The organism is Duganella margarita (assembly GCF_009857535.1).
Lineage (GTDB): Bacteria > Pseudomonadota > Gammaproteobacteria > Burkholderiales > Burkholderiaceae_D > Rugamonas > Rugamonas margarita.
The window spans coordinates 1-55,306 of the sequence record NZ_WWCS01000012.1; the positions used below are offsets into that span (position 1 = coordinate 1).

The 55,306-nt window shown below is 64.6% G+C and carries 54 protein-coding genes and 1 pseudogene (1 of these 55 cut by a window edge); 30 read left to right on the top strand and 25 right to left on the bottom strand.

Going from position 1 to position 55,306, the window contains the following annotated elements; genetic code table 11:
• From GTP55_RS18245 to folE, 3 genes are all read right to left on the bottom strand, one after another.
• A partial coding sequence (locus GTP55_RS18245; protein WP_161046285.1) for an FAD-dependent oxidoreductase occupies window positions 1–268 on the bottom strand: 268 nt, incomplete at its 3' end.
• Window positions 268–693, bottom strand: a complete 426-nt coding sequence (locus tag GTP55_RS18250; RefSeq protein ID WP_161046286.1) for a BLUF domain-containing protein — start codon at window positions 691–693, stop codon at window positions 268–270. The genes GTP55_RS18250 and GTP55_RS18245, both read right to left, overlap by 1 nt.
• 21 nt (window positions 694–714) lie before the next feature.
• Entirely contained in the window at window positions 715–1,419 is a 705-nt protein-coding gene (gene folE / locus GTP55_RS18255) for a GTP cyclohydrolase I (RefSeq protein ID WP_161046443.1), read from the bottom strand.
• A 155-nt stretch (window positions 1,420–1,574) separates the two neighbouring features.
• Here folE and GTP55_RS18260 point away from each other — a divergent pair, with 155 nt between their 5' ends.
• From GTP55_RS18260 to GTP55_RS18285, 6 genes are all read left to right on the top strand, one after another.
• Window positions 1,575–2,819, top strand: coding sequence for an AMP-binding enzyme (locus tag GTP55_RS18260; RefSeq protein ID WP_161046287.1), 1,245 nt, complete (start codon window positions 1,575–1,577; stop codon window positions 2,817–2,819).
• 79 nt (window positions 2,820–2,898) lie between these two features.
• Entirely contained in the window at window positions 2,899–3,279 is a 381-nt protein-coding gene (locus GTP55_RS18265; RefSeq protein ID WP_202423771.1) for a phosphonate transporter, read from the top strand.
• Window positions 3,276–4,583 (top strand): sensor domain-containing diguanylate cyclase, encoded by a 1,308-nt coding sequence (locus GTP55_RS18270; protein WP_161046288.1) that lies wholly within the window; start codon window positions 3,276–3,278, stop codon window positions 4,581–4,583. The genes GTP55_RS18265 and GTP55_RS18270 overlap by 4 nt, the downstream gene beginning before the upstream one ends.
• Window positions 4,580–6,346, top strand: a complete 1,767-nt coding sequence (locus GTP55_RS18275) for a putative bifunctional diguanylate cyclase/phosphodiesterase (protein WP_161046289.1) — start codon at window positions 4,580–4,582, stop codon at window positions 6,344–6,346. The genes GTP55_RS18270 and GTP55_RS18275 overlap by 4 nt, the downstream gene beginning before the upstream one ends.
• A gap of 132 nt (window positions 6,347–6,478) precedes the next feature.
• Window positions 6,479–7,531, top strand: a complete 1,053-nt coding sequence (locus GTP55_RS18280) for a catalase family peroxidase (RefSeq protein WP_161046290.1) — start codon at window positions 6,479–6,481, stop codon at window positions 7,529–7,531.
• Window positions 7,528–8,064: a cytochrome b gene (locus GTP55_RS18285; RefSeq protein WP_161046291.1), complete on the top strand. Its 537-nt coding sequence runs from the start codon at window positions 7,528–7,530 to the stop codon at window positions 8,062–8,064. Before GTP55_RS18280 ends, GTP55_RS18285 begins: the two co-directional genes overlap by 4 nt.
• A 41-nt stretch (window positions 8,065–8,105) precedes the next feature.
• Here GTP55_RS18285 and GTP55_RS18290 read toward each other — a convergent pair whose 3' ends face one another.
• From GTP55_RS18290 to GTP55_RS18305, 4 genes are all read right to left on the bottom strand, one after another.
• Entirely contained in the window at window positions 8,106–8,864 is a 759-nt protein-coding gene (locus tag GTP55_RS18290) for a class I SAM-dependent methyltransferase (protein ID WP_161046292.1), read from the bottom strand.
• 78 nt (window positions 8,865–8,942) lie between these two features.
• Complete coding sequence (locus tag GTP55_RS18295; RefSeq protein WP_161046293.1) at window positions 8,943–10,283, bottom strand: MFS transporter; 1,341 nt, start codon at window positions 10,281–10,283, stop codon at window positions 8,943–8,945.
• Between the two features lie 52 nt (window positions 10,284–10,335).
• Complete coding sequence (locus GTP55_RS18300) at window positions 10,336–11,127, bottom strand: substrate-binding domain-containing protein (RefSeq protein ID WP_161046294.1); 792 nt, start codon at window positions 11,125–11,127, stop codon at window positions 10,336–10,338.
• 17 nt (window positions 11,128–11,144) lie between these two features.
• Complete coding sequence (locus GTP55_RS18305; protein ID WP_161046295.1) at window positions 11,145–12,233, bottom strand: porin; 1,089 nt, start codon at window positions 12,231–12,233, stop codon at window positions 11,145–11,147.
• A 108-nt stretch (window positions 12,234–12,341) separates the two neighbouring features.
• Here GTP55_RS18305 and GTP55_RS18310 point away from each other — a divergent pair, with 108 nt between their 5' ends.
• Together GTP55_RS18310 and GTP55_RS18315 are read left to right on the top strand one after the other, a co-directional pair.
• Window positions 12,342–13,262 (top strand): LysR family transcriptional regulator, encoded by a 921-nt coding sequence (locus GTP55_RS18310; RefSeq protein WP_161046296.1) that lies wholly within the window; start codon window positions 12,342–12,344, stop codon window positions 13,260–13,262.
• Window positions 13,263–13,379: 117 nt separating this feature from the next.
• Window positions 13,380–13,631 (top strand): hypothetical protein, encoded by a 252-nt coding sequence (locus GTP55_RS18315; RefSeq protein ID WP_161046297.1) that lies wholly within the window; start codon window positions 13,380–13,382, stop codon window positions 13,629–13,631.
• 46 nt (window positions 13,632–13,677) lie between these two features.
• Here GTP55_RS18315 and GTP55_RS18320 read toward each other — a convergent pair whose 3' ends face one another.
• Genes GTP55_RS18320 through GTP55_RS18330 form a run of 3 tightly spaced genes read right to left on the bottom strand, consistent with a single transcriptional unit; the run spans window position 13,678 to window position 16,835 of the window.
• Window positions 13,678–15,042: a Dyp-type peroxidase gene (locus GTP55_RS18320; protein WP_161046298.1), complete on the bottom strand. Its 1,365-nt coding sequence runs from the start codon at window positions 15,040–15,042 to the stop codon at window positions 13,678–13,680.
• Complete coding sequence (locus GTP55_RS18325) at window positions 15,042–15,740, bottom strand: hypothetical protein (RefSeq protein ID WP_161046299.1); 699 nt, start codon at window positions 15,738–15,740, stop codon at window positions 15,042–15,044. The genes GTP55_RS18320 and GTP55_RS18325 overlap by 1 nt, the downstream gene beginning before the upstream one ends.
• Window positions 15,741–15,749: 9 nt before the next feature.
• Window positions 15,750–16,835, bottom strand: a complete 1,086-nt coding sequence (locus GTP55_RS18330; protein ID WP_202423773.1) for a catalase family protein — start codon at window positions 16,833–16,835, stop codon at window positions 15,750–15,752.
• Between the two features lie 143 nt (window positions 16,836–16,978).
• Here GTP55_RS18330 and GTP55_RS18335 point away from each other — a divergent pair, with 143 nt between their 5' ends.
• Together GTP55_RS18335 and GTP55_RS18340 are read left to right on the top strand one after the other, a co-directional pair.
• Entirely contained in the window at window positions 16,979–17,164 is a 186-nt protein-coding gene (locus GTP55_RS18335; RefSeq protein ID WP_161046300.1) for a hypothetical protein, read from the top strand.
• Complete coding sequence (locus tag GTP55_RS18340) at window positions 17,161–18,120, top strand: alpha/beta hydrolase (protein WP_161046301.1); 960 nt, start codon at window positions 17,161–17,163, stop codon at window positions 18,118–18,120. Before GTP55_RS18335 ends, GTP55_RS18340 begins: the two co-directional genes overlap by 4 nt.
• Here GTP55_RS18340 and GTP55_RS18345 read toward each other — a convergent pair.
• From GTP55_RS18345 to GTP55_RS18360, 4 genes are read right to left on the bottom strand one after another with little or no spacing between them, the layout of a single operon-like run.
• Window positions 18,106–18,825, bottom strand: coding sequence for a hypothetical protein (locus GTP55_RS18345; protein WP_161046302.1), 720 nt, complete (start codon window positions 18,823–18,825; stop codon window positions 18,106–18,108). The two genes, GTP55_RS18340 and GTP55_RS18345, sit on opposite strands and share 15 nt — an antisense overlap.
• A 16-nt stretch (window positions 18,826–18,841) precedes the next feature.
• Window positions 18,842–19,048, bottom strand: coding sequence for a DUF2783 domain-containing protein (locus GTP55_RS18350; protein ID WP_110850104.1), 207 nt, complete (start codon window positions 19,046–19,048; stop codon window positions 18,842–18,844).
• Window positions 19,045–19,830, bottom strand: coding sequence for an SLAC1 family transporter (locus GTP55_RS18355; protein WP_371868380.1), 786 nt, complete (start codon window positions 19,828–19,830; stop codon window positions 19,045–19,047). The genes GTP55_RS18350 and GTP55_RS18355 overlap by 4 nt, the downstream gene beginning before the upstream one ends.
• Complete coding sequence (locus GTP55_RS18360; RefSeq protein WP_161046303.1) at window positions 19,805–20,824, bottom strand: GlxA family transcriptional regulator; 1,020 nt, start codon at window positions 20,822–20,824, stop codon at window positions 19,805–19,807. Before GTP55_RS18360 ends, GTP55_RS18355 begins: the two co-directional genes overlap by 26 nt.
• Window positions 20,825–21,131: 307 nt before the next feature.
• Between GTP55_RS18360 and proV the strand changes: the two genes are divergently transcribed.
• The 6 genes and pseudogenes from proV (at window position 21,132) to GTP55_RS18390 (ending at window position 27,767) form a co-directional block, all read left to right on the top strand.
• Window positions 21,132–22,367 (top strand): glycine betaine/L-proline ABC transporter ATP-binding protein ProV, encoded by a 1,236-nt coding sequence (proV, locus tag GTP55_RS18365; RefSeq protein WP_161046304.1) that lies wholly within the window; start codon window positions 21,132–21,134, stop codon window positions 22,365–22,367.
• Window positions 22,364–23,413: pseudogene (gene proW / locus GTP55_RS18370) on the top strand (glycine betaine/L-proline ABC transporter permease ProW); the annotation flags it as partial. The gene proV and the pseudogene proW, both read left to right, overlap by 4 nt.
• A gap of 27 nt (window positions 23,414–23,440) precedes the next feature.
• On the top strand, window positions 23,441–24,418 hold the full coding sequence (gene proX / locus GTP55_RS18375) for a glycine betaine/L-proline ABC transporter substrate-binding protein ProX (protein ID WP_161046447.1): 978 nt from the start codon (window positions 23,441–23,443) through the stop codon (window positions 24,416–24,418).
• Window positions 24,419–24,512: 94 nt separating this feature from the next.
• Window positions 24,513–26,018, top strand: coding sequence for a DASS family sodium-coupled anion symporter (locus tag GTP55_RS18380; protein WP_161046305.1), 1,506 nt, complete (start codon window positions 24,513–24,515; stop codon window positions 26,016–26,018).
• Between the two features lie 2 nt (window positions 26,019–26,020).
• Window positions 26,021–26,806, top strand: coding sequence for a CPBP family intramembrane glutamic endopeptidase (locus tag GTP55_RS18385; RefSeq protein WP_161046306.1), 786 nt, complete (start codon window positions 26,021–26,023; stop codon window positions 26,804–26,806).
• Window positions 26,772–27,767 (top strand): 2-hydroxyacid dehydrogenase, encoded by a 996-nt coding sequence (locus GTP55_RS18390; RefSeq protein WP_161046307.1) that lies wholly within the window; start codon window positions 26,772–26,774, stop codon window positions 27,765–27,767. Before GTP55_RS18385 ends, GTP55_RS18390 begins: the two co-directional genes overlap by 35 nt.
• A gap of 9 nt (window positions 27,768–27,776) precedes the next feature.
• Here GTP55_RS18390 and GTP55_RS18395 read toward each other — a convergent pair whose 3' ends face one another.
• Window positions 27,777–29,891: a TonB-dependent siderophore receptor gene (locus tag GTP55_RS18395; RefSeq protein WP_161046308.1), complete on the bottom strand. Its 2,115-nt coding sequence runs from the start codon at window positions 29,889–29,891 to the stop codon at window positions 27,777–27,779.
• Window positions 29,892–30,055: 164 nt separating this feature from the next.
• On the opposite strand from GTP55_RS18395, the gene GTP55_RS18400 reads away from it, so the two are divergent.
• The 3 genes from GTP55_RS18400 to GTP55_RS18410 are packed head-to-tail and all read left to right on the top strand — an operon-like array spanning window position 30,056 to window position 31,983.
• Window positions 30,056–30,226 carry a hypothetical protein gene (locus GTP55_RS18400; protein WP_161046309.1) on the top strand — a complete coding sequence of 57 codons (171 nt, stop codon included), beginning with the start codon at window positions 30,056–30,058 and terminating at the stop codon, window positions 30,224–30,226.
• Window positions 30,223–31,536 carry an ATP-binding protein gene (locus tag GTP55_RS18405; protein ID WP_161046310.1) on the top strand — a complete coding sequence of 438 codons (1,314 nt, stop codon included), beginning with the start codon at window positions 30,223–30,225 and terminating at the stop codon, window positions 31,534–31,536. Before GTP55_RS18400 ends, GTP55_RS18405 begins: the two co-directional genes overlap by 4 nt.
• Window positions 31,537–31,587: 51 nt before the next feature.
• Window positions 31,588–31,983, top strand: coding sequence for a CC0125/CC1285 family lipoprotein (locus GTP55_RS18410; protein ID WP_161046311.1), 396 nt, complete (start codon window positions 31,588–31,590; stop codon window positions 31,981–31,983).
• Window positions 31,984–31,985: 2 nt separating this feature from the next.
• Here GTP55_RS18410 and GTP55_RS18415 read toward each other — a convergent pair whose 3' ends face one another.
• Window positions 31,986–33,608 carry a tetratricopeptide repeat protein gene (locus tag GTP55_RS18415; RefSeq protein ID WP_161046312.1) on the bottom strand — a complete coding sequence of 541 codons (1,623 nt, stop codon included), beginning with the start codon at window positions 33,606–33,608 and terminating at the stop codon, window positions 31,986–31,988.
• Window positions 33,609–33,699: 91 nt separating this feature from the next.
• Here GTP55_RS18415 and GTP55_RS18420 point away from each other — a divergent pair, with 91 nt between their 5' ends.
• From GTP55_RS18420 to GTP55_RS18435, 4 genes are all read left to right on the top strand, one after another.
• Window positions 33,700–34,362 (top strand): response regulator, encoded by a 663-nt coding sequence (locus tag GTP55_RS18420; protein ID WP_161046313.1) that lies wholly within the window; start codon window positions 33,700–33,702, stop codon window positions 34,360–34,362.
• The gene (locus tag GTP55_RS18425; protein WP_161046314.1) at window positions 34,359–35,642 is read left to right on the top strand and encodes an ATP-binding protein; all 1,284 of its coding nucleotides are present in this window, start codon (window positions 34,359–34,361) and stop codon (window positions 35,640–35,642) included. The genes GTP55_RS18420 and GTP55_RS18425 overlap by 4 nt, the downstream gene beginning before the upstream one ends.
• Before the next feature lie 88 nt (window positions 35,643–35,730).
• Window positions 35,731–37,362 carry a glycosyltransferase family 39 protein gene (locus GTP55_RS18430; RefSeq protein ID WP_161046315.1) on the top strand — a complete coding sequence of 544 codons (1,632 nt, stop codon included), beginning with the start codon at window positions 35,731–35,733 and terminating at the stop codon, window positions 37,360–37,362.
• 52 nt (window positions 37,363–37,414) lie between these two features.
• Window positions 37,415–38,455 carry a bifunctional UDP-4-keto-pentose/UDP-xylose synthase gene (locus tag GTP55_RS18435; protein WP_161046316.1) on the top strand — a complete coding sequence of 347 codons (1,041 nt, stop codon included), beginning with the start codon at window positions 37,415–37,417 and terminating at the stop codon, window positions 38,453–38,455.
• 53 nt (window positions 38,456–38,508) lie between these two features.
• Here the strand turns inward: GTP55_RS18435 and GTP55_RS18440 are convergent, their stop codons facing one another.
• Window positions 38,509–39,081, bottom strand: a complete 573-nt coding sequence (locus tag GTP55_RS18440; RefSeq protein WP_161046317.1) for an FxDxF family PEP-CTERM protein — start codon at window positions 39,079–39,081, stop codon at window positions 38,509–38,511.
• 287 nt (window positions 39,082–39,368) lie between these two features.
• Between GTP55_RS18440 and GTP55_RS18445 the strand changes: the two genes are divergently transcribed.
• The 3 genes from GTP55_RS18445 to GTP55_RS18455 all read left to right on the top strand — a co-directional run bounded on the left by GTP55_RS18445 (window position 39,369) and on the right by GTP55_RS18455 (window position 45,054).
• Entirely contained in the window at window positions 39,369–41,960 is a 2,592-nt protein-coding gene (locus tag GTP55_RS18445) for a bifunctional aconitate hydratase 2/2-methylisocitrate dehydratase (protein ID WP_161046318.1), read from the top strand.
• 121 nt (window positions 41,961–42,081) lie between these two features.
• Entirely contained in the window at window positions 42,082–44,151 is a 2,070-nt protein-coding gene (locus GTP55_RS18450) for a LamG-like jellyroll fold domain-containing protein (RefSeq protein WP_229258033.1), read from the top strand.
• Window positions 44,152–44,217: 66 nt separating this feature from the next.
• On the top strand, window positions 44,218–45,054 hold the full coding sequence (locus tag GTP55_RS18455) for a MipA/OmpV family protein (RefSeq protein ID WP_229258034.1): 837 nt from the start codon (window positions 44,218–44,220) through the stop codon (window positions 45,052–45,054).
• Window positions 45,055–45,057: 3 nt separating this feature from the next.
• Here GTP55_RS18455 and GTP55_RS18460 read toward each other — a convergent pair whose 3' ends face one another.
• Window positions 45,058–47,022, bottom strand: a complete 1,965-nt coding sequence (locus tag GTP55_RS18460; RefSeq protein WP_161046319.1) for a porin family protein — start codon at window positions 47,020–47,022, stop codon at window positions 45,058–45,060.
• A 115-nt stretch (window positions 47,023–47,137) separates the two neighbouring features.
• Here GTP55_RS18460 and GTP55_RS18465 point away from each other — a divergent pair, with 115 nt between their 5' ends.
• On the top strand, window positions 47,138–47,590 hold the full coding sequence (locus tag GTP55_RS18465; protein WP_229258035.1) for a GNAT family N-acetyltransferase: 453 nt from the start codon (window positions 47,138–47,140) through the stop codon (window positions 47,588–47,590).
• Between the two features lie 35 nt (window positions 47,591–47,625).
• Here the strand turns inward: GTP55_RS18465 and GTP55_RS18470 are convergent, their stop codons facing one another.
• Both GTP55_RS18470 and GTP55_RS18475 read right to left on the bottom strand, forming a co-directional pair.
• Window positions 47,626–48,030 (bottom strand): DUF4431 domain-containing protein, encoded by a 405-nt coding sequence (locus tag GTP55_RS18470; protein ID WP_161046320.1) that lies wholly within the window; start codon window positions 48,028–48,030, stop codon window positions 47,626–47,628.
• Window positions 48,031–48,092: 62 nt separating this feature from the next.
• Window positions 48,093–49,358 (bottom strand): AraC family transcriptional regulator, encoded by a 1,266-nt coding sequence (locus tag GTP55_RS18475; protein WP_308494741.1) that lies wholly within the window; start codon window positions 49,356–49,358, stop codon window positions 48,093–48,095.
• Here GTP55_RS18475 and GTP55_RS18480 point away from each other — a divergent pair.
• The gene (locus GTP55_RS18480) at window positions 49,246–50,655 is read left to right on the top strand and encodes an amidase (RefSeq protein ID WP_161046322.1); all 1,410 of its coding nucleotides are present in this window, start codon (window positions 49,246–49,248) and stop codon (window positions 50,653–50,655) included. The genes GTP55_RS18475 and GTP55_RS18480 overlap by 113 nt on opposite strands.
• Window positions 50,656–50,734: 79 nt before the next feature.
• Window positions 50,735–51,364, top strand: a complete 630-nt coding sequence (locus tag GTP55_RS18485) for a M17 family peptidase N-terminal domain-containing protein (protein WP_161046323.1) — start codon at window positions 50,735–50,737, stop codon at window positions 51,362–51,364.
• A 15-nt stretch (window positions 51,365–51,379) separates the two neighbouring features.
• Here the strand turns inward: GTP55_RS18485 and GTP55_RS18490 are convergent, their stop codons facing one another.
• A complete protein-coding gene (locus GTP55_RS18490) occupies window positions 51,380–52,678 on the bottom strand; it encodes an MFS family transporter (protein ID WP_161046324.1) in 1,299 nt (432 codons plus the stop codon).
• A 153-nt stretch (window positions 52,679–52,831) separates the two neighbouring features.
• Between GTP55_RS18490 and GTP55_RS18495 the strand changes: the two genes are divergently transcribed.
• Window positions 52,832–53,266 carry a DUF2177 family protein gene (locus tag GTP55_RS18495; RefSeq protein ID WP_202423775.1) on the top strand — a complete coding sequence of 145 codons (435 nt, stop codon included), beginning with the start codon at window positions 52,832–52,834 and terminating at the stop codon, window positions 53,264–53,266.
• Here the strand turns inward: GTP55_RS18495 and GTP55_RS18500 are convergent.
• The 4 genes in view from GTP55_RS18500 to GTP55_RS18515 are tightly spaced (each overlapping or abutting the next) and all read right to left on the bottom strand, a layout consistent with a single transcriptional unit that may run on beyond the window.
• The gene (locus GTP55_RS18500) at window positions 53,263–53,688 is read right to left on the bottom strand and encodes a nuclear transport factor 2 family protein (protein WP_202423776.1); all 426 of its coding nucleotides are present in this window, start codon (window positions 53,686–53,688) and stop codon (window positions 53,263–53,265) included. The two genes, GTP55_RS18495 and GTP55_RS18500, sit on opposite strands and share 4 nt — an antisense overlap.
• A complete protein-coding gene (locus GTP55_RS18505) occupies window positions 53,685–54,461 on the bottom strand; it encodes an SDR family NAD(P)-dependent oxidoreductase (protein WP_161046325.1) in 777 nt (258 codons plus the stop codon). The genes GTP55_RS18500 and GTP55_RS18505 overlap by 4 nt, the downstream gene beginning before the upstream one ends.
• Entirely contained in the window at window positions 54,449–54,994 is a 546-nt protein-coding gene (locus GTP55_RS18510; protein ID WP_161046326.1) for a DUF3833 domain-containing protein, read from the bottom strand. Before GTP55_RS18510 ends, GTP55_RS18505 begins: the two co-directional genes overlap by 13 nt.
• Window positions 54,991–55,306, bottom strand: partial view of an MFS transporter gene (locus tag GTP55_RS18515; RefSeq protein ID WP_371868385.1) — the final stretch only. It continues 965 nt past the right edge of the window; the window shows 316 of its 1,281 coding nt (coding positions 966–1,281); the start codon falls outside the window, past its right edge — the gene reads right to left on this strand; its stop codon occupies window positions 54,991–54,993. Before GTP55_RS18515 ends, GTP55_RS18510 begins: the two co-directional genes overlap by 4 nt.

Below are 55,306 nucleotides of genomic sequence, written 5' to 3' on the forward strand. Positions count from 1 at the left end.
GCAGGCCGTCCGCGTGCGCGCGGGCGGCGAATGCCGCAAAGGCCGGCGAGCGCGCCTGGAAGCCGGGGGCGCCGTGGTCGAAACTGGCCTGGTGGCTGACGCCGGCCGCATCGGTCCAGTCGACCCGGCGCGTGGTCAGGCGGCCGCCGACGCCGCGCGACTTGTCGAACACCTGCACGGCACAGCCGGCGCTTTGCAGCCAGCGCGCGCAACTGGCGCCGGCGATGCCGGCCCCGATCACCGCCACCCGCAAGGCGGAAGCACGCATCAGGCCCGCCCCAGGACGGCGGCGGCCGCCATCAGTTCGTCGATCAGCGCCAGCGAACTGGCGCCGCTCAGCGCATACGGATCAAACGCCGGCAGCGCCGAATAACGCAGCAGGGTGCCGGGATTGAGCTTGTCCAGGTTGGTCTGACCCATGGTCCAGCCGGCGTAGCGGCGCTCGCGGATTTCCTCGTAATGCAGCAGCGTCACCGCAGTGTGGCGGCGGTCGGCGAGGATGCGGCCATACAGCTGGTTGACCTGCTCGCGCCCGCCTTCGAGCAGTTGCAGGTACAGCCGTTCGCTGTGGCACAGCACGCCGGTGATGCCGGCCGCCGGGTTGTGCTGGCGCGACTGCTGCAGGATGGCGTTGACGGCGCCGCTGTCGGCGTGGTCAACGGCGCGGCTGGTATACAAGAGGCGGACGAGCATGATATTTCCTTTCTGCGGCAATTAGCGTTTGATCAGGGCCAGGAACTCGCGCCGCAGCGCGGCATCCTTGAGGAAGCTGCCATGCATGACACTGTTGATCATGCGCGCGTCGTTATCCTTGACGCCGCGCCATTGCATGCAGAAATGGTCGGCTTCCATGATCACGGCCAGACCGTCGGGCTGGACCTTCTCCTGCAGCAGCTCGGCCAGCTGCACCACGGCTTCTTCCTGGATCTGCGGCCTGCTCATGATCCAGCCGGCCAGCCGCGCGTACTTGGACAGGCCGATCAGGTTGGAATGCTGGTTGGGCATGACGCCGATCCAGATCTTGCCCATGACCGGACACAGGTGATGGGAGCAGGCGCTGCGTACGGTAATCGGGCCGATGATCATCAGTTCGTTCAGGTGGGCGACGTTGGGGAATTCGGTGACCGGCGGCGGCGGCGTGTAACGGCCGCTAAACACCTCCTGCAGATACATCTTGGCCACGCGGCGGGCGGTATCCTGCGAATTGTGGTCGCCGACGGTATCGATCACCAGGCTGTCGAGCACGCCCCGCATGCGCTCGCTGACCTCGTCAAGCAGCTTCTCCATCTCGCCCGGCTCCAGGTGCGCGGCGATGTTGTCGTTGGCGTGAAAACGCACGCCGCGCTGCATCAGCCTTTCGCGGATGCGCGCCGAGACGGGCGTGTGGTCGGCGCGGTAAGGCGCTGGTTGCTGTTCCATCATGGTAGGTGTTCCTGTACGTAGAGCAGGGGTGTTCGAAAGGGTGACATTTCACGGTGATTCTACCGCTGTGTTAATATTACTACCGCAAGGAAATAAAAGCTACTGACCAGTATCTATTAATTACCAATGAGTATAATTTCGCGGCAGGCACCATGGATAATCTAGAAACAGCCGAACCCGGGGCGGCGCCCGACTGGTGGCGTCAGCGCGCATTGCTGCAGCGTTTCGTCGGCGATTTGATGTACACCGAACTGTGTCTGATGCGTCACGGCAGCGCCGGTATGCCGGCGTTGCCGTGGCCGGATACAGTGCAACTCGATGCCGAGCTGGGCGTCGACTCGCTCGAGCGCTATGCGCTGGCCAGCGCGCTGGGGGCGGCCTTGCATCTGCCGCCCGACGCCGACCTGCACCGGTTGTTGAGCGCAGTCACGCTGGGCGAGTGGTGCGACGCGCTGGGCGCGTCCATCGGCAGCGGCAGTGGCTTGATCAGTTTTCGCAGCTCCGGCAGCAGCGGCGTGCCGACGCGCAACGAGCACCGGCTCGACCTGTTGTGGCAGGAGGCGTGCTTTTTTGCCGCCCAGCTGCCGCAGGCGCGGCGCCTGTGGTTTGCGGTGCCGTCGCACCATATCTATGGCTTCCTGTTCACGGTGCTGCTGCCGCTGGCGTACCGGCAGGCGCCGGTGCTGGTCGATATGCGGCGCACGCTGCCGGCGGCGCTGCAGCAGGTCACCGATGGCGATGTGATCGTCGCCTATCCGGACGTGTGGGCGACGCTGGCGCCGGCCGTGCCGCGCTGGCGCGCCGGGGTCAGCGGCGTGACGTCGACCGCGCCCTGTCCGCCGGCGCTGGCGCGGCAACTGGCCGATGGCGGCCTGCGCCTGCTCGAAGTCTACGGCAGCAGCGAGACTGCTGGCGTGGGCTGGCGCAGCGCGGCCGGCGCTTCGTATGCGCTGTTGCCGTACTGGCGGCATGCGGACGGCAGCGACACCCTGCAGCGCGCGGACGGCGACGGCGGCTGGCTGGAGGTGACGTGCCAGGACCGGATCGACTGGCACGATGCGCGCCGCTTCGTGCCGGCCGGGCGGCGCGACCACGCGGTGCAGGTGGCCGGCGTGAATGTCTATCCGGCCCAAGTGGCGGCGCTGCTGGCGCGCCATCCGGCCGTGCAGGCGGCGCAGGTGCGGCTAATGCGGCCCGATGAAGGCGCCCGGCTCAAGGCCTTCGTGGTGCCGCGCGAACCGGACGCGAGCGCGACGCTGGCCGGGCAGCTGACCAACTGGGTGCGCGAACGCCTGGCGCCGCCGGCGCGGCCGGTGGCCTTCACCTTCGGCGCCGCGCTGCCGGTGGGTCAGCAAGGCAAGCCGGCGGACTGGATCATCGATGCGCCTGCGCCATGACGGCGGCGGCGTCGCGCGAATCAGAATAAAGTAACCGCCGCAGCCCGACCGGGGCGCGGCATCACGCAAAGGAATCAGCATGCAGCAACTTGAATTTGACCAGCCCGGCATGGCCGCACTGCTGGCGCCGCTGGATGACGGCACACTGGACAGCCTGGGCTTTGGCGTCATCGGCTTTGATGCGGACGGCAAGGTGCAGCGCTATAACCGCTTCGAGTCGCAGGCTGCCGGCCTGGGCGTCGATCGGGTGCTGCAGCAGGATTTGTTCCTGGTGGTGGCGCCGTGCATGAACAATTTTCTGGTGGCGCAGCGCTTCATCGAGGCGCGCGACGCCGGCGTGGCGCTGGACGAGACGATCCCGTATGTGCTGACGCTGCGCATGCGGCCGACCAAGGTGCGCCTGCGCCTGCTGTCGGCGCCGGACGCCGCGCTGGCGTATGTGCTGGTGCAGCGGCTATGAGCAACCTGACCGCAGTGGCGGACGCCCAGGAATACGAGGCGCTGCTGCAATTTCTCTACATGGCGCCGGTGGGGCTGGTGCAGCTGGCGGCCGATGGCACGATCCTGATGCTCAACCCGCTGTCGGCGCAGTTGCTGCTGCCGCTGTGCCCGGACGGCGCGCTGACCAACCTGTTCGAGGCGCTGGCGCCGGTGGCGCCCGACCTGCGCCTGCTGTGCCAGGAATTTGCGGCGCCGCATGGGCAGATTTGCGACGCCACGCGGCTGTACCTGCGCGCCGACGCGGCCGGCAGCGGTCCGCAGGTCCTGTCGCTGAGCATGCTGAAGCTGGATCCGGCGCGCCTGATGGCGGTGCTCAGCGATATTACCCAGCAGGACCTGCGCGAGCGCCAGCTGCGCAAGACCGACGCCTGGCTGAACGCCATCATGACCAACATCACCGACTATGCCCTGGTCGGGCTCGACAGCCGCGGTGGCATCGACACCTGGAACGACAGCATCGGCCGCGTCACCGGCTTCTCGGCGGCGGCGGTCAAGGGGCAGCCGTATGCGCTGTTCTATCCGGACGGCGCCACCACCCCGGCGCAGCAGCTGGAGCGCCTGCGCGACGCCGACCAGAACGGCTGGACGCTGGACGAGGGCTGGCGCCGGCGCGCCGATGGCAGCCAGTTCTGGGGCAGCTCGCTGATTTCGCCGTTGCCCGGCCGGATCGGCGAGGGCGGCGTCGAGGAAGCGGCCTACTGCATGATTATTCGTGACATTTCGGACAAGCGCGACATCAGCGAAAACCTGCGCCAGGCCACCTATTGCGACCACCTGACCGGCCTGGCCAACCGCCGCGCCTTCTTCGAGGCGGCGGAACTGGAGCTGGCGCGCCGCCAGCAGTCGCGCCGGCCGCTGGCGCTGCTGATGGTCGATGCCGATCATTTCAAGCGCATCAACGACGCCCACGGCCACCCGGCCGGCGACGCCGTACTACGCCAGCTGGCCGCCACCATGCTGCGCATCTGCCGCGAAGTCGACGTGGTGGCGCGCATCGGCGGCGAGGAATTTGCGCTGCTGCTGCCGGGCGTGGACCATGTCGCCGCGCTGGCGGTGGCTGAACGGCTGCGGGCTGAAGTGGCGCAGGCGCCGGCGCTGGAGCAGCAGGCCATCCCTTACACGGTCAGCATCGGCGTGGCGGCGATGGACGACAGCGTGGCCGGCATCGACGCGCTGATCAAGCAGGCCGACCAGGCGCTGTACGCGGCCAAGCGGCGCGGCCGCAATCAGGTGGTTGGCTGGCCGGATACGGAGACGCCATGAACAATGATGCCGAAGCGGCCTATGAGGCGCTGATCCAGTTCCTGTACCGGGCGCCGGTGGCGCTGATCCAGCTGCAGCAGGAAGGCACCATCGAGATGATGAATCCGATGGCCTCGCAGTTGCTGATGCCGCTGGCGCCGCACGGCGACCTGGGCAATCTGTTCAGCGTGCTGGGCCCGTATGCCGATGACCTGCAGCGCCTGTGCGCCGGCTTTGCCCCCAGCCATGGCGTGATCTGCGAGGGGCGCCGTTTCAATATCACGTCGGTGCAGCCGCAGGCCGGCGCGCCGACGGTGCTGTCGCTCGGGCTGCTCAAGGTCGACGACGGCCGCCTGATGGCGGTGCTGGCCGACGTGACGCAGGAAGTGGCGCGCGAGCAGCGGCAGCTAGCCAACCGCCTGGCCAGCGCGGCCCGCGTCGACGGCCTGACCCAGCTGCCGAATCGCGCCGGCGCGCTGGCGCTGTTGCAGCGGATCGTGCAACGGCCGCGCCAGGCGGCGGCGGATGCCGGCGCGCTGCTGTTCATCAACCTGGACCGCTTCAAGCATATCAACGACAGCTATGGCAACGAAGCCGGCGACCAGATGATGGTGCTGGTAGCCGAGCGGCTGCGCAGCACATTGCGCGCCAGCGGCCGTGCGCCCGGCGAGGACACGGTGGGCGAGGTGGCGGCGCGGGTCGGCGGCGACGAGTTCGTCGTGCTGCTCGACCGGCTGGCCGCGCCCGCCGTGGCCGAACGCATCGCCGTCCGGCTGCTGGACCGGCTGAGCAAGCCGTATCAGCTGGGCGGCCACGAGCTGGCCTGCAGTTTCAGCATGGGCATCGTGCTGCTGGACGCCGGCATGGGACACGCCGACGCCGACGATTTGCTGCGCGACGCGGCGATCGCCATGACGGTGGCCAAGTCCGACGGCGGCGACCGCTACGTGGTGTTTCACCAGGCCATGCGCGACCAGGCGATCCAGCGCGGCGGGCTGGCGGCGGATCTGCGCAATGCCGTCGAACGCGGTGAATTGTTCACCGTGTATCAGCCGGTAGTGGGACTGCAGGCCGACGGCCAGATCGACCGCGCGGCCGGGGTGGAGGCGCTGGTGCGCTGGCGCCACCCGGTGCGCGGGCTGGTGGGACCGGTGGAATTCATCGGCGTGGCCGAGGAGTGCGGCTTGATCAGCGCAATCGGCGAGCAGGTGCTGGCGGTGGCCTGCGCCGATTTCGTCGGCTGGCAGCGGCAGCTGGGCGCCCAGGCGCCACGGCTGCTGGCGGTCAACCTGTCGCGCGCGCAGCTGGCGCAGCCGGGCTTGTGCGAACGGGTCAGCGCCATCCTGGCCGCCACCGGCATGCCGGCCGAGCGCCTGCAGCTGGAAATCACCGAAACGCTGGCGGCGCAGGGCAAGGACATCCAGCAGCAACTGCTGGGGCTGAAGGCGCTGGGCATCAAGCTGGCGCTCGATGATTTCGGCACCGGTTACTCGTCTTTGTCCAGTCTGCATCTGCTGCCGGTCGATACGGTCAAGATCGACCGCTCGTTCGTCAGCGCGGCCGACACCAGCCGCCATCACGAGGTGCTGATCGAAGCCACCGTCAAGGTGGCGCGCAGCCTGGGCATGAGCACGGTGGCGGAAGGCATCGAGACCGTCGCGCAGGCGGCGGTGGTGTGCCGCCAGGGCTGCGATAAGGGGCAGGGCTATCTGTACAGCCGTCCGCTGGAGTCGGCGGCGCTGCTGGCGTGGCTGACGGCGCCCGAGCCGGTGCGTGCGCCGTAGACGCCGCGCCCCTGTCATAAGACCGGTGTCCGGGACGCCACGCGGGTCGCTAGCCATGCGACAATCCTTGTTGCCAGCCATCTCATCATTGAAAGCCAGACAGACATGCCTACACCCACTTCTCGCGGCTCCATGCTGCTGCTCCTGCCGATCGCCCTGATCCTGGCCCTGATCGCCGCGCTGTTCGCGTGGGTCGGCGGCTGGATCGGCCAGCGCGACCTGACGCCGCAACAAATGATGGACCTGGCCCAGGCCTCGGGCAAGCAGCAGCCGGGTTTCCGGCGCGCGCACAGCAAGGGCATCTGCTTTGCCGGCACCTTTGCGCCAACGGCGGAGGCGGCCAAGCTGTCGACCGCGCGCGCGTTCTCGCAACCGTCGATTGCGGTCATTGGCCGTTTTTCCGCCTCGTCCAACAACCCGTATGCGCCGGATGGCGCGTCGCCGGTGCGCGGCATGGCGGTGCAGATCAAGACGGATGACGGTCAGGAGTGGCGCATTGCGATGAACAGCTTCCCGTTCTTCGCCGCCTCGACGCCGCAAGGCTTCCAGCAGATGAACGAGGCCGGCGTGCCCGATCCCGTCACCGGCAAGCCGGACCCGAACAAGATGAAAGCCTTGCTGGTTGCGCATCCGGAAATCGCCGCCTTCATGGCATGGGCGAAAACCGCGCCGAAGTCGGACAGCCTGGGCAGCACCCGCTTCAACGGCGTCAATGCGTTTCGTCTGACCGATGCGCAGGGTGTCGAGCGCATGGTGCGCTGGTCCATGCGGCCGCGCACGCCGCTGGTGGCGATGACGCCCGAGCAGCTGAAAATGGCCGACGTCAACTTCCTCGCTGCCGACCTCGACAAGCGCCTGGCGGCCGGCCCGCTGGTGTGGGACATGGTGGTGCAAATCGCCGCGCCGGGTGACCCGATTACCGATCCATCCAAAGCCTGGCCGGAGAGCCGGCAGGAAGCCACCATTGCCACCCTGACCGTGGTGCATGCCGAACCGCAGGCCAATGGCCCATGCCGCGACCTGAATTTCGACCCGTTGATCCTGCCGACCGGCATCGCCGCCAGCGACGATCCGGTGCTGCATGCACGTTCGGCGGCCTACTCGGTGTCGTTCAACCGCCGCGAACGTGAAATCAGCGAAGGCAAGACTGCCCAACCCAACGTCCAGAACGGGAGCGCCCGATGAATCGCCCACACCACTTCAACCTGCTGGCGCGCGTGCTGCACTGGGCCATGGCGATCGCGATTCTCAGCATGCTGTTCGTCGGCGCCGGCATGGTCGTGTCGCTGCAATACCGCGACCAGTTGCTGGCCTTGCACCGTCCGCTCGGGATTGCGATTTTGCTGCTGGCCATCGTGCGCCTGGTTAATCGCCTGACGCGGCCGATCCCGGCGCTGCCGGCCGACCTGCCGGCCATCCAGAAATTCGCCGCGCACGCGTCGCACTGGCTGTTGTATGGGCTGATGCTGGCCATGCCGCTGATCGGCTGGGCCATGCTGTCGGCCGGCGGTTATCCGATACCGCTGGTCGGCGGCGTGCATTTGCCGGCCATCCTGCCGCACAGCCCGGTGATCTACGGCTGGCTGCGTCCGCTGCACGGCGTGCTGGCCTATGTGCTGTTCTTCACCATCCTCGGCCACCTCGGCGCGGCGCTGTTTCATGCATGGGTGCGGCGCGACGAGGTCTTTGGGCAGATGGCCAAGGGCGAACCCAAATAGCCGCCGGGGCCACATTCAGAAGCCGATGGCGCGGCGACCTGTTATAGACGGCCGAGGCGCATGTTGATGGGCCAGCAAATCAGACGCTCCAGCTGGGGATCGCCCCAGGCTGCCCCGATGTCGTCCGCGAACGCGGTCAGCAGTTCGGCGCGGCCGGCCTCGCGCGCGCTGCGCACCGCCGACCACGTCGCTAGATAGCCGAGGAACTGCGGCAAGGACCAGGCGCAGCGGATCTGCATCGCCGGCGCCGCCAACTCGTCAAACGGAAAGTCGATCGTCGCGTAGCCGCTGTCAACCAGCTGGCGCTGCGGCGGCCAGTAGGGGCCGATCTGGTCACGGTAAAAGGCCTGGAAGCGCGCGTCGAGTGCGCTGTCGAGCGTGAGCACGCCGTAGCTGACCAGCGCCACGATGGCGCCGGGGCTGCCGATGCGGCGTACCTCGCGGTAGAAGGCCGGCAGGTCGAACCAGTGGGCAGCCTGGGCGGCGGTGATGAGGCTGGCGCCGGCGTCGGCCACCGGGATCTGCTCCGCCGGTGCGCGGCGATAGGCGATGCGCTCGTCCGGCGCCACATTGGCCAGCTGGTCGGCGCTCGGATCGATGCCGACCACCTGCGCGAAATGCTGCGCCAGCAAGCCGGTGAGCTGGCCATTGCCGCAGCCGACATCGACGGCGAGCCGGCGGTCCGGCGCCTGTGACGCCAGGAATGCGGCCAGTTCCGGCGGATACTCGGGCCGGAAGCGGGCGTAGGCCGCGCCACCCTGGTCAAACCAGTTGCGTGCTGGTGCAGTCGATGTCGGCATGCGCATGTCTCCGTTTCCGTAGTGGCCTCCATCATACATGGCAGGGCGCTGCCACGCCGCGCCGGCGGGCCGGCTGGCTTAGCGCGGGACCGCCACGCGCTCCTTGACGATGCCACGGTAGACCAGGAAGGTCGCAATCAGGCTGATCATGGCGGCGCCCGCCATCCAGTAGCCGGGCGCCGCCTTGTCGCCGGTGGCCTCGATCAGCCAGGTCGACAGCAGCGGCGTCATGCCGCCGAACAGCGCGGTCGCCAGGCTGTACGCCAGCGAAAAGCCGGTGGTGCGGATTTGCACCGGAATGATTTCCGTCAGGGCGACGATGGTCGCGCCGTTGTAGGCGCCATACAGGAACGACAGCCACAGCTCGACCATGACCATGTTGCCGAAGCTCGGATGCGCGATCAGCCACGACAGCGCCGGGTAGGCCGTCAGCGCCGTCAGCGCGGCGCACGCGGCCATGATCGGCCAGCGGCCGATGCGGTCCGACAAGGCGCCCATGACCGGCAGCCAGAAGAAGTTGGAGACGCCGACGCACAAGGTCACTAGCAGGCTTTCCTTGGTGCTGAGCTTGAGCACGCTTTTGCCGAAGGTGGGCGTGTACACGGTGATCAGGTAGAACGCCACCGTGGTCAGCACGATCAGCATGGCGCCGGCGGTGACCAGCGGCCAGTTGGTGACGATGGTGCGCATCATCTGGCGGAAGGTCGGATGGGATTTTTGCGCCAGGTACGCTTCCGTCTCCTGCAGCGACTTACGGATGTAGAACACCACCGGAATGATCGAGCAGCCGATAAAGAATGGAATGCGCCAGCCCCAGTCGGCGATGATGTCCTTCGGCAGGTTCTGGTTCAGCAGGTAGCCCAGCGCGGCGGCGCAGATGACCGCCAGTTGCTGGCTGGCCGATTGCCAGCTGACATAAAAGCCCTTGTTGCCGGGCGTGGCCATCTCGGACAGGTAGACCGACACGCCGCCCAGTTCGACCCCGGCCGAAAAGCCCTGCAGCAGGCGGCCGATCAGCACCAGCAGCGGCGCCAGCAGGCCAATGGTGGCGTAGCCGGGCACGAATGCGATCAGCGCCGTGCCGCTGGCCATGATGGCCAGCGTCAGCACCAGACCCTTGCGGCGGCCGATGCGGTCGATATAGCTACCCAGCAGGATCGCCCCCAGCGGACGCATGAAGAAGCCGGCGCCGAAGGTTGCGAAGGTCATCATCAGGGCCGCATATTCGCTGGTGCTGGGGAAGAACGCGGCGGCGATGTAGGTCGCATAAAAGCCGAACAGGAAGAAATCGTACATCTCGATGAAGTTGCCGCTCGTCACGCGGATGACGGCGGACAGCCGGGAGTGGCGGCGTGCCGGCGCGGGCGCAGAGGCTGCAGGCGCCAGGCGCGCTGCAGTGGCAGGGGAGTGAAGGGACATGATGACCTCTATAAGTGCGTGCCGGCGTGGCATGCCGGCGTGGTGAAAGGGTTCAAGGTGCGGATGCGGCCGGCGCCAGGCCGGTCGCTTCGATCACCGGCGCGTTCGCCGGCGCGGCGAGGAAGCGCAGCAGGGCGCGACCAGCGTCCTGGTTGGGGCTGGCGTGCACCAGCGCGCCGGAAAACTCGGTTGTCAGCTGCACTTCCTGTGGCAGCAGACCGACGATGTCGATGCCTTGCACCGGTTTCAGTTCGCTGCGTTGCTGGCAGCCGAAATCGGCTTCGCCGTGGGCGATGATCTCGCCGACCGGGGTGGCGGGAATCTGCGCGGCGCGGCCTGCCATCTGCTGGCGGATGCCAAGCTTGTCCAGCAGTTGGCCCTGAATGTATTCGCCGCTTGCGCTGTCGGAGTAGGCCACGCGCCTGGCCTGCAGGAAGGCGCTGCGCAAGCCGTCGACGGTGCTGATGTCGGGATGGGCGGCGCCGTGCCGCACCGCGCAGGCGATCGGCGAATAGGCCAGCACGACCTTGCTGCCCGGCTCCAGCGCGCCGGCGGCCATCAGCTTGTCGAGCGCGTCACCGACCATGATGACGACATCGATCGGTTCGCCGCGCGCCAGCCGCGCCGGTATCGCGTTCCTGGTCGCGCCCATCGACGGTCCCCATTCGGCAACCAACTGGTCGCCGCTGGTGGCCTGGTAGCGGCCGGACAAGTCCTTGTAGGCCTGGGCGAAGCCGCCCGAACTGACCACGCGCAGGTCAGCGGCGTGTGCCGCACCGCCGGCCAGCGCGAGGGCCGCGAGCAGCGCCGCCAGGATGCCGCGCTTTGATTGATGTGATCGCATGAGGTCTCCTTCTATCGTTAGAATTTGTGCGTCATTCCCAGCGTCAGGCCGGCGCCGTGGCGCGCGTTCGCCGGCGCCGCCGTCTGACCCGCCGCGTCGCCGCGCCAGCTGGTGCGGTCGGTTTCGAGGTAGGCGGTGGTGCGCGGCGACAGCGTCTTTTCGAGGAACAGGAAGGCGCGGTCGAAGCCGTCGTCGCGCAAGCCGGTGGCGGTGCGCCGCGCGCTGTAGTAGGCGGCGGTCAGCAGCCAGCCGGGCGCCAACGGCCGGCTGAGGCCGGCCGACAGCACGCGCTGGTGCACGCTCTTGTTCTGGCCGGTATCGGCCTGGTTGCCGCCGATGTTGGCCTTCAGCTGCCAGTCGTCGAGCCGCAGCGCGGCCCCGAGCGACCAGGCGTCGAGCGGCAGGCCGTCGCGGCTGCGAAACTGCATCGACGCGCCCGAGACCACCCACGCCGGGCGCTGGTAGGCCAGCGCGACGCCGTGGCTGGACAGGTCGCCCGCATCGCCCGCCACTTCGCCGGCCGAATACGCCGCGCGCGCCTGCCAGTCACCGACCTTGGCGGTGTACTTGATGGTGTTGTCGAGGCGGTAGAAGTTGTCGGCATAGCCGCTGGGGCCGTACTGCGTGCCGAACCCGTGGGTGCCGAAACTGGTGTTGCTCAGGCCAACGATGTTGATATTCGGATTGAAGCTGGCGAAGCGCTTGCCGAGCGGGTCGACCGGGAACAGGGCGTCGGAGATCAGATTCGGCTGGCGTCCCAGTGCCAGCGTGCCATAGGGCGACTCGAGGCCAACCCAGGCGTGGCGGTCGAACAGACGGTCACTCTTGGCCTGCGCGCCGGTGTCCGCGTTGAGGCCGCCTTCAAAGCGGTAGATCGCTTTCCAGCCGGCGCCTAGCGACTCCTGGCCGCGCAAGCCCCACAGGCTGGTGTTGTCGACCCCGCTGCTGACAGACGGCGTGTAGCCGGCGGCCGGGGTGTTGCTCGCGCTGAGGCCGCTCAGCGAACGGATGCCGAGATCGATGTTGCCGTACAGGGCAAGGTTGGACTGCGCGAGGCAGGGGGCGCTGGCGATAAGCAACGCTGGCAGAACGGAAGGGTAGCGCACGGTGTCTCCAAAGATGGGCCTTCTTGGCGAGGCTGATTTTGTTGTGTCGCCATGATCCGCCAGGACGAGTGATTTGATAATCGCAATTACTTCGCGTATTCTTGCGTTATGCGCATCAATTACGACATTCTCGATTTACAGGCGTTCGTGGCAGTGGCGGAACGCGCCAGTTTCCGCCAGGCCGCTGCGGACGTGTTCCTGTCGCAGTCGGCACTGAGCCGGCGCATCGACAAGCTTGAGGAAAGTCTGGGCGTCAAGCTGTTCGAGCGCACCACCCGGCGCGTGCAGCTGACCAACGTCGGCGAGACTTTTCTGGTCAACGTCCGCACTGCGCTGGCGGGACTGGAAGACGCCGTACTGGGGATCGCCGAGCTGGCGGCGCACCGTACCGGGACGGTCACGCTGGCCTGCGTGCCGTCGGCGGTGTGGCATTTCCTGCCGGAGATCCTGAAGGAATTCAGCGCCCGCTATCCGCGCATCCGCGTGCGCATCCACGACGAGAGCGCCCAGGATGTGCTGAACCTGGTGCTGAACGGCGAAGCCGATTTCGGCATCAACTTCGCCGGCGCGGAAAATCCCGAGATCCACTTCGAGCCGATCCACGTCGAGAGCTACGTGCTGGCGATGCGGCACGATCATCCGCTGGCGCAACGCGCGCAATTGAGCTGGAAAGAGACGGTGGACCTGCGCTACATTTCGGTGGCCAAGTCCAGCGGCAATCGCAGCGTCATCGACGCCGCGCTGGCGGGCATCGAGAAGCATCCCATCATCTTCTGCGAGGTCAACCACGTCTCGGGCGTGCTGGCCCTGGTCGAATCCGGCATTGGCGTGGCGGCGGTGCCGGGCCTGTCTGTGCTGCCGGGGCGACAGGGTGGCCTGGTGGGCGTGCCGCTGGTGGACCCCGAAATCAAGCGCACGCTGGGCCTGATTACCAAGCGCGATCACAGCATGGCGCCGGCCGCACGGACGCTGTTCGACATGCTGACGGCGGCGCTGCTTGAACGTCGGGCGGGATCGCCGTCACTGTAGCCGCGTCTGACCACAAAACGAAACAAGTGCTACAAATTGTGAAAGATGGTCGCCTCATGCCCAAGGCCCGTTAGGATGGCCGCACATGCTCGGATTTACTGAGTTTCGGAGAGAGCCATGCTTCAATACTTGGTCCAGATAGACGCACCCGATGGCGTAAGCCACAGCTTCACACTGTCCAGAGAAGATATCGGGATACTGCGCAACGCCCCGGTCGGGCGCGCGGTCAGTCTCGAAAACTACATCGGCTATCTGACCGCCGATCGGCAACTGGCGTTGTCGCGGCGGCCTTCCCACGTCGAGACTGCGATCGTCAGCCATGCCGAGCTATGCAGAAAGCTTGACGAGTCCGGCAATCTGGCCGACTAGGCCAGTCCGGCTGCGGACTCGCCGCTGCGGAACTGCGCTCAGTGCTTCAATGCGCTTCGGCGATCCACTTCAAGGCGCTCAACGACGGCATGAACAGGTATTCGCCGCCGCGCAGCCGGTTGAAGGTGGTGATGCCGTCGACGCGCCGGCGCACCGGCGTTTCCGGGATGGTGAAGCTGCCCGGCGTCTGGTGCAGTCCCACCATCGGATCGCGCTCGGTGGCGAGGTCGATGAAGTTGCCGCGGTTGATCCATTCCTGCTGGAAGAACTCGATGGTGTCGTAGGCGCGCGCGCTGATGAAGATGAAAAAGATGCCGCGTTCGCCCTTGTCGTCGCTGGCAGTCAGTTCGCGCCGCCATTTCGGCCCGAACGTCGACGAGCGGCGAATGATGCGATGGATGTTGACGTCGGTGAGAATGGTCAGCTGGCTGTCGCGCGGATTCAGCCGGCGCATGTGCGCGGCGTGCGGGCACATCAGGCCGCGCGGGTCTTTTGAAAAATCGAAATCGTTGTTGCGCTTGGGATCGGCGCCGAGTTCAGGATCGTCGTGCTCCGGCGCCAGCGTCAACGGCGCGCCGCTGCGCCAGCGGCCGACCAGCTTGGCCGCCAGCAGGTCCTGCGCCGCTTCATCTTCGGCCTCGCTGCGGACGAAGTCGTTGAAGGCGCCGGCCTGGCTCTCGTACTTGCGCAGCACCACGAACGACCCGTTGCGGCCCAGTTCCGGCGGCTCCGGCATTGCCACCGGCGCGCCGGTTTCGCTGTTTTCGCCCAGGATGAATTCGCCGGCTGCAATCGACCGTTCCTGGCCCGGCAGCGGCGCGACGCCGCTGCCGGCGATGGCCGGTTGCGAGATCGAGTCGCGGAAGCCGAAGGGATTTTTCGCTTCTTCATCCGCTCCAAAGACGTGCTTGCCAACCAGCGTGACGCCGTGTGAGCGTTCCAGTTCGCCCATCGCCTTGCCGATTGCGACATCCAGCGCGGCTTCGTCGCGGGCATAGATGGTCAGCGCGATATGGCAGATGCCCGGCTGGAACGCGTCGTCCCAATGTTCCGGCGCATTGCTGCCGACATCGCGCAGTTGTTCGGCACGTTGGGCCATGCCTTGCTGGAACGGCAGCGGAAAGCTGGTGAGCGAAGACTCGGGCACGCCGAGCGCCTTCAGACCCTGGAAGCTCAGCGCCATACCCATCCAGGCGTCGCGGTCGTCGGTCCAGCCGGCGGCCGAGGGAACGTGCTCGGCCATGCGGCGGATCAGGTCACGGCCGCCGGCAGCGTCGTCGATGTGCAGCATCGCGTGGATGCCGACATAGGGTTCGGGCCGCGCGCGCAGGATCAGCGCCTGGATATCGTCCAGCGCCAGCGTCACGTGTTCGCGCACGAATCGCGCCTTGAGATCGGTGAGGAAAGTCATCAGTAGTCCACTCCCTGCGGCTGCGCCAGCGCCGCGCTGAGCGTCTCCAGTGCTTTGCGCGTGGTCTCATCCTGCGGCGGGTGGGCCGACATCTCGTCCAGGAACGCCGTCAGCGCTTTGTCCATGCGCTGGAAGCGGCGCGTGTCCACCACCGTTACCTGCGGATTGGCGACGAACCAGCCGGCGGCGTCGATCTGGTGGCCGGCGATGAAGTCTTTCACGGCCGGGCTGTCGATGCCTGGCCAGCCTTCGATATTGGCGAACAGCAGATCCATCAGCTCGGGAATCTTGGTGGCGAAGTCGTTGATGTAGCTGTCCCAGTCGCCGTCGTAGGTGGTGGCGAACAGGATGCGCGTGTCGTCGTCGAAGAACACGAAGCGCATGTCGTGCAGCGTGGAGACGCGCTGCGCGCCGTCCATGTTGCCGTTGGTCAGATCGAAGATGCGGCGCAGGCGTTCAGCGCCGCCCGGCTTCAGCGGCGCGATCGCGGTCAGTTCCGAGACATTGCCGGATTGTTTGCCGACGCGGCCTGCGGAATTGGCTGTGCCCTTGAGGTCTGGATTATGCTTGCGCACCAGGGCCTCCAGCGCGATCTTGGCCAGGTGGGGAGCGTCGTGGGCGACGGCGTCGATTTTGCGGCGGATCGCTTCCAGGCTGGTTTCGTCGGCCAGGCGCGGGTCGGGATTGTGGTCGGTCATGGTGGTCCTTTAATCGGGAATGTCGGAAGATTGGGCTGGCTCGACGCGCGGCTGTGCGTTCATGCTGTGACGGAAGGCGGTCGAGCGTTCGTAGGCGGCGCGGCGGATGCGCATGATGCCGCCCAGCGGCTGGTGCGCCGTAACGCCGTTCCACGGATTGAAAGACAGCACGTCGTCGCCGTAGACCTGGCGCGCCGGGTGCGCGGTCGATTGCGGCGCGAACCGCAAGGTGGCCAGCGGGCGGTGCGGCGACAGTTCTTCCGGCCAGGCGATGGCGGCGTCTTCCACCGGCATGCGCGTCAGGTCCGTGCACAGTTGGGCGGTAAGCGTGTATTCGGCGCCGTGCTGGGCAAAGTGGTCGCTGATCACGTCGCGCAAGGTGGCGTAGCCGACATCGTCAACCGGCTGGCCGATGAGGCGGCGCACGCTGTCCGAACTCGGTTGCAGCGCCAGCTTGGCGATATAGTCGCCGAAGCGGATGGCCGCTTGTGTGTGGTAGGTCTCGCCCAGCGGATGATGGTTGTCGCGCGCCAGGCCGTCGAGCGTGGCGCCGGGCGTGCCGCCCAGGCTTTCGAGCAGCTGTTTGGCGCCGTGCGCCGTGCCTGCCACCAGCCGCTGGAAGGTGTCCGGCGCGTGGGAATTGGCTTCCAGCAGCGTCAGCATCTGTTTGTATTTGGGGATGGTGCCGAAGGCCAGGGCGGGGAAGTTCACCATCAGGAAATCCTGATTGTTGCCGCCAATTTCCGGCGCCAGGCGCTCACCATCCACACCGATAATCTTCAGCGCGAAGCCGCGCGCCGCCGGGATTTTGTCGGAATGGATATCGCTTGGCGCCGACGACAGGCGGGCCACCACCTGGTAGGTGCCGGGCTTGGCGAAGACGCCCTGGCGCAGTTCCGCCGGCAGGTCGTCATGGATGGTGAGTTCGCCCTTGAGCAGGCCGTTGGACTTGGCGTGCGCGTCGCGGATGGCGTGGCGGTGGCGTTCGAAGGCGCAGCGCGATGAGGCTGCCATCTGTTCAACGATCTGCGTGATCAAGGCCGTTTCTTCGGCGCCGATCACTTCGATGTCTGGGGTGTAGGGTAGGGGAGTCAAATTATTCCTTTGAAGACAAATAAACGAACGACGGTGCTTTTTTGTTTTATTAAATTACCATTCTTTCGTTTTTGCCAGCGGACGATTGCCGCGTTCGTGTGCGGTCGCACAATGTCCCCAAGGCATTTATGCGATAGTTAGGCATGGATATTAAAATGACACCCCGTTCGGATGCGCAACAGGCATCGGTCGTTCGCGAAGGAATTGAATGGTCGCGGACGTATGGTCAGCGCAGCGCCGCCGCGTTTCTGTTATTCCGCAAGGTGCCGCGCGCGGTGGTTGAGCGGATTCTTGCCGATGCCTGTCGCAAGGAAGATCTGGCCCCATGAGCATGGTGCTGGATGGCGCAACCCTGGAAGATGCGCGCAGCTTCAACCGCAAGCTGCATTGGGCGCCGCGCTTCAAAATCAACAATCGGGTGGTTCCGCTGCTGATCCAGTCGCTGCTGCGGCTGTCGCAGTTCGGCGCCGACGCCAAACTGGCGCGGAACGGCATCCGTGTCGCCAGTTACTGGGCGCACGCAGACGGATTGAAGGTGCCAGTGCGCGTGCTGCGCGGCGCCATGCCGGCACGTGGCGTGGTACTGGATTTTCACGGTGGCGGCTGGGCCATCGGCAATGCGGCGATGAACGATCAGCTCAACGCTGGCCTGATCAGTGCCTGCAACGTGGCGGTGGTGTCGGTGGACTACCGGCTGGCGCCGGCAGCGCCGCTGGCGGCTATCATCGATGATTGCCTGGCTGCGGCGCGGTGGCTGCTGGACGGCGGACTTCCTGAATTTGATGGCCTGCCGGTCTACATTCTTGGCGAGTCGGCAGGCGGCCATCTGGCGGCGACGACGCTGCTGCGGCTCAAGCACTGGCCAAATTTGCTGCGCCGCATCGACGGCGCCATTCTGTATTACGGTGTCTACGATTTGGCGGGTACGCCGGGCGTGCGCCAGGCCGGCGCCGACACGCTGGTGTTGCACGGCCCCAGCATGCTCGATTCGCTACGCTTGCTCACGCCGGGACTCACCGATGAACAACGCCGGGAAGCGCCGCTATCGCCGCTGTATGGCGACTTGTCTGGCATGCCGCCGGCGCTGATGTTCGTTGGCGAGCGCGATCCCTTGCGGGACGACACCACACTGATGGCCGAACACTGGCGCGCTGCGGCAGCCGTCGAATGCCATCTGTTGCCGGAAGCGCCGCACGGCTTTATCCGTTTTCCAACCCGCACGGCCGCGCAAGTGCGGCAACGGGTGTACGAGTGGATACGCGAGCGGCGCTTACTTTCCGAGTAGCCGCAGCGATTCTTCCCAGTTGCCTTGCCAGGCATGCAGGAAGTCGTGCGTTTTGAAGGCGCGTTTCAGCGGCCCGATGGGCGTGCGATACACATCATGCAGGCCGAGCGCCAGCGTGACGGGATTCCAGACCGCATTGCGTTTGGATTTTTTTGCGCTGGCTTTCACCCGTGCGCCATCGTCGCCAAAGATGCCGATCGCATCGTCCAGCGAACGGTCCAGGTCCAGCCGCACCATGGCGGCAAACGCCAGCAGCACTTCCTGCTTGCTGATGCCGGCCTGCGATTCCTGCGATTCCGGCGGCTTAGGTGGCGGCGCCAGCGCCGCTTGCGCATCCTGTTTCAGCTTGGCGGCCAGCCGCTCAAGATCCCGCTTCTGGAAACGCAATTGATCGAGCGGGCGGCGGAAGCCTGGCTCGGGCAGCCGCGCCGGCAGTTTGTAGGCATCCTTGGTGAAGGTGATCAGCACGTCTTCGCTGCCGGCCGCCAGGCGCGCAATGTCGTCCTGGAAGAAGATCGGCGCGGCGTAACCGCCGTTGGCGTCGCCGAACAGCTCGGGATAAGCCGCATCGTAGTCCAGCCATACCACCGGCGTCAGTTCGTGCTCAAGCAGCATGGCCAAGGTCCACGGCTCGCCGGTTTGATGTGCCAGCCAGGCGCAGGCTTCTTCAGTGGTGGCCCTGAAAGGTAAGTCGATATTATTCATGGCCGTTATGATACACCTAGCTGCTGGCTTCCACGGTCACGCGGGCCAGGGCGAAGGCTTGCCGCAGCACCGCCAGGTCGCCGATGTGATTCGCCAGCAGCAGCACCATTTGCGCATCCAGCATCTTGCTTTGCGCTTCAGTCAGGTCGTGGTGCGACTCGGTCAGCATGTCGTAGAAGTCGTCGTAGTCGTCCAGATTCTGCTTCAGGTTGAGGGCGTTCATGCGCGCACCTCCGCCATGGCGCACAGTGAGCGGATCGCCAGCGCGACAATGGTCAGCGACAGCACGATCAGCAAGGTCACGGCCAGCAGTTCCAGTCCAAGCCCGCCGACTGCGCCGGCGTAGTTCAGAGCCGCGCTGCTCAGGGCCGCCATGGGAAAGCCAATCGCCCACCAAGACAACGAAAACGGCGGTGGCTTGCGCACCAGTCGCCAAGCGATGATCACAAACAGGAACAGGCCAAAGTAAAACAGCAGCGCCGCAAAGCGGTCGACCGTCTGCACCAGGTTGACGTAGGCGACGAAGCCCACCGCGAACGGTGCCATCAAGATCATCTTGGACGGTCGCATGGCGTCGGCCATCGGCGCCTGATGCACCAGGCGAGAGAAGATCAGCACGAAGAACACCAGGGCGCTGACGCCGCCGATGGCAGCCGCCAGCAAGTTGATCTCGCGCGCCCAACGACCGGGCAGGCCGCCGCCGGTGACCACGATGTCCAGGCTGCCGACGCCGGCAATCAGCCAGGCCGGCGCCACGCTGGCCGGCGCGGCGTTGCCGTTCAACAGGCGGCCGATCATGACCGCACTCAGCGCCAGCGTGACGGCGACGCCGATGCTCCACATCAGCCATTGCGCGCCGCTGCTGTAACTGGCCACTACGCTGGACAGCAGCAAGATGCTGATGCCGATGGTGCCAAAAAAGCTGCTGGTCACCGGATGGTCGAATTCCTGCCGCACGGCGGCCGTGTGCCGTATCAGTTTATGCAGATAGCCAACCACCAGCACGGCAAACAGCAGCAGCGCGACGATGCCGATGCTGTCGGAGATGGCGATGCCTACACCATAGCGCTTGCTGGCCAGTGGTATCCAGCTGGCGCGAAAAAATCAGCCGCATCTTCTCGGCGGTGTTGAAGCCGCAGCGGAAGGCGACGGTTTTCAGCGGCACATCAGTCTCTTCCAGCAGCTTGCGGGCGAAGTCGATCCGCACCTGGTCCACAAACACCGACGGCGTAACATGGGCGTGCTTGGCAAACGCGCGCGAGAAGGTACGGCGGCTGACGCCCACCGCATCGGCGATCTCTTCGATGCTGAGCGGCTCGGTGATATGGTCGGTGACGTATTTCAGCACCCGCGCCACCAGCGAGTCCTGGTCCGGGCCGACCGCCAGGTACGGGCTGTACTGCGACTGGCCGCCATCGCGGCGGATGTACACGATCAGCCGCTTGGCCACCTTGAGCGCCAGTTCATGCCCCCAGTCCTCGGCCACCAGCGCCAGGCACAGGTCGATGCCGGCGCTGACGCCGCCGCAGGTGAACAGGTTGCCGTCGCGGACAAAGATCTTGTCGGGCCGGACGATCGAGGAGGGGAACTGCGCCACCAGCCGTTCGGCGTGATCCCAATGCGTGGTGATTTCGCGGCCGTCCAGCAGGCGCGCATGGCCCAGCAAGAACACGCCATTGCAGATGGCGCCGAAGCGCTTGGCGCGGCGCGCATGCAGGTTGAGCCAGTCGGCCAATGCGGCCGCCGGCCGATAGTCCTGATAGCGCGGCCCGCCGGCCACCAGCAGCAGATCGCTGTCCGCGTGAAAATTCAGGTAGTCGCAATGGACCTTGAAATCCATACCGCTGGAGCTGGTCACGCCGTCCGGCCGCTCGCCGACCAGCGTGGTTTGATAGTGGTCTTTCTTCGGCAAAAAGCGGTTTGCCTCGGCAAACACATCCAGCGGCGCCGCCACATCCAGCGCCTGCACTCCGTCCAGCATGACCAGCGTAACCTTCATTTCAATCCAATATTTTGCAGCGCAATGTTCGCTGGCGAACACTATCTACGCATTCCAATCTGGAAAGTCAATGGACTTCCGTAAGGGTTTCACGTATAATTGATGCGTTTTTACAACACCCATGGGCCAAGCGCCCGCCCCAGCGTGGCTAAAAGTCCTGAGCCCCAGCTTCTTTTGGCACGCATTTGACATTCCGGTATACCGGCTCCGCTCCGGTCCCCGTGTCTTTTTATCCCGTTGATTCCCATCGCAGGCTGACGGCCAGCGAGGTGTCATTCCATTCGCCAAAACGAAGGAGAACCACATCGTGGCTAAACAAATCATCATTGACCAGGTCTTTAAAGTATTCGGCGACCAGCCGGAACAGGCACTGGCACTGGTCCGCAAAGGCGCCAGCAAGCAAGACATTCTGGCCAGGACAGAATGCACCATTGGCGTGTTCGACGCCAGTTTTACCATTGAAGCCGGCGAGATCTTCGTCATCATGGGCCTGTCCGGGTCGGGCAAGTCGACCCTGGTGCGCATGCTCAACCGCTTGATCGAGCCGACCGCCGGCCGCATCCTGATCGACGGCAACGACATCAACACGTTGCCGGACGCGCAGCTGCGCGCCTTGCGCCGCAAGGACATCAGCATGGTGTTCCAGTCGTTCGCGCTGCTGCCGCAAATGACCGTGCTCGACAACACCGCCTTCGGCATGGAGCTGGCCGGCATGCCGAAAGCCGAGCGCCACGCGCTGGCGCGGCAAGCGCTGGAGCAGGTCGGCCTGGCCGCCTATGCCGGCAGCTATCCGGATGAATTATCTGGCGGCATGCAGCAACGCGTCGGCCTGGCCCGCGCGCTGGCGTGCGATCCATCGATTCTGCTGATGGACGAGGCGTTCTCCGCGCTGGACCCGATCATGCGTACCGAGATGCAATCGGAACTGCTGCGCCTACAACAGATCAAGCGCCGCACCATCGTCTTCATCTCCCATGATCTTGATGAAGCCATGCGCATCGGCGACCGCGTCGCCATCATGAAGGATGGTCATGTGGTGCAAGTGGGCACGCCGGAAGAAATCCTGCGCAAGCCGGCCAACGATTACGTGCGCAGCTTTGTGCGCGGGGTGGATGCGGCGGCTGTCTTCAAGGCCAGCGATATTGCCCGCAAGAGCCAGATCGTGGTGTCGGAGTCGCCAACGCGCGGTGCGCGGGCGGCCCTGTCGATGCTGGAAGAGCAGGACCGCAGCTACGCCTATGTGGTCGATCCCAAACGTAAATTCCTTGGCCTGGTGTCGGCCGATTCGCTGCGCGATGCGCTCGATGGTCACACCGGTCCGCTGGGCCTGGCCCATGCGTATCTGCCGGAAGTGCAGTCGATTAACGCCAACGATCCCGTTGCCGGCCTGTTCGGCCAGGTGGCGCAGCTGCCTTACGCCGTGCCCGTGGTGGCCGATGACGGCAGCTTCCACGGCGCGATCAGCAGGACGACGTTGCTGAAGTTCCTCGACCCCGATACGCCCGCCATTGCCGAGCCACAAACACAGAAAGGACTCGCATGAATCCAAGCACCGTTAACGCCGTAGAACCTGTTGTTGAGCACACCGCGCAGGTCAACCCATGGCTGCCATCTGCGCCGGCCGATACTGCCTGGCTCGACGCCGCCAAGCCGGCCGTCACTCCCGAGCACGCCGGCGGCCTGCACCTGGCACAAATCTTCGACGGCAGCCTGCCGCTGGAATCCTGGATCAATCAAGGCCTGGGCTGGGTGGTCGAACATTGCCGCCCGTTCTTCCAGACCGTGCGCGCGCCGATCGACGCCACGCTCAACGGCGTCGGCGCCTTGCTGCTGGCGGCGCCGTCGCTGGTGGTGATCGCCATCATCGGCTTGCTGGCCTGGCAGTTCACCAGCCGCGCGCTGGCGGTCGGCACCGTGCTGGCGCTGCTGGTGGTGTCCATGCTGGGCGTGTGGCCGGAAGCGATGATTACCTTGTCGCTGGTGCTGACTTCGCTAGCGTTCTGTCTGTTGATCGGCCTGCCGCTAGGGATCTTCCTGGCCAGCAGCGACCGCGCGCAGAATATCCTGCGACCGCTGCTGGACGCCATGCAGACCACACCAGCCTTTGTGTACCTGGTACCGGTGGTGATGCTGTTCGGTATTGGCAATGCGCCGGGCGTAATCGTGACCATCATCTTTGCGCTGGCGCCGCTGGTGCGGCTGACCAATCTCGGCATACGCCAGGTGCGTCCGGACCTGATCGAAGCGGCACGCGCCTACGGTGCGTCGCCGTGGCAGTTGCTGACCCGCGTGCAGTTGCCGCTGTCCATGCCGTCGATTATGGCCGGCATCAACCAGTCGCTGATGCTGTCGTTGTCGATGGTGGTGATCGCCTCGATGATCGCGGTGGGCGGCCTGGGCCAGATGGTGTTGCGCGGTATCGGCCGGCTGGACATGGGCCTGGCCACCGTCGGCGGCCTGGGCATCGTGCTGCTGGCCATCACGCTGGACCGTCTGACGCAGGCGATGGGGCAGCCGCGCCGCGGCGTGCGTCACTGGTACCAGACCGGCCCGGCCGGCCTGGTCCTGCGCCTGTTGCGCAACGGTCCGGTGCGCGGCCGGTTCCAATGGCTGTCGATGCTGGCGCTGAGCGTGCTGGTGCTGACCACCAGCCTGGCCATGGCGCAAGCGCCGAATGACGGTTTGCCCGGCAAGGGCGTCAAGGTGCAGGCGCTGCAAAGCTCGATGGCCGAAGAAACCTTCCAGACCATGCTGGTCGACCGCGCGCTGGAAAAGCTGGGCTACGAGCCGCAGCCGATCAAGGAAGTCGACTATCCGGCTGCGCATATCGCCATCGCCAACGGCGACGCCACCTTCCTCGCGGTGCACTGGGACCCTTTGCATCAGGACTACTACAACAACGCCGGCGGCGACGCCAGGCTGCTGCGCACCGGCCAGTATGCCGGTCCGGCCGCGCAGGGCTATATGATCGACAGGGCCACTGCCGACAAGTACAACATCAGCAATATCGAACAGTTGCGCGATCCCGGCCTGGCCAAGCTGTTCGACCACGACGGCGACGGCAAGGCCGACCTGACCGGCTGCAATCCCGGCTGGGGCTGCGAGGCGATGATCGAAAATCACCTGGACGCCTACCAGCTGCGCGCCACCGTCAAGCATGTGCAGGGCAGCTATGCCGCGCTGATGGCCGACACCATCGGCCGCTATCGGCGTGGCGAACCGATCCTGTACTACACTTGGACGCCGTACTGGGTGAGCGGGGTGCTGGCGCCGGGCAAGGACGTGGTCTGGCTGCAGGTGCCGTTCTCGGCCAATCCGCAGCACGCCAGCACGCGGATGGATGACGGCAGCGACTATGGCTTCGCGGTCAACACCACGCGCATCGTGGTCAACCGCGCGTGGGCCGAGCAGAACCCCGTCGCCGTCAAACTGTTTGAGGTGATGCGGCTGCCGATTGCCGACATCAATGCGCAAAACCAGCGCATGCGCGACGGCGAAAGCTCGCAGGCCGATATCGCGCGCCATACGGACGGCTGGATCAAATTCCACCAGCAGCTGTTCGATAGCTGGATCGCGCAGGCGCTGAAACGCTAGGATCAAGCGTCCAGATCAAGTAGCGGCGTATCTCTTGCCTATTAAACATTTCACTCCTGTATGATCTGATCATCTTGTCAGTGAAAGGTTGTCCATGCTGTCCAAGCTGTCCGCCATGTTCCGCTACTTCAATAGCGCCGTGCCGTTTCGTCTGGTACCGGCGCTGATTGCCACCGCTGTCCTGTTTGTGCTGCTGGCGCTGCCGTGTCCCGCCGGCCTCGATCCCAAGGCGTGGGCGCTGGTGGCGATCTTCCTCACCACGATCGTCGCCATCATCCTCAAGGTCATGCCGATCGGTGTGATGGCGTTGATGGCGATCGTCATCGTGGCGCTGTCGCAAGTCACCTCCAACTCATCCAAGGGCGCGATGACCGATGCCCTGAGCAGCTTCGCCAGCCCGCTGATCTGGCTGATCGTGGTGGCGGTGCTGATCTCGCGCGGCCTCAAGAAGACCGGGCTGGGCAGCCGCATCGGCCTGATCTTCATCGCCATGCTGGGCAAGCGCACCATTGGCATCGGCTACGGCCTGACGGTGTGCGAACTGGTGCTGGCGCCGTTCACGCCGAGTAATACTGCGCGCGGCGGCGGCATCGTCCACCCGATCATGAAATCAATCGCCAATGCCTTCGATTCCGATCCGGCCAAGGGCACGGAAGGCAAGGTCGGCACCTACCTGGCGCTGGTGAATTACCACGCCAATCCGATCACCTCCGCCATGTTCCTCACCGCCACGGCGCCCAATCCGCTGGTGGTAGACTTTGTCGCCAAAGCCAGTCACCAGAGTTTTCATCTGAGCTGGACCACGTGGGCGCTGTGCATGCTGCTGCCGGGCCTGGTCTGCCTGCTGCTGATGCCGCTGGTGATCTACCTGCTGTCGCCGCCGCAGTTGAAAGCGACGCCGGACGCGGTGCAATACGCGCGCGGCGAACTGGACCGGATGGGGCCTCTGGCGCCAAAAGAAAAAGTCATGCTCGGCACCTTTGGCCTGCTGCTGGTGCTGTGGGCCAATGTGCCGGCCATGATTTTCGGCCCGGCATGGACGCTGGACCCGACCGTGGTGGCCTTCCTTGGCCTGTTCGTATTGATCATCACCGGCACGCTGGACTGGGACGATGTGCTGTCCGAAAAAAGCGCCTGGGATACGCTGATCTGGTTCGGCGCGCTGGTCATGCTGGCGGAACAGTTGAACAAGCTGGGCGTGATCGGCTGGGCTGCGCTGGCGATGAAGGATGCGATCGTCGCGAGCGGCATGGGGTGGTTGCCGGTCGCCACCGTGCTGCTGCTGGCCTTCGTCTTCTCGCATTACCTGTTTGCCAGCACCACCGCGCACATCAGCGCCATGCTGTTCGCCTTCCTGTCGGTCGGTGCGCAATTGCTGCCTCAGCCATACCTGGTGCCGTTCCTGTTGCTGATGACGGCCGGCTCGGCCATTATGATGACGCTGACCCATTACGCTACCGGCACCTCGCCGATCATCTTTGGCAGCGGCTACGTCACCATGGGCAACTGGTGGCGCGTCGGCTTCGTCATGTGCGTGCTGGAGTTGCTGGTGTTTGCCGTGGTCGGCGGCGCCTGGTGGAAACTGCTGGGGTATTGGTAACGATGAAAAAAATCCATATCACCTTGCCGCTGGCGCTGATCGCGCTGGCGGTCTGGCTGGGCCTGACGCTGGGCCTGGTTCGGCTGCAAGCCGGCGGCATCGGCCTGTCCTGGCTGCTGGCGGCGCTGTTTGCCTTGCTGGTGTCACTGGCCGGCAACGAACGGCGCATCAGCGGGCTGCACGCGCCGTCCCCACTGCGGTCGTGGTGGCTGGTTTCGCCAATATTGCTGTACTCGCTGCTGATGCTGGTGGTGGCATGGGCCGGCGGCTGGCCGGCGCCCAAGGCCTTGCTGTTGGTGGCCGGCAACGCCGCGCTGGTGGCGCTGTCGGAAGAACTGATGTTCCGCGCCATCCTGTTGCAGGGCCTGCTTGACCGTTACGCCATCTGGCCTGCCGTGTTGCTGTCGTCGGCGCTGTTTGGCGTGGCGCACACGGCCAATGGCCTGGCCACGGGCGACCTGGGCGGCGCGCTATGGCAGGCCACGGCGGCCTTTCTGCAAGGGATCGTCTATGCGGCGATCCGCTTGCGTACCCGCTCGGTGTGGCCGATGATGGTGGTGCACGGCGTGTGGGATTTTGCGCTGGTGTCGTCGATCCAGGGCGCCACGGCGGGCGATGAAGCGTCGATATTGCCGTACGCGGCGCTGCTGGCGGTGCTGCCGCTGTGCCTGTACGGCGTCTACCTGCTGCGCGGCAGCCAGCGCGCGCAGCTGCAGCAAGAATTTCAATTGCATGACGTGAAGGGCAAGGACCATGAAGACAGCCGTATTCAGCACACGCCGTTATGACAAGACCATGCTGGCGCGGGCCAACGCCGCCGCCGGCCATGAGCTGCGCTTCCTGGAAGACCGCCTGACCGCCGCCAGCGCGCCGCTGGCCGCCGGTTGCGAGGCCGTCTGCGTGTTCGTCAACGACAGCGTCGACGCCGAGGTGCTGGCGATCCTGGCGCAGCAGGGTGTGCGGCTGGTCGCCACGCGTTCCACCGGCTACAACCAGATCGACGCGGCCGCCGCCGAGCGGCTCGGCATCGCCGTGGTGCGGGTGACCGACTATTCGCCGTACTCGGTGGCCGAGTTTGCCGTCGGCCTGCTGCTGGCGGTCAACCGCAAGATCGCCCGCGCCAGCTGGCGCACGCGCGAAGGCAACTTCGACCTGGAAGGCTTGATGGGCTTCGACCTGCACGGCAAGACCGTGGGCGTGATCGGCACCGGCAAGATCGGCACCATCTTTGCGCGGATTTTGAGCGGCTTCGGCTGCACCTTGCTGGGCCATGACCGCTACCCGTCGGCCGCGTTTGAGGCGCTGGGCGGCCGTTACGTGTCAGTCGATGAGTTGTTGGCCAGCAGCGACGTGGTGTCGCTGCATTGTCCGCTGACCGAGGAGACGCGCCACATCGTCAACGCCGCATCGCTGGCGCGCGCCAAACGCGGCAGCATCCTGGTCAACACCAGCCGGGGCGGACTCGTCGACACCGAGGCCGCCACCGAGGCGCTGAAGACCGGCCAGTTGGGCGGGCTGGCGATTGACGTCTACGAACAGGAAGCCAATCTGTTCTTCCAGGATCTGTCGTCCACCATTATTTGCGACGACGTGATCCAGCGCCTGGTGTCGTTCCCGAACGTGATCGTCACCGGCCACCAGGCGTTTTTCACGGAAGAGGCGATCGGTCAGATCATGCAGACCACCATCGACAGCATCAGCGCGTTCGAGCGTGGCGAGGCGCTGGTCAACCGCATTCCCAAGTCCTGATGCACCGGCTTACAGGTCAACCTTCATGGTCAGCTTGACGGTGCGCGGTGCACCGGCTGCCAGACGGGTGCCGGCCGCTGCCCAGTACTGCTTGTCGCCCAGATTTTCCACGTTGATCTGCCAGGTGGTGCGCTTGCCCAGCGTTTGCGTGATGTAGCGGCCACCGACGGTGAACAGCGTCACGCCGCCCAGGAACGCCTGATCCAGATCGTTGACCGGACGACGGCCGGTGTAATACGCTCCGCTGTTCAGCGACAGGCCCGGCACATGGTCGTCAAACGCATACGACAGGAAGGCGCTGGCGGTGTGTCTGGAAGCGTTTTCCGGCAGCTTGCCGTTGTAGGCATCGCTGATCTTGCGGAATTCCGGATTCAGCAGCTGGGCCGACGTCTGCCACGCCAGGTTGCGCGTCAACTGGCCCTGCGTCGACAGCTCCACGCCGCGATAGTGCTGTTCGCCATCGGCCACAAACACGTTGGCCGTGTTGGTGTAATAGCCGGGACGATTGATATCGAACAGCGCCGCCGACAGCAGCGTGCCGCCCGGCGCGCGCCAGCGCATGCCCAGTTCCTTCTGCCTGCTGACGCCGGGCGCCATACGCTCGTTCTGGTTGATGGTGCCGGTCGGCGCCGCTTCGCCTTCCTCCAGGCCTTGCGCCGCCGAAGCGTAGAACGACAGATCGGTCAGCGGACGATAGATGACCGCCGCCATTGGCGTGGTCTTATCGGCGGTGTAGTGGTTCAGGCCCTGATCGCTGTTGTAATTGACCTTGCGCACGCCGCCGATGATTTGCCACTGCGGCGAGAAGGTCAGGCGGTCGAGCGCGTAGATGCCGGTGTCGCTGGTGTCCAGCGCGGCTGTGGTGGGCGAGGTCGGCTTGGCGCTGTAGGTGATGCTGGTGATCGGTACCGGGTCGTACAGATTCTGCGCGGCCACCGTGTAGTTGCTCTGGTAAATCGGATCCTGGCTCTTCTCGGTGCGGCTGACGCCGAACGTGATTTCATGCTTGACCGGGCCGGTGACGGCGGTGCCGAACAACTCGGCGCGCAGGCTGTCCGAGCCGACCTGAAGGTGTTGCTGGTTGCCGGTGATGCGGCCGGCGCCGGTGGCGACCGTGGCGTTGCTGGTAAAGCGGAAGATCGCCAGATTGCGGTCACGCGCCACTTCCGAATGGCCGCCTTCCAGCGTCAATGCCCAACCGTCGCCCAGCGCATAGTCGGCGCGCAGTGCGGCGACCTTGCTGGTAGCGTCGAACTTGGCCATCTCCGGGCCCACCAGGCGCGAAGGATCGACCGCGCGCGGCAGCGTGATGACGCCATTGACGGCGGTCGGCAGCGTCACGGCGGCTTCCTCGGTGACCTTGCGGTGATCGTATTCCAGGTCGGCCTTCAGCAGCAGGCGGTTGTTGACGCGCCAGTCCAGCGCGGCTGAAGCGAACTGGCGGTTGCCGTTGCCGACGTTGTCGAGGAAAGTGCCGAGCGAACCGCCGGCGGCGTTGATGCGCACGCCGAATTCGTTCTGCTCGCCGAAGCGGCGGCCGACATCGACATTGGCCACGGCGGTACCCTTGTCATCCAGCGTCAGGCCGGCGCTGGTGACCGGCGTATTGCCGGCCCGTTTTGTGACAAAGTTGACCACGCCGGCCGGCGAAGTGAAGCCGTAGTACAGCGCCGACGCCCCTTTGAGCACTTCGACGCGCTCCTTGTTCTCCATCGGCACCTGGGAGAAGTTCATGATCGGCAGCGAGCCATTGAGGCGGTAGTTGGTGCGGTTTTCCACGTCGATGCCGCGAATCACCAACTGGTCCCAGGTGTCGCCGCCGTTTTGCTGGCGGGTGACGCCGGCGGTGTTGCGCACCGCGTCGTACAGGCCGCCGGCGGCCTGGAGGTCCAGCACTTCACGCGTGATGACGTTGACGGTGGAGGGCACTTCCATCACGTCCGAACCACGGAAACTGCCGGCCTCGACCGTGTTAGGCGTGAAGCCCTGCGCGCGGGCGGCGGTAATCTGCACCGCCTTCAGGACTTGCTCGTCCTCCGTCTGGGCCATGCCAGGCAAATGCGCGCAAGCCAGTGGCGCGGCGAAGAACAGATAGAAGAAACGCGGTCGGGAGATGTTGGACATGAAGAAAAGGGTCGGAGAAAAATACAGATCATATTGCAAATGCGACTCATTCGCAAATGTGACTGATACGTAGCAGCACGTCGCAACCTGGTCGGCCTGGCGTTAATACGCCGTTAATAAAGCATTTCGTACACTGCCGGCAGGTAATGAAGCGAGGTGCAGTGATGCGATTGCTGTTGATAAAAAGCGCGCCCATGAGCGGTGAAAGCAGGGAAGACGTGCTGCGCAGGGAAGATTACGCTGGCGACTACGTGCACGACGGCGACGGCAAAAAGCCGGGCAACCGATTTATCCAGGCCATTCGTGACGTCGGCCACGAACCCGCCAGCGCATGAAGACCATCCGCACCCGTCTGCTGCTGGGACTGATGACCGGCACGCTGGGATGCACGCTGGCTGCCGTCATGTTGCTGTACATGCTGGCCGACCACGAGGCCGACGAACAGTCGGACCAGCGTCTGCGCCAGCTGACGTGGTCGTTGCCGTTGCACGCGCCGGCGCCATGGCGGCTGCCGCACGACAGCGATCCGGACGACCAGTTCGAGGTGCAGGCCTGGAATACCGGGCAGCAGCCGGTGCATGTGTCGCAGCGTGCGCCGGCGCTGCCGTTGCCGCAACCGCAGGGCTATGTGACGGTCAGCTATCGCGGGGAACGCTGGCGCGTGTATGCGGACGTGGTGGCCGGCTACCATGTGCAGGTGTCGCAGCCGATTGCGATTCGCCAGCGGGTGGTGGCGCATATGGCCCTGCGCATCGTGCCACCGCTGTTGTTGCTGCTGCCGGCCATGGCGATGCTGATCTGGATCGTGGTCGGCCGCGCGCTGCAACCGCTGGAACGGTTGACGCAGGCAGTGCGTGACCGCACGCCGGCCGCCTTGCAGCCGTTGGACGACGACGGCCTGGCGCCTGAGCTGCTCCTGATCGTGGCGGCGCTCAACGGCCTGCTGCGCAAGGTGGCGGACGCCATCACCACGCAGCGCAATTTTGTGGCGGATGCGGCGCACGAACTGCGCTCGCCGCTGACCGCGCTCAAGTTGCAGCTGCAACTGGCCGAGCGCGCCGTCGATGATGCCAGCCGTCAGGCCTCATTCCGCAAACTGCACGAGCGGCTAGACCGCGCCACCCATCTGGTGCAGCAGTTGATGACGCTGGCGCGGCACGAACAAAGCGCCATGCCGCCAGCTTGCACCGATTGCGACCTGCTGCAAATCGCCCGCCAGGTGGTGGCCGATCACACGATGTACGCGGACAGCCGCCGCATTGACCTCGGTCTCAGCGCCGATGCGCAAGCAGTCCGGGTGAGCGCGCATATGGAAGGGCTGGCGATCATGCTGAGCAATCTGGTGGACAACGCGCTGCGCTACACGCCGCAGGGCGGCCAAGTAGACGTGATGGTCGGCTATCAGCAAGGCCGTGCTTTTCTGCGCGTTGGCGATAACGGTCCCGGGGTGCCGGAAGCAGAACGCGAACGTTTGTTCGACCGTTTCTATCGGCCGGACGGCAACGAGGTGTGGGGCAGCGGCCTTGGCCTGTCGATCGTCAAGAGCGTGGCCGATGCGCACAACGCAACGCTGGCTATGCATGACTGTAGTGGCGGTTGCGGACTAATGGTGACAGTGCTGTTCCCACAGCCTGTAAGCGCGTAGAGTAGCGTAATGCTGCTAGCCGCATAGAGGATATCTATTGAGGAGTAAAGCATGAAAACCAGGCTCGCTTTCATTTTGGCGTCTGCAGCCCTGTTGGCCGGCTGCGCGACGGAATATCAGCCGCATAACAGCGAAGGGGGCTATAGCGAAGCACCGATCGAACCGGGTGTATGGCGCGTCAAAATTGCCTCCACGCCGTACACACTGCAACAGCAGATCCAGGACTTCTCCCTGCTGCGCAGCGCGGAGCTGACGCTGCAACAGGGTTACAGCCACTTTACGCTGGCGGCGCCGGACGGCAAGGCCAGCGCCCAGCCAGGGCCGGACGTGGTGGTGCGGATGTTCAAGCAGCGGCCGAAGGAGGGCGCCGTCCAGTACGATGCGCGTGCCGTATGCAGCCAGCTGGGAACTCGCTACGAGGTGACGTGCCGTGACCGTCCCCAGTGAGCCTAGCGCAGTGTCTGAAGCGTGGCGTCGGCGGCTAGCAGGGAGGCGCGCCGTGGCTGATCCGCGCTGTCGGCGATTGTCAGCAATTGCTGGAAGTAAGTTCGCGCTGTGGGCAAGTCGCCCGCACGGCTTGCCGCCTGCGCCGCACCGTACACCGACCAGTAGCGGTTGGGCTGCTTGACAAGCGTGGCCTTGAATTGGACCAGCGCCTGTTCCGCACGTGACAGGTCCAGCAACAGCTCACCCAGCATTTCGCGCGCCGGCACGAACGGACCGGGCGTGATCGATGCCAGTTCCGTAACGTCTTCCATTTCTGCAGCGCGGGTCAAGGCGCTCAGCGCCGTCGCGTTGTCGCCGTTGGTGCGGGCCAGTTGCGCCGCCACTTCCAGCCGTTGAATCTCGGTTTGGTCGGACCAGTAACCGTCTTTGGCGCCGCGCAGGCGCTCGCGGATATCGGCCAGGCTGGCGATCGATGCCTCGGCGACCGCCGTATTGCCGAGGTGCGCAGCGCCCAGGCCACGGGTAAAAATCGTGATGGCATCGGCATAGGGAAATGGCGTCGCACGCGGCGTCAGGGCCAGCGCCGCCGCCCAGTCGCGGCGCTCCAGGCAGTAGCGCGCGGGAATGGCGGCGTTGGCAAAAAAAGCCGCTGACGCCGGCGCCGCGCCGTTTGCATTGGCCGGGTCAAAGCGCTTGAAGATGTCGGCTGATGTTTGCACCAGTTTTCTCGCGGCCTCGTCCTGCGCCGTTTGCAGATAGGCATAGACCATGTAGTCGCTGGCGTGGAGCTCGTCCGCCGGCTGGCCGGCTTTGCGGGCAGCCGTTGCCGATCCCTGATTGGTCGCGATCGACGCCTTCCAGTCGCCCATGCGCGTGAAGGTATGCGACGGCATGTGCAGCGCATGTGGCGTGGCCGGCGCGATCTCGCCATAACGGCGGGCGGCTTCCGCAGCGCGCGCGGCCAGTTCCGGTTCGTCATAGGCGTGAATGATGTAGTGCGCCAGCCCAGGGTGATCGGGATATTGCACGAACAGCGCTTCCAGCATGGCGCCGGCCTTGAGCTGCTTTTCGTAGCGCTTGTCCGCCGGATCGGCCGCCGCTGCCAGCGCCAGCGCATGGAAGATGCGTGCTTCGGCATCGTCGGGAAAGGCGGCGCTGAGCTTGTCCATTGCCCGTTCATACGCGTTCCAACGCGCCGCCTGCCCGCTGCGCCCGCTGTCGACGTACAGATGGGCGACGGCCTCCAGGTATGCCCGCTCACGCGCCGTGGCTGGCGCTTTGGCCCTTCCGGCCTCGACGGCCTGTAGTCCCTGCGCCAATTGGCCGGGCGATTTGAAGTTGGCGAACGGATTGCTCCAGCTGCTGAGGGCAATGCCCCAGTAGGCGATGGTGCAGTCCGGCTCCTTGGCGAGGATGGCGCGAAAGCCGTCAATCGCCAAGCCAAACTGGAACGAATGCATGAGCGCCACCGCACGATTGAATTCGGGTTGCACCGAAGGGCGGCAAGAGGTCTCGAAGCTTACCGTGCCCAGCGCCGCCGTTGTACCGTGATGCCCGTGCTGGGCCATGGCATAGGGCGCGGTCAGGGTGACGAGCAAACCGGCTGTGGCGGCAAAGCGGCGCATGAGGATCTCCTGGTTGGCGGGGTACCTCGGCAGTGTAAACCTGTTTGACGCCGCCGCCGGCTGTACACTATCGGTTTTTGGAGGAAATCCGGTGCGGCTGCTGTTGGTGGAAGACGATCCGATGATCGGCGAGAGTATCAAGGATGGTCTGCTGGGCGAAAGCTACGCCGTGGACTGGGTGCGCGACGGCCAGGCGGCCGATGTGGCGCTGGCCACCATTCCCTATGACTTGCTGCTGCTGGACCTGGGCCTGCCGCGCAAGCAGGGTATGGACGTGCTGACCGCCTTGCGCGCGCGCGGCAACGGCCTGCCGGTGCTGATCATCACCGCGCGCGACAGCACGCCGGCGCGGGTGGCAGGCCTGGACGGCGGCGCCGACGATTATCTGGTCAAACCCTTCGACCTGGACGAACTGCTGGCCCGCATCCGCGCCTTGCTGCGCCGCCGTGTCGCCCGCACGCGGTCGCTGGTGTTGCACGGCGCGCTGACGCTGGACCTGGCCAGCCACGAGGCGCAGTTTGAGGGCGCGCCGGTCAAACTGTCGGCGCGCGAGTTCGCGCTGCTGCGGGTGTTGCTGGACGATCCGGGCAGCGTGATCTCCAAAGCACAGCTGGAAGACAAATTGTACGGCTGGAATACCGAAGTCGAGAGCAATACGGTCGACGTCTACGTGCACCGGCTGCGCAAGAAATTCGGCGCCGACTTCATCAAGAACGTGCGCGGCGTCGGCTACAAGGTCAAGCCCGCGCCATGAAAACCATCCGTCAACAACTGTTAATCGGCCTGCTGTGCGCGACGCTGGCGTGCGTGCTGGGCGCCGGCACCACCTTGTACCGCTCGCTGCTGGCGGAGACCAATGAATTGGCCGACCTGCAACTTCGGCAACTGGCGATCGCGCTGCCGGGCGGCGCCCCGGAGGGCAGCCACGACCCGGAGGAAGCGTTCGTCTTGCAGGTCTGGAACAGCAGCGGCGCGCTGGACATGCCCAGTGCCGGCGGACTGGCGCCGCTGCCACGTTACGATGTGCAAGGCTATCGGGATGTGATCTGGAACGATGCCGCCTGGCGGCTGTACGGACAAGAGCTCGGCGGACGCTATGTGCAGGTGGCGCAGCCGCAGGCCGCGCGCGACCATCTGGCACGGCACATGGCGTGGCGCACCGGGCGGCCGCTGCTGGCGATAGCCGTGATTTTCGCGCTGCTGGTGCTGGCGGTGGTGGGCCGGGCGCTGCGTCCGCTGTATCGGCTGGCGGAGGCGGTGGGCGACCAGTCGGCCACCGCCTTGCGGCCGATCGACCCCGACGGCATGGCGCCGGATTTGCGCCCGGTGGTGGTCGCGCTGAACGGGTTGATGAGCAAGTTCGAGGCGGCGATGGCCGCGCAACGCACGTTTGTCGCCGACGCCGCGCATGAGCTGCGCTCGCCGCTGACCGCCCTCAAATTGCAGCTGCAACTGGCCGAACGCGCCGGCACTGCCACCGAGCGGGCGCTGGCGCTGGCCAAGCTGCATGAACGGCTGGACCGCGCCAGCCATCTGGTGCAGCAACTGCTCAGCCTGGCGCGGCATGAGTCCGAGCAGGGGGCGGCGCAGTTGCAGCCGGTGGATGTGGGTGCGCTGCTGGCCAGCGTGGTGGCCGACCATTCGGCGCTGGCCGACAGCCGTGACATCGACCTCGGGGTCGAAGATTCCGCGCCGCTGGTGTTGCAAGCCGAGCGCGAGGGCCTGCGGGTGCTGCTGAATAACCTGGTCGACAACGCGCTGCGCTACACGCAACGGGGCGGCCGGGTCGATCTGCTGACCGGCGTGGAGCAGGGCAAACCTTTCCTGCGCGTGCGCGACAACGGGCCCGGCGTGGCGCCCGAACATCGGGCCCGCCTGTTCGACCGGTTCTTCCGTCCGGACGGCAATGAAGTCTGGGGCTGCGGCCTGGGCCTGTCGATCGTGCGCAACATCGCCAACCACCACCGGGCCGATATCCGCCTCGACGACGGCGAACTCGGCAAAGGGCTGAGCGTCACTGTGATTTTTCCCTGACAAAGACGAGGCGCTGACGCATGCTTTAACACACTGTTAACAGTGGTTGCATTAAACTGCGTTCACATTTTCGTCTTTCGTCTCCTCCATGCCTGCTTTTTTCCGTTCCAGGACAGCGCAGTATCTGCTGGCTGCCGTCTTTATCGTGTTTTCCCTGCTGGTGCTGAACCTGCGCACGCTGATCCCGCCGGATGAGGGCCGCTATGCCGAAATGGCGCGCGAAATGCTGCTGACCGGCGACTGGGTCACCACGCGCCTCAACGGCATCAAGTATTTTGAAAAGCCGCCGCTGCACACCTGGATGAGCGCCGTCTCGTTCGCCCTGTTCGGCATCGGCGACTGGCAGGCGCGCCTGTGGAATGGCGTGTGCGGGATGGTTGGCGTGCTGATGGTGGCTTATACCGGACGGCGCGTGTTTGGCGGCCGCGCCGGCCTGTATGCCGCACTGGTGCTGGGTTCCATGCTGTTCTGGGCGGCGGCGTCGCAATTCAATTCGCTGGATTTGCCGGTGGCCGCCACCATGGCGCTGGCCTTGTGCGCGCTGCTGATTGCACAGCTGGATGACACCGATATGACGCAGCGCCGCCGCTGGATGCTGGTCTGCTGGGCGGCCATGGCGCTGTCACTGCTGGCCAAAGGGCTGATCGGCATCGTGCTGCCGGGCGGCGTGCTGTTGATTTATGCGCTGGTGAGCGGCGACCGTGGCATCTGGCGCCGCCTGCATCTGGTGTCCGGGCTGCTGGTGTTCCTGCTGCTGGCGCTGCCGTGGTTCCTGCTGGTGGCGGCGCGCAATCCCGAGCAGCCGCAGTTCTTCTTCATTCATGAGCACTGGGACCGGTTTTTCCTGAAGACGCATCATCGCGACGGCCCGTGGTACTACTTCCTGTTGCTGCTGCTGCCGGCCACCATGCCCTGGCTGGCGACCTTGCCGGCCAGCCTGGCCGCCGCGCGCAAGCGGGTGGAAGGGCGCTTCCAGCCGGCGCGTTTGCTGCTGGTGTGGACTGTCTTCATCCTGCTGTTCTTCAGCTATTCCAGCTCCAAGCTGCCGGGTTATATGTTGCCGGTGTTCCCGGCGATGGCGCTGCTGGCCGGTGCTTATCTGGACCGCGCCTCGCGCAACGCCGCCCTGAGTGCGCCCGCCTTGCTGGTGGTCGTTGGCGTTGCCGGCGTGGTGTGCATGCGATTCTTCCCCATCATTAACCTGCCGCTGTTGGGCGGCGCCTTTGGCGCGGCGATTGTCTGCGGCGTGGCGGCCGGCATGGCGGAATGGCGCGGGCAGCGCACCGCCATGATAGTGCTGGCAGCGCTGGGCGGCTGGATGCTGACGCAACTGAGCATGACCGCCTACGAAAGCCATGGACGCCAGCAGGCCGGCCGCGACGCCGCCCTGGCGATCCGCGCCGAGCTGAAGTACGACACGCCGGTGTACTCGGTCGGCACGTACGAGCAGTCGATGACGTTCTACATGGGCCACACGGTGATACCGGTGGCCTACAGCGGCGAACTGGATTTCGGCCTGCGGCAGGAAGCATGGCGCGGCGTGGCGTCGATGGACGAGTTCTACGCGCGGTGGCTGTTGAGCGCCGGGCGCGGCGGGCCGCAATACGCGATTGTGCGCGAGGATCTGTACGGCGCGATGCGGCTGCGCGGCCTGCCGATGGTGGAGCGCGCGCGCGGCGACGGCATTGTGGTGGTGGCCTCGCCTTTAATACTTCGTTAATGAAGCCTCTGGCACAATCGCCGGTTCTCAAGAACTAATAGATGGTGCTGCTGTGAAAAAAATACTGATCCTGGGCGTGAATGGTTTTATCGGCCATCACCTGTCGAAGCGCATTCTGGAAACCACCGACTGGCACGTGTACGGCATGGACATGAATACCGATCGTATCAGCGATCTGCTGTCGCATGAGCGCATGCACTTCTTCGAAGGCGACATCACCATCAACAAGGAATGGGTCGAGTACCACGTCAAGAAATGCGACGTGATCCTGCCGCTGGTGGCGATCGCCACGCCGTCGACCTACGTGAAAGCGCCGCTGCGCGTGTTCGAGCTGGACTTTGAAGCCAACCTGCCGATCGTGCGTTCCGCCTCCAAGTATGGCAAGCACCTGGTGTTCCCGTCGACCTCGGAAGTGTATGGCATGTGCCACGACGACGAGTTCGACCCTGAGAACTCGGAACTGATCTGCGGCCCGATCAACAAGCCGCGCTGGATCTATTCCAACGCCAAGCAGCTGATGGACCGCGTGATCTGGGGCTACGGCATTGAAGGCCTGAACTTCACGCTGTTCCGTCCATTCAACTGGATCGGCGCCGGCCTCGATTCGATCCACACGCCGAAAGAAGGCTCGTCGCGCGTGGTGACCCAGTTCTTCGGCCACATCGTGCGCGGCGAGAACATCTCGCTGGTCGACGGCGGCGCGCAGAAACGCGCCTTCACCGACATCGACGACGGCATCGACGCGCTGATGAAAATCATCGAGAACAAAGACGGCGCCGCCACCGGCAAGATCTACAACATCGGCAACCCGGTCAACAATTTCTCGATCCGCGAACTGGCCAACATGATGCTGGAACTGGCGCCGCAATACCCTGAGTACGCCGAAGGCGCGGCCAAGGTCAAGATCGTCGAAACCACCTCGGGCGCCTACTACGGCGCCGGCTACCAGGACGTGCAGAACCGGGTGCCGAAAATCACCAACACCTGCGAAGAACTGAACTGGAAACCGGCCACCACCATGGCCGACGCGCTGAAGAAAATCTTCGACGCCTACCGGGGGCAGGTGGCTGCCGCCCAAGCCTTGATGGAGTAACGAAAAAAACGCCGTGGGGCGTAGCCACGGCGTTTTTCAGGGAGTGCTCAGACTCAGGCGGCTTTGGCTTTCTTACGGCGCGCCACCAAGCCCATCAGACCCAGACCCAGGCCCATCATGGCGTAGGTTTCTGGTTCTGGTACGGGCGCCAGCGAGATGGTCAGGTCGGAGCCATAGGAGCCGCCGCCGTTGCCCATGACTTTGCCACCTACCTCGACATAGTAGCTACCAGCGCTCAGGCCGCTGGCGCTCAGTTCCCAGTTGTCGGTGATGCCGTTGGTGATGTTGGTGCCGGCGTAGGTGTGCAGGATCGACGTGGTCAGCGGGTCATACTGGACGATGTTGAAGCTGGTGATCAGCAGATCCTTGATGGTGCCGGATTTCAGGAAGCTCGACGTCACCGAGGCCGCCGAATCATAGGCGCCGGTCAGCGTGAACATGTATTTATCGGTGAACACGCTATTGAAGTCGGCGCTGTTGAAGTTATTACCGAAGTGGGCGTTGTAGCCGCCTTCCATGTCAGACACCAACGGCACGTTGACGGTTTTTTGCGCGGCGAAGGCCGACGAAGTCATCAGGGTTGCACCCGCAATCATCGAAGCGATCAGCACATTTTTGATTTTCATTTTTAAGTTCCGTAGAGAGGTTAATGATGTGGTATCAATTATTTCCGGACGACCTGATCCGGTGACAACCAGCATAAATTGATGACCATCCGTCAACTGTGAGGTACCTAACGCAACTCGAAATATAGGAACAAATACAACAAAAATTGCACGATACCAGAAGAGTTGCTTCAAAACATCAGGTGTCTCATGTTATATGTCTTATATAAGACTTGTTGGTGTACAATAGCAGCCGGAACGGGCCATAAATCACTGCCCGCCCTGCAATCAACCTGACGAGAACTCTTATGCTAGCTGCCTACCGCCAGCACGTTGCCGAACGTGCCTCCCTTGGTATTCCTCCGCTGCCGCTGTCGGCAGCCCAGACCAGCGACCTGGTCGAACTGCTGATCGCGCCGCCTGCCGGCGAAGAAGCGTTCCTGGTCGACCTGATCACCAACCGCGTGCCGGCTGGCGTAGATGATGCCGCCAAGGTCAAGTCGGCCTTCCTGACCGCCGTTGCCAAAGGCACGGAAAGCTCGCCGCTGATTTCGCGCGAACTGGCGACCAAACTGCTGGGCACCATGCTGGGCGGTTTCAACATCAAGCCGATGATCGACCTGCTGGGCGACGATGTGGTCGGCGACGTGGCCGCCGAAGGCCTGAAGAAAACCCTGTTGATGTTCGACTACTTCCACGACGTCAAGGAACTGGCCGACCAGGGCAACGCCCGCGCCAAGGGCGTGTTGCAGTCGTGGGCCGACGCCGAGTGGTTCACCTCGCGTCCGGAAGTACCGCAAAGCCTGACCCTGACCGTGTTCAAGGTCACCGGCGAAACCAATACCGACGATCTGTCGCCGGCGCCGGACGCCACCACCCGTCCGGACATCCCGATGCACGCACTGGCGATGCTGAAGAACCCGCGTCCGGGCATCAATCCGGAAGAGCCAGGTAAGATCGGCCCGCTGAAACAGCTGGAAGCCCTGAAAGCCAAGGGGCACCTGGTGGCCTACGTCGGCGACGTGGTCGGCACCGGTTCCTCGCGTAAATCCGCCACCAACTCGGTGCTGTGGTTCACCGGCGAAGACATCCCATTCATCCCGAACAAGCGTTTCGGCGGTGTGTGCCTGGGCACCAAGATCGCCCCGATCTTCTACAACACCATGGAAGACGCCGGCGCGCTGCCAATCGAGCTGGACGTCACGCAAATGGAAATGGGCGACGTCATCGAGCTGCGTCCATACGACGGCAAGGCACTGAAAAACGGCGAAGTCATCGCCGAGTTCAAGGTCAAGTCGGACGTGCTGTTTGACGAAGTGCGCGCCGGGGGCCGCATTCCGCTGATCATCGGCCGTGGCCTGACCACCAAAGCCCGCGAATCGCTGGGCCTGCCTGCGTCGACGCTGTTCCGCCTGCCGCAAAACCCGGTCGATACCGGCAAGGGTTACTCGCTGGCGCAGAAAATGGTCGGCCGCGCGTGCGGTCTGCCAGAAGGCACCGGCATCCGCCCAGGTACCTACTGCGAACCGAAGATGACCACCGTGGGCTCGCAAGACACCACCGGCCCGATGACCCGCGACGAGCTGAAAGACCTGGCCTGCCTGGGCTTCTCGGCCGACCTGGTGATGCAGTCGTTCTGCCACACCGCTGCGTATCCAAAAGTGGTGGACGTGAAGATGCACCGCGAACTGCCAACCTTCATCGAAAACCGTGGCGGCGTGGCGCTGCGTCCGGGCGATGGCGTGATCCACTCGTGGCTGAACCGCCTGCTGATGCCGGACACCGTCGGCACCGGCGGCGACTCGCACACCCGTTTCCCGATCGGCATTTCGTTCCCGGCCGGCTCCGGTCTGGTGGCGTTTGCCGCCGCCACCGGCGTGATGCCGCTGGACATGCCGGAATCGGTGCTGGTGCGCTTCAAAGGCAAGATGCAGCCAGGCGTGACCCTGCGTGACCTGGTCAACGCGATTCCGCTGTACGCGATCCGCGCCGGCCTGCTGACCGTCGACAAGAAGGGCAAGAAGAACATCTTCTCCGGCCGCATCCTGGAAATCGAAGGCTTGCCGGACCTGAAGGTAGAGCAAGCGTTCGAACTGTCCGACGCTTCGGCCGAGCGCTCCGCCGCCGGTTGCACCGTGCATCTGGACAAAGCCCCGATCATCGAATACATGACCTCGAACATCACGCTGATGAAGTGGATGATCGCCAACGGTTACCTGGACAAGCGCACGCTGGAGCGCCGCATCAAGGCCATGGAAGCCTGGCTGGCCGACCCGCAGCTGCTGGCGCCGGATGCGGATGCAGAATACGCCGCCGTCATCGAAATCGACCTGGCCGACATCCACGAGCCGATCGTGGCCTGCCCGAACGATCCGGACGATGTGAAAACCCTGGCCGAAGTGGCCGGCGCCAAGATCGACGACGTGTTCGTGGGTTCGTGCATGACCAACATCGGTCACTTCCGCGCCGCGTCGAAAGTCCTGGAAGGCAAAACGGATATTCCGGTGCGGCTGTGGATTGCGCCGCCGACCAAGATGGACGCGCAACAGCTGACCGCCGAAGGCCACTACGGTACGCTGGGCCGCACCGGCGCGCGCATGGAAATGCCGGGCTGCTCGCTGTGCATGGGTAACCAGGCGCAGATCCGCAAGGGCGCCACCGTGATGTCGACCTCGACCCGTAACTTCCCGAATCGCCTGGGTATCGAAACCAATGTGTATCTGGGTTCGGCTGAACTGGCGGCGGTGTGCTCGGCCCTCGGCCGCATCCCGACCAAGGAAGAGTACATGGCGCAGATCGGTGTGATCGACCAGAACGCCGACGACATCTACCGCTACATGAACTTCGACAAGATCGAAGAGTTCCGCAGCGTGGCAGACGCCGTGCAAGTGCCAGCGTAAGACTGATACGCTCGATAAAACCCCAGCAAGCCTTCGCCGGCTTGCTGGGTTTTTTTTACTTGTCACATGCAAGTCATGTTGGATCAATACCATATGCGCACCCACTTCACCGGATGCGCATATGAAAAACAAGCACATGGACGCGGCGCAGGACGCCCAACGCCGATCGTTATTGAAACTGGGCCTGGCTTCAGGCCTTTCTGTCGGCGGTCTGCTGAGCGGATGCGGCGGCGATAGCGCCGGCGCCGCCGGCAACAGCGCCGTCACGCCGCCGCCGAACACGCAGATCTCCAGCTTCGCGCTGGCGGTGCTGCCGGACACGCAGTTCTATTCGCGCTACGCCACCTCGTCGGAAAGCAACCAGTACGAGCGCCACTACGGCAACGAGCCGTACGCGGCGCAGACCACTTGGGTGGCACGCAATGCGCAGGCGCTCAACATCCCATTCCTGATCCACCTCGGCGATGTGGTCGACCAGGTCGGCAAGCCGGAGCAATGGAAAGTGGCCGACAGCGCCATGCAGGTGCTGGAGGCGGCCAAGGTGCCATACTCCATCCTGGCCGGCAACCATGATGTGCTCAACGACATCGACTACGACAGCGATCCGACCAAGGGCACCGACACCCAGCGCGTGCTGGCCAACGAGCCATACCTGCAATGGTTCAGCGCCCGCCGCGCGCAGCGCCAGGCCACTTTCGGCGCGCGCGACGACACCGGTTTCCACGAGTACCACATTTTCAAGGCGCAGGATCAGCAGTTCCTGGTGCTGTCGCTGTCGTGGCGCATCTCCGACGCCGGCATTGCCTGGGCGCGCAAGGTGCTGGCCGATCATCCGACGCTGCCGGCCATCCTGGTCAACCACCAGTTGCTGAATATCGCGCCGGACGCCGTCAGCCCGCTGGAGACCGGCTACGGCAAAATGCTGTGGGAAAAGCTGATCCGCGATAACGACCAGATCTTCATGACCCTCAACGGTCACCACCATGGCGGCGCGCGCCTGACCAAGACCAACAACTTCGGCAACGCGGTCGAGGAAATGGTGGTCGACTACCAGATGGCCTACCAGGGCGGCAACGGCCTGATGCGGCTGTACGAGTTCGACCTGACCAACAAGCAGATCAAGGTGCTGTCGTTCTCGCCATGGGTGCCGATGAAGCCGGCCGACACGCTGAACGCCTTCGACCGCGCGGTGCTCACCGAGAGCAACCACAGCTTTACGATCAGCATGGACTTTGCCAAACGGTTTGCCCGCTTTAATCCGACTTTTGGTGTCGGCAAGGCGACGGTGGCATCGTCGCTGATCGACCAGGCCAAGGCGCTAGTGTTGAAGGGCTATACCGAGCCGGCAGTGGCGGAACCGGTGCTGCCCAAGGACACCGACGATTATCCGAAAGTGGCGTCGACCGTGGCGCACTGGCGGTTCTACGGCGGCAGCGACGGCGCGGCGGTGCCGCCCGGCACGCGCATCAATGACGTCACCGGCGCCAATCCGCTGGTGCGCGACCAGCTCAACCAGGGCGGCATCGTCGGCGCCGCTGCCGGCGATGTTGTCTGGAGCAACGACCACCACCGCCTGTCTTCGGCGCCGGGATCGGTCGGCTTCCTGAATACCGACAAGAATGCACCGCGCCTCAGCTACTTCCTGACCGACGCCAGCGCCGCCATCAACGCCCAGACCTTCGCCACCACCGGCTACACGATCGAAGCGTTCATCAAGATCAACCCGGCGTGGGACAAGGCCAAGCATGCGTGGATGAACATCATGACGCGCGATGGCAAGCGCGGCAACCTGGCCGGCTTCGACGGTGGCGACCCGGAATCGCCGCCGCTGCTGTTCGCCATATCGAGCCTGCGCGAAGTGCAATGGGAAGTGGTGCCGGCGGTCAGCGGCCAGCGCGACGCCATGGCCAGCTGGTCCGGCGAGATCATCGCCGGCAACTGGGTGCACATCGCCATCGTCAACGACCCGGTCACGCACGACACCATCATGTACGTGGAAGGTGCGCCGGTACTGCGCAACAGCAGCAACGTGGTTGGTCTGGCGAGCTTGTCGGCATCGTCGCCATGGGTGGTGGGCGGCGGCTCGTGGGATGGCGCGCGCGCCGACGGCTTCTTCGGCAATATCGGCGAAGTGCGCGTGGCGGCAGCCGCGTTGCCGGCAACCCAGTGGCTGACGGCGCGCCGCAGCTGAGCGAAGCGGCGTTGTCCACGTCTCTGCGGTAGTATTGGCAATTCGATACTTTGCGGGGGCGGGGCCATGGCGCGATGCGCGGGATGGGCGGTGGCAATGCTGGTGACGGCCGGAGCGGCGACGGCGCAGCAGGCGGCAGTGCCGGCGCCGGACTTGCCGTTGTGGGAGGCCGGCGTGTTCGGCGGCGCGGCATCGACCCCGGCCTACCCCGGAGCGGAGGATCGGTCCACGCGGGCGCTGGTGCTGCCGTTGCTGATCTATCGCGGCAAGGTGCTGCGCGCCGACCGCTCCGGCATCAGCGCGCGGCTGGTTAATACGGAGCGGGTCGAGTTCGACCTGGGATTTGCGCTATCGCTGCCGGCGCGGTCCGACGACGTGGCGGCCCGCGCCGGCATGCCGGACCTGAGGTCGCTGCTGGAATTCGGTCCGCGCATCAAAGTCTTGCTGGCGGAGCCGACCGCGCACAGCCGCTTGCGGCTGGAAGTGCCGCTGCGCGCGCCTGTCGAGCTGGGCAACGGCTTTCATCGCCAGGGGCTGGTGCTGGAGCCGCGCCTGGTATTGGAAACGGGCGGCGAGGGTGGTAAGTGGCAAGCCGACGCCAATCTCGGCGCGGTCGTCGGCAATGCCCGTCTGAACCAGTATTTTTATGAAGTGGCGCCGCAATACGCCTCCGCCACGCGGCCCGCCTATCACGCTGGCGGCGGACTGATGATGACACGGCTGGGTGTCAGCCTGTCCCGCCGGCTGTCGCCCGACTGGCGCGTGTTCGGCCTTGCCCGCTACGACAATTACACGCATGCCGCCAACCGCGAGAGTCCCTTGTTCCGCCGTAACAGCGGCATGTCGTTCGGCATTGGCTTTACGTGGACCGGCTACCGTTCGCAGGCGCGCGCCTGGGAGTAAGCGCTACCAGTCGCGCCGCACGCGCAGCATGGCGAACGGCTGGGTACGGGTGATGTTGTGCTCGACGAAATCGACGCCGCCGGCCAGGCGGTCGGCGGCGTAATGCATGCGGTCGTAGGTAATGGTGCGGCCGGCCAGATTGTTCAGCTCCAGGGTCACCATCAGATTGGGCAGCGGCTTGTAATTGACGAAGGCCCGTGCCCAGCCCGAGCCGCTGCTGGTGTCGCGCTCGGCTACTTGCCAACTGTCGTTGCTCCAGCCGTTGTCGACCGAAATGCCCCAGTTGGTGCGCTGCTGCGGCAAGTCCTGCGAGAATTCGACGCGCCACGACAGCGGTGTTTCGCCCGATAGCCGCCGCGTCGCCAGCGTGACTGGATCGGTGATCGAGGATGAACGCCAGGTGGTCGACAGCTTGAGCAGTCCTTGCGGCAGGGCCAGGTTATCGGTCGGCAGGTTCAACAGGCCGGTGACGCTGTCGGCGCTGGCGTCGCCGATATTGCCGGCCACGTCGTAAGTGTTGGTCACCGTGCGCACCGGCATGCGGTCGACCGCGTCGCTGATATGCGATTGCGTGTAGCTCAGCATGGCGGTGCCGCGCTCCCAGAACTTGTACTCGATCGCGCCTTCGCACAACCAGGTTTTGGCCGGCGCCAGATCGGGATAGTCGTCGCGAATGGCTTTGTTGGCGGGGTCGAAGTAGGCCGCCGCATCGCCAAAGTTCAGCTGGTTGACTTCGCGCTCCACGCGCAGCCGCAGTTGCAGCGACGGCAGCGGCGATAACGACAAGCGCAGGCGCGGCTTGGGATAGACGTGGGCCTTGGCCTCTGGCTGGTCGGCGCCTACGGTCAGGCTGGAATGCGCCACCTTCAGGCCGGCTTCGGCGCTGAGCGAGCTGTCGACCTGCCAGGCCGACGACAACTGGCCCTCGATGCGCGATTCCTGCACCCAGGCATTGGCTTGGTAGCTGGCGCTGGTTTCGTTGGTGTTGACCGCGCGCTCCAGGCCGCCCCGGACCACGACGCCGTCCGCCGGCTGCCAGCTTACCTGGCCGCCCAGCACTTGCTCGGTGGCCGAGGTGTTGGTGTAAGCGCGCGAGGTGTCGCTGCCGGTGATGGTGGCCGACTCGGCGCTGGTTTCCGAGCTGCGGTACAGCGCCTTCAGGTCGATGCTGGCGCCGTGGGCCAGGTCGCGGCTATACGTCAAACCCTGTTCGCGCGTGTGGCCGGCGTTGTCGTTGCTGGTCAGCGAGTGGCTGGCGGCGTCGAAGCTGGCTTGCGACTGGTAGGTCCATGGCAGCAGCGCGCCGTTCCACGTCAGCTGGCCGTCCAGCAGATCTTGCCCATAACCGAGCTTGACGGCCGTATTCTCGGCCACGCCGGCGCCCGCTACCCGCACCTGTGCGGCCGGTGTCGGGCCGGTGAAGACGGTGGTGCGGGTGCCAAGCCCTTGTGCCATATCCGGCGAGCGGCTGCGGGACAGCAGGGCGGTGATGTTCTGGTCGCCGCGTTTCAGGCTGTAGTTGCCTTCGAGCGAAGGCGTCAGGCTGCCATCCGGCAGTATCGAGGTGGAGGCGGTAGTGCTCATGGAGACCAGGTCCATCTGCTTGAGCAGCAGATTGGCCACGGTCGGATAACCGAGCATGTCGATGCCATTGGCGCCGCCGTTGATGACCTCGATGCGTTCCACCGCTGCGGTCGGGATGCGGCCCAGCACGTCGCCCAGCGCATCGTTCTTGGCGGCGGGGCGCTTGCCGTTGATCAGCACGTTGCCGGCGACACCGCGCCCGGCGTTGCCGCCATCGAAGGTAAAGCCCGGCAGACGGTTCACCATATCCATCGCGGTCGAAGCCTGGAACTGCCTGAAATAGTCCGGCGCATAGGACTGCGCGGCCACCTCGGCGGTGAGCGCACAGGCGAGCAGAACTGCGTGGCGGAGGAAGGTCGGCGGCGTCATCCAAACATTGTGCAATGAACACCATCCAAGCGCAAGATACTTCAGTCCGCTAGAAGCAGAACGTACGCCTATAAAATTTGCTACATATCATTTCAATGTGATAAATTGATATCTTTTATTGGCAATCTCGATGCGTTCATCGCCCATTTTTCGTCTAGCGCATGCCCGCGACATCCCGGCGATGTCAAAAATCCGCTTGGCCGTCACTGAGAATGCGTTGCGTGATCCGAGTCGCATCACCCAAAAAATGTATGAGGACTATCTGGAATTGCTCGGGCGCGGCTGGGTCTCTGAGGTTGACGGCGAAATTACAGGATTCTGCTACGCCGACAAATTCCAGTCCTCGATTTGGGCACTCTTCATGTCGCCAGAATTTGAGGGCCGAGGGCATGCAAAGCAATTATTGAAACTTGCCACTGAATGGCTTTTTGAGCAGGGTCATCAAGAGGTGCGACTCAGCACTGGAACGGGCACACGTGCCGAGCGGTTCTATGCCGCCCAAGGCTGGAAACAAGAACGGATTGAAGGCAACGACGCCTTTTATTTGTTAGCGGCGTCTCGAATTACCCCCCAAGCTGCCTAACAATGACGCGAGTGGATGCAATCCGGTGACGGGAACTACTGCGTTACACGAAGCAGTACGTCTGTGTGGTGATGCCCGGTAAAACTTGAGAACAACTGTCCTCGCAACGCGACCTGCTTGCCAATCTGTGGCCGGAGCGAGTCATATTGGTCTGGCGTGAGGACAAGCTGAACTTCGTTCACCGAGTCATGCCCCTGCCGATCAGGGCCACTATCTTGCTGGGTACATATACGCTGCTTGAGTGTTAAGTAAAAACCCGTCTCAGGCTCGTCGCCGTTGGCGACACTTTCAAAGTTGGGTTTGCCAGGGAAAGTAGCGCGGTGGAGCAATCCGGTCAGTGCCACGACATCCGGCTCATATTTCAGGCAATTCGTCGCGTTGGCTGACAGGTAGAACAGGCTGGCCAACGACATGCTCAGAACCTTGATGCGGATATCCATGGTCGCGCTCCTATCGTGTATAGCGCCAATCATATCCGGGTTTTGATCTCGCCCCACTAACCTTACACATCTGTAAGGAGGTGGCCTCGGGCACTAAGCGTGCAGGGGGCGGCTCTGCTCAGCAAGTCATCGTGCACCGCGCGGCTCTCAAGCGTCATCCTGCGCCAGGCGCCGGGGGTTATGCCGGCCCAGTTTTTAAAGGCGGTCTGGAACGGGCTTTGCTCCGAGTAGCCCAGCAGGAACGCCACTTCGCTGACGCGGATCGCGGGATCGGCCAGGTAATCCTTGGCGCGCTGGAATAGCGCTTCGTGCAGCAGCTTGCGAAAGCTGCTGCCTTGGTTGGTCAGCAACTGCTGTAGCTTGCGCGGCGACATCTGCAATTCGTCCGCCACCGTCTCAACGCTGAGTTTGCCACTGGCCAGGCTGGCCGCGATGCGCTGCCGCACGCTACAGACGATGTCGCTTTCTTCGGCGCGCCGCAGTTGTTCTTCCGCTTTTTGCAGCAGGATCTGATTGGTGGCCGCATCGCCGAACAGCACCGCTTGCTCCAGGAATGCGCGTTCGAAGACCAGCTTGGTCATGGGTTGCGAAAACCTGGCCGGCTGGCCGAAGATTTCTCGATAGACCTCGGCGTTGACCGGGCGTGGAAAAGTGAAATGCGCTTCAAAGGTTTGTTGCGGCCGGCCGGTCAACTGGCGCGCCACGGCCGCCCACGAGGCCAGCGCCAGCTGCATGAAGATCGGCGAGACGGGGCCGAGGTACGGCAGCCACTGCACTTCGGCGCATTCTTCCGTCACCGACAGTCCGGTGGCGTTGACTTCCTGTATCAGGCGCTCGTAGCGCTGCATCACGGCGATGGCCTGCTCGATGTTGATGCAACTCATCGCCGCAAAGCCGAGCACGCTGTAGTCGCTGGGCTGGATGGCGGCGCCCACGCGTAGCGGCAGGGCGGCGTCGCCGGTGAGCTCGATGGCGTCCTCATACAGCGCAAGCCAGGCTTGCGCAGACATGGTTTGCGCCGGATCGGGCATCGCCTGTGCGTGGCCGTGGCGGCGTAAATAATTCAGTAACGGCAGTACGATCGCTACCTTGACTTGCCCCATGCTCTCACTGGCTCCGGATGTGCGCGAATTCTCAATTTTGGGAGGGATTCCCTCAAGACTGTCGGTGCCTTGCCTACGCATAATAGCTTGGGTCCACAAAATTAAGAAGTCCATGCACAACTTTAAGCGTAACCTGCTGGAGCCGGATGCGGTCAGCCTGTTGGCTGATCTGCGGCGCGGCGTGTTGACGTCGGTCCAGCTGGTGGAAGCGCATCTGGCGCGCATCGAGCGCACGCAGCCGCAAATGAACGGCGCCACGCAGCTTTTCCGCGATGCCGCGCTGGCCCAAGCGCAGCAGCTGGATCGTGGCGGCGATAAATCGCTACCGTTGTTCGGCTTGCCGTGCAGCGTCAAGGAGACGTTCGGATTGGCCGGTGAACAGGTGACAGCTGGTTCGCTGCGCATGCAACCGGAAGTACATCGGCAGGACGCCGACATCGTCCAACGGTTGAAGGCAGCCGGCGCCATCGTCATTGCGCGCAGCAATGTGCCGGAGTTTGCGATGACGGCCGAATCCGCCAATTTGCGTTACGGCCGCACCAGTAATCCTTTGGATCTGGCACGGGCGGCCGGCGGTTCCAGCGGCGGCGAGGGCGCGCTGGTCGGCGCGGGCGGCTCGGTGTTTGGCGTCGGCTCCGATATTCTTGGCTCGATCCGCATTCCAGCGGCGTTTTGCGGCGTGGTCGGTTTCAAGCCGCATTCGACGGCGGTCAGTCAGCGCGGCACCTGGCCTAGCGTCACCGGCAACACCAGCAGCTGGTTGGCGCTGGGGCCGCTGACACGCAGCGTGCGCGATGCCGAGCTGGTGTACAACGTGATCGCCGACCAGCCGGCGCCGCCGGGACGCGACGCAGGCGGACGTCTGATCGTGCCACGCAACTTCCCGCTGACGATGCGCGCGCCCTGCATCGCCCAGGCGCTGGAAGCCGCCACGAGTGCGGTGCTGCGGCAGGGCTATCAGAAGGATGCTCAGGACTTTGCCGAAACGCGCCAGCTCTACCTGAACATTCCCAAACTCATCCTCGATGATTTTTACGACGACTGGATACGGCTGCTGTCCACACCGGAATACGGCCGCTTTTCCCCATTCAAGGAATTACTTGCGCAACTGGTCGGCAAGCCGACCGTCGATTCCGGCCTGCTGCGCTGGACGCTGATCGCGCCGTTGCTCAGGCCGCGCAGCCCCGGCAAGGTTGCGGAAATCGCCGCCCGGTTCGCCGCTGCGCGCACGCGCTTCCATGCCATGCTGGGCGCCGATGGCGTCCTGGTACTGCCGACGCTTGGCCTGCTGGCGCCCAAGCACGGCGAAATGAACCGGCTATCGCTGAAGCCCGGCGTCAACGGGCTGTTCACCGCCCACACGCTGGGCAATTATCTGGACCTGCCCGCTATTGCGATCCCTGCCTGGAAGTTCCGCGACCGGCTGACCGGCCTGCCGCCGAGCATTTCGGTAATGTGCGCGCCGGGTGCGGAAGCGCGTCTGTTCGCGGCCGCCAAGCGGATCGAAGCGGCACTCAGCTAGCACCATGCCTTTTGGCAGGGCCGTCGCCGCGCGCGCAGGCGGTAAGATCGCAGCTTCAATCATTCCCGAGGACGCGATCATGACCGAGACCCAATCCACACCAGCACGTCTGCCGATCGGTTCCGCCGACGGCGTGGCATTCGATGTCGTCGCCTGGGGCCCGGCCCACGCCGATGTGGACTTCAGCGTGGCCTGCATGTTTGAGCACGAAGTGGCTGGCGCCGCCATCGCCGGCGGCTTGCTGGAACTGGACGAGGCGCTGGGCAAGCAACTGACGCGCCTGCGCACCGACGGCTTTTTCGGCGGGCAGCCGATGGAAACCTTGCTGATCACGCGGCCGCCGGCCGGCGTGACGGCGCGCGCGGTGCTGGTCATCGGCCTCGGCGAGCCGGCCACGCTGGACGGCGAACGGCTGCGCCAGGCCGCCCGCGTCGCCATGCGCGAAGCGATCCGCTACGGCGCGCGCAGCATGGCCTTCGCGCCGAGCGTGCTCGACGCCGGCCACACCAACAATGCGGGATTGAACATGCAGGAAGTGATGCTGGATGGGATGCTCAGCGCCTTGCGCACCGAGCTGGCGCTGGCGGCGGCCGGCCTGACGGCGCGGCCGGCGCTGCAGCAATGCACGTTCGACGTCGGCGCGCCGCGCCTGGCTGGCGCGGCGGAGTCCTTCGCAGCTGCCTTTGAAGGACTGTTCGAGGCCGACTAACGCTTAGTGTAACGCTTAGTGATCCGTGTGCAGGTACGACGGCGTTTTCGGCAGTCGCATGCTGAACAGGAAGGCCACCACCATCATGATGGTCACGTAGGTGAAGAAGCCGGTTTCATGGCCGGCATTCTTGAACGACAGCGCGACGAATTCCGCCGAACCGCCGAAGATGGCGTTGGCAATCGCATACGAGAAACCGACGCCCAGCGCGCGCACTTCCGGCGGGAACATCTCGGCCTTCACCAGCCCTCCGATCGAGGTGTACAGGCTGACGATGGCCAGCGCTACGGTAATCAGCGCAAAAGCCACATACGGGCTGCTATTGCCGTGCAACATGGCCAGGATCGGGTAGGTGCCCAGCGCGCCGAGGCCGCCGAACAACATCATCGAATGGCGGCGGCCGATCCGGTCGGCCAGCATGCCGAACAGCGGCTGCATGCACATATACAGGAACAGCGCGCCGGTCATCACCACGCTGGCGGTCTTGGGCGCCATGCCGGAGGTATTGACCAGGTACTTCTGCATATAGGTGGTGAAGGTGTAGAAGATCAGCGAACCGCCGGCGGTGTAGCCGATCACCGTGATGAAGGCGGCGCGGTGGTTCCTGAAGATGCCGGCCAGCGTGCCGGCTTCCTTGTGGCTCATGTCCTCGGCCTTGATGGTTTCATGCAGCGTGCGGCGCAGCACCAGCGAAATCAGCGCGGCAATCGCGCCGACCACGAACGGAATGCGCCAGCCCCAGGCTTTCAGGTCGGCTTCGGTCAGGAACTGCTCCATGATCACCACCGTCAGCACGGCCAGCAACTGGCCGCCGATCAGCGTCACGTACTGAAACGATGAGAAGAAACCGCGCTGGCCGCGCAGCGCCACTTCGCTCATGTAGGTGGCGGTGGTGCCGTATTCGCCGCCGACCGACAGTCCCTGGAACATGCGGATCAGCAGCAGCAGGATCGGCGCCGCCACGCCGATGGTGGCGTAGGTCGGCAGCACGGCAATCGCCAGCGAGCCGCCGCACATCATCAGCACGGAGATCACCATCGACTTTTTGCGGCCGACGCGGTCGGCAATGCGGCCGAAGATCCAGCCACCGATGGGGCGCATCAGGAAGCCGACGGCAAACACGGCGGCGGATTTCAGGAATTCTGCGGTGGCGTTCCCGCTGGGGAAAAACTGGCTGGCGAAGTAAATCGAGGCGAAGGAGTAGACGTAGAAGTCAAACCATTCCACCAGGTTGCCGGAGGAGGCGCTGATGATGGCAAACACGCGTTTGCGTTTTTCTTCAGCGGTGTAGTGAGGTTGTTCGGTAACGGTCATTGTTGTTTTCTCTTGGCTGAACTTGCGGCCGATTGTAAAGCATCTCGCTAAATGCTGCAGGAGGGCAAAGGGATGAAATGTGCAATGGCAGACGGAACGCCGGCACCGATATCGGCTACCATGGGCTCATCTATCCGTGATTGAGGAATTCCAATGTCCGCTTCCGCCCAAGTTCAGGCACTGAGTGTGCAGCAATGGTTGTTTGCGTACGGCGGCGCCTTGCTGGTGCTGCTGGTGCTGGACGCACTGTGGATCGGCCTGTACATGGCGTCCGCCTACAAGGAGGCGCTGGGCGACTTGATGCTGCCGCAGCCGCGCATCGCGGCAGCGGCGGCGTTTTATCTGGTGTATGCGGTCGGGGTGGTGTTCCTGGCGGTGGCGCCCGGCTTGCGCGCCATCAGCTGGCAGACGGCGGCGCTGCACGGCCTGGTGCTGGGCTTGATCGCCTACGGCACCTACGACCTGACCAATTATTCGATCCTCAAGGTATGGCCGCTGGGACTGTCGCTGGCGGATATCGCCTGGGGCGGCTTTCTGACGGCATCGGCGGCCACTGCCGGCTGGTTCGTCGCCAACCGCTGGGCTTAAGCCACTTTAACGGCGAAGCGCCGCCGCAGCCAGCGGATCGGCGCGCCGACCAGTGGCAGCTTCTGCAGCAGTTCTTCGGCGGCGTCCCAATAATCGCGGTGCAGCGTGACCAGACCGTCGGCGTTGAAGTGGAAATGCGTGCCGCCGGCGATTTCATATGTGTGCCCGCGCAGCGTGCAGACAAACGTCCACGTCACAAACGCCCGTTCCGCTTGCACGATGCGCTCGCCGATAACGAAGTGCGGGTGGTCGGTGTGCTCGAACATATGGCGCAGGATGGCTTCGATCGCACCGACCCCGCGCACGTCGTTGAACGGGTCGCGGAAGTGGGCGTCGACGGCGTAAAACTCCGCTGTCCGGTGCAGGTTGTGCGGCGTTAGCGCGGCGTACCAGGTGAGCAGCGGCTCCAGCTTGTCGATCATGGCCGAACCAGTCGTGACACCAAAGGGAATCGCAGGCGGTAAGGTAGCCAGCGCACCAGCTTCATCGCCAGGGTGAAGCGGCGCGGGAAGTGAATTTCAAAACGACCGGCGGCGATGCCGTGGCGGATTGCGCGCGCTGCTTCGGTTGGCGTTTGCAGGGCCGGCATGGTGAATTCGTTCTTGGCTGTCAGCGGCGTCTGCACGAAGCCGGGATTGATCAGGTAGACGCTGAGTCCGCGTGGCCGCAAGTCGACATACAGTAACTCGGCCAGGTTGATCAGCGCGGCTTTGGTGGGGCCGTACACGCTGGCGTTGGGCAGTCCGAAATAGCCGGCGACGCTGGCAACGATGGCGATGCCGCCATTGCCGCGCGCCAGCATCGCCGGCAGGACGGTGGCCAGGCCGGTATAGACGCTGCCCAGATTGGTTTCCAGCATCTGCGAGGCGCGCTTCGGATCGACTTCCCAGCTGCGTTCCGGCCGGTAGTCGGCGGCACAGAAGATGATCAGGTCGACGCCGCCGAAGGTGTCGCAAATGTGCGCGTGGCGTTGGCTCCAGGCGTCGCGGTCGAGGATGTCGATCGGCACCACCAGCGCCTGCGGGTGCTCGCCGGCGACCGCTTGCAGGCGCTCAGCGCGCCGCGCCGACAGCGCGACGCGGGCGCCGGCCTGCAGCGCTTCCGTGGCCAGCGCCGCGCCGATGCCGCTGGAAGCGCCGATCAGCCATACACGCAGGCCCGCCCAGTCGCGGACAGGGGTATTCAAGGGTTGCATCCGCGCCTCCGGAAGGTCAGCGTCACTTGGCCGAACTCGATGCCGAACTTGCGCATGCTGGCGCGGTTCATCATGGTGCAGCGGTCGATCAGGAACATCCAGTCATCGAACTGCATTTCGTAAGTGGTGCCGTCGACCGGCAGCAGCAATGTGTATTGCCAGCGCAGCGCGTTGCCCGCCGCCGTACCCTGGGCCTCGCCCTTGACGTCGGCCGCCGTACCGCGCCAGCGTTGCTCGCCATTGTCGCCGCCGTCGCGCACCAGCCGCCAGACGCGCTGCTGGGTGGTGCCGTCGTCGTAGCGGAAGCGTTCGTCCAACACCAGTGTGTCCTGCTGCCGGCTGCCGGTAATTTCAACATGGAAGCGTTTGGTCACCTCGCCGTTGCGTTTCTGGAATATGCCCCAGGCGTCGGTGACGCCGCCAAAGTACTCGGCCGGGTCCAGCGCGGGCGTCGCCGCCCGGTATTGCTGGACATCGGGACCGGCGCAGCCGGCCAGCAGGGCTGCCAGCAAAGTTGGAATCCAGCGTTTCATGTGGTACTCCCGGTGGTGAATGATACGGAGGTGGTGAAGCGGCCCAATGCGGCCATCGCCAGCAGTTTGAACAGGCAGGGCAGCACGGCGTAGGCCACCACCAGGCTGGCGCCGCCGCCGTGGCCGGGAATGTAGTCCAGCCACGCCAGCAAGGGCAGCGTGAGGCCGGCGACGGCCAGCGCCAGTTTGCCGAGCAGGGTGAACAGGCCGAAGCCGGCGCCGAGCCGGTCGCCAAGCGCTTGCCCCAGCAATACTGGCGGCAGCGCCAGGTCGGCGCCCAGCGCGGCGCCGGCGGCGATGCATACTGCTGCG

Excerpts from the sequence above, each read along its gene's own strand:
- GTP55_RS18385 (WP_161046306.1), top strand. The coding sequence starts at position 26,021 with ATGAAAAAAATCCATATCACCTTGCCGCTGGCGCTGATCGCGCTGGCG.
- GTP55_RS18450 (WP_229258033.1), top strand. The coding sequence starts at position 42,082 with ATGAAAAACAAGCACATGGACGCGGCGCAGGACGCCCAACGCCGATCG.
- GTP55_RS18285 (WP_161046291.1), top strand. The coding sequence starts at position 7,528 with ATGAATCGCCCACACCACTTCAACCTGCTGGCGCGCGTGCTGCACTGG.
- GTP55_RS18320 (WP_161046298.1), bottom strand. The coding sequence starts at position 15,042 with ATGACTTTCCTCACCGATCTCAAGGCGCGATTCGTGCGCGAACACGTG.
- GTP55_RS18440 (WP_161046317.1), bottom strand. The coding sequence starts at position 39,081 with ATGAAAATCAAAAATGTGCTGATCGCTTCGATGATTGCGGGTGCAACC.
- GTP55_RS18390 (WP_161046307.1), top strand. The coding sequence starts at position 26,772 with ATGAAGACAGCCGTATTCAGCACACGCCGTTATGACAAGACCATGCTG.
- GTP55_RS18510 (WP_161046326.1), bottom strand. The coding sequence starts at position 54,994 with ATGAAACGCTGGATTCCAACTTTGCTGGCAGCCCTGCTGGCCGGCTGC.
- GTP55_RS18380 (WP_161046305.1), top strand. The coding sequence starts at position 24,513 with ATGCTGTCCAAGCTGTCCGCCATGTTCCGCTACTTCAATAGCGCCGTG.
- GTP55_RS18505 (WP_161046325.1), bottom strand. The coding sequence starts at position 54,461 with ATGCAACCCTTGAATACCCCTGTCCGCGACTGGGCGGGCCTGCGTGTA.
- GTP55_RS18310 (WP_161046296.1), top strand. The coding sequence starts at position 12,342 with ATGCGCATCAATTACGACATTCTCGATTTACAGGCGTTCGTGGCAGTG.
- GTP55_RS18260 (WP_161046287.1), top strand. The coding sequence starts at position 1,575 with ATGGATAATCTAGAAACAGCCGAACCCGGGGCGGCGCCCGACTGGTGG.
- GTP55_RS18325 (WP_161046299.1), bottom strand. The coding sequence starts at position 15,740 with ATGACCGACCACAATCCCGACCCGCGCCTGGCCGACGAAACCAGCCTG.
- GTP55_RS18280 (WP_161046290.1), top strand. The coding sequence starts at position 6,479 with ATGCTGCTGCTCCTGCCGATCGCCCTGATCCTGGCCCTGATCGCCGCG.
- proX (WP_161046447.1), top strand. The coding sequence starts at position 23,441 with ATGCTGGCGCTGAGCGTGCTGGTGCTGACCACCAGCCTGGCCATGGCG.
- GTP55_RS18265 (WP_202423771.1), top strand. The coding sequence starts at position 2,899 with ATGCAGCAACTTGAATTTGACCAGCCCGGCATGGCCGCACTGCTGGCG.
- GTP55_RS18395 (WP_161046308.1), bottom strand. The coding sequence starts at position 29,891 with ATGTCCAACATCTCCCGACCGCGTTTCTTCTATCTGTTCTTCGCCGCG.
- GTP55_RS18465 (WP_229258035.1), top strand. The coding sequence starts at position 47,138 with ATGCGTTCATCGCCCATTTTTCGTCTAGCGCATGCCCGCGACATCCCG.
- GTP55_RS18300 (WP_161046294.1), bottom strand. The coding sequence starts at position 11,127 with ATGCGATCACATCAATCAAAGCGCGGCATCCTGGCGGCGCTGCTCGCG.
- GTP55_RS18345 (WP_161046302.1), bottom strand. The coding sequence starts at position 18,825 with ATGAATAATATCGACTTACCTTTCAGGGCCACCACTGAAGAAGCCTGC.
- GTP55_RS18425 (WP_161046314.1), top strand. The coding sequence starts at position 34,359 with ATGAAAACCATCCGTCAACAACTGTTAATCGGCCTGCTGTGCGCGACG.
- GTP55_RS18445 (WP_161046318.1), top strand. The coding sequence starts at position 39,369 with ATGCTAGCTGCCTACCGCCAGCACGTTGCCGAACGTGCCTCCCTTGGT.
- GTP55_RS18340 (WP_161046301.1), top strand. The coding sequence starts at position 17,161 with ATGAGCATGGTGCTGGATGGCGCAACCCTGGAAGATGCGCGCAGCTTC.
- GTP55_RS18500 (WP_202423776.1), bottom strand. The coding sequence starts at position 53,688 with ATGATCGACAAGCTGGAGCCGCTGCTCACCTGGTACGCCGCGCTAACG.
- GTP55_RS18360 (WP_161046303.1), bottom strand. The coding sequence starts at position 20,824 with ATGAAGGTTACGCTGGTCATGCTGGACGGAGTGCAGGCGCTGGATGTG.
- GTP55_RS18250 (WP_161046286.1), bottom strand. The coding sequence starts at position 693 with ATGCTCGTCCGCCTCTTGTATACCAGCCGCGCCGTTGACCACGCCGAC.
- GTP55_RS18400 (WP_161046309.1), top strand. The coding sequence starts at position 30,056 with ATGCGATTGCTGTTGATAAAAAGCGCGCCCATGAGCGGTGAAAGCAGG.
- GTP55_RS18480 (WP_161046322.1), top strand. The coding sequence starts at position 49,246 with ATGCACAACTTTAAGCGTAACCTGCTGGAGCCGGATGCGGTCAGCCTG.
- GTP55_RS18405 (WP_161046310.1), top strand. The coding sequence starts at position 30,223 with ATGAAGACCATCCGCACCCGTCTGCTGCTGGGACTGATGACCGGCACG.
- GTP55_RS18350 (WP_110850104.1), bottom strand. The coding sequence starts at position 19,048 with ATGAACGCCCTCAACCTGAAGCAGAATCTGGACGACTACGACGACTTC.
- folE (WP_161046443.1), bottom strand. The coding sequence starts at position 1,419 with ATGGAACAGCAACCAGCGCCTTACCGCGCCGACCACACGCCCGTCTCG.
- GTP55_RS18485 (WP_161046323.1), top strand. The coding sequence starts at position 50,735 with ATGACCGAGACCCAATCCACACCAGCACGTCTGCCGATCGGTTCCGCC.
- GTP55_RS18275 (WP_161046289.1), top strand. The coding sequence starts at position 4,580 with ATGAACAATGATGCCGAAGCGGCCTATGAGGCGCTGATCCAGTTCCTG.
- GTP55_RS18470 (WP_161046320.1), bottom strand. The coding sequence starts at position 48,030 with ATGGATATCCGCATCAAGGTTCTGAGCATGTCGTTGGCCAGCCTGTTC.
- GTP55_RS18495 (WP_202423775.1), top strand. The coding sequence starts at position 52,832 with ATGTCCGCTTCCGCCCAAGTTCAGGCACTGAGTGTGCAGCAATGGTTG.
- GTP55_RS18410 (WP_161046311.1), top strand. The coding sequence starts at position 31,588 with ATGAAAACCAGGCTCGCTTTCATTTTGGCGTCTGCAGCCCTGTTGGCC.
- GTP55_RS18270 (WP_161046288.1), top strand. The coding sequence starts at position 3,276 with ATGAGCAACCTGACCGCAGTGGCGGACGCCCAGGAATACGAGGCGCTG.
- GTP55_RS18290 (WP_161046292.1), bottom strand. The coding sequence starts at position 8,864 with ATGCCGACATCGACTGCACCAGCACGCAACTGGTTTGACCAGGGTGGC.
- GTP55_RS18490 (WP_161046324.1), bottom strand. The coding sequence starts at position 52,678 with ATGACCGTTACCGAACAACCTCACTACACCGCTGAAGAAAAACGCAAA.
- GTP55_RS18455 (WP_229258034.1), top strand. The coding sequence starts at position 44,218 with ATGGCGCGATGCGCGGGATGGGCGGTGGCAATGCTGGTGACGGCCGGA.
- GTP55_RS18415 (WP_161046312.1), bottom strand. The coding sequence starts at position 33,608 with ATGCGCCGCTTTGCCGCCACAGCCGGTTTGCTCGTCACCCTGACCGCG.
- GTP55_RS18295 (WP_161046293.1), bottom strand. The coding sequence starts at position 10,283 with ATGTCCCTTCACTCCCCTGCCACTGCAGCGCGCCTGGCGCCTGCAGCC.
- GTP55_RS18475 (WP_308494741.1), bottom strand. The coding sequence starts at position 49,358 with ATGCGCGCCAGATGCGCTTCCACCAGCTGGACCGACGTCAACACGCCG.
- GTP55_RS18430 (WP_161046315.1), top strand. The coding sequence starts at position 35,731 with ATGCCTGCTTTTTTCCGTTCCAGGACAGCGCAGTATCTGCTGGCTGCC.
- GTP55_RS18315 (WP_161046297.1), top strand. The coding sequence starts at position 13,380 with ATGCTTCAATACTTGGTCCAGATAGACGCACCCGATGGCGTAAGCCAC.
- GTP55_RS18335 (WP_161046300.1), top strand. The coding sequence starts at position 16,979 with ATGGATATTAAAATGACACCCCGTTCGGATGCGCAACAGGCATCGGTC.